The organism is Leptolyngbya sp. FACHB-671 (assembly GCF_014695745.1).
Lineage (GTDB): Bacteria > Cyanobacteriota > Cyanobacteriia > Elainellales > Elainellaceae > JAAUTN01.
Window position 1 is genome coordinate 1 of record NZ_JACJOV010000150.1, and the last position, 57,671, is coordinate 57,671.

The following is a 57,671-nucleotide window of genomic DNA, read 5'->3' on the forward strand; positions in this document are numbered from 1 at the left end:
CAGGTGGTTCTCAACAACCAACAAATCTCACTTAATCTGAAGCAACAGTTAGATGGCATCCAGCAGATTGTTCAAGCAATGGAAACCATCAATCAAGGGGCAAAAGAAACCGCTAGCGGTATCACGCAAGCCAAGGTAGGAACTCAGCAATTGAATGAAACTGCTTTGAATCTCAAGCAATTGGTATAGGAAATTTAGTCCCACAATAGTAGCTGATTAAATCCGCTACTTTGAAGTTGAAGCAGGATTTCTGTTTTCCCAAAGATTTGATAGGGACAGATCTAAATCAGGGAGCATCGTACCTTCGATCGCCAATGGCATGAGCAATGATGAACTATGAAAATAGATGATGAAGAGCTTCGGGAACTGTACGAACTCTCCAGCCAGGAGCGGCTGCGGAGGCTAGAAGCAGGTTTTCTACGCTTGCAAGAACATCCAGATGATGAAGCTGTTTTAGAAGAGCTACGGCGAGATGCTCACAGCCTCAAAGGTGACTCAAGAAGTGTAGGCGTAGAAACGGTTGAAGCGATCATTCAACAGGTTGAAGCAATTCTAAAAACCGTCCAGACGAAACGAGTTGCTTTAACTGCAATGGTGAGCGATCGCCTTCAGCAAGGGCTCCATGCCGTCAATATGCTAGTTCACGAAGCGGTAACGGGGCAGCAGAGCGAAGTAGACATTCCCCACATCGTTGAACTGCTAGTGGCAGCTCATCAAGAATTGGAAACCCTACAGCCTTTTGGTCCTGCTATAGAAAATTCGGTTAACTCTGCGGCTCTGTCGAGTTTTATTGACGACGAAGAGCTGCGAAATTTGTATGATTTTTCTAGCCAAGATCGATTACAGAAACTTCAAGCAGGACTGCTGTATCTTCAACGACACCCCAACGATGCTACGACCCTTGAAGAAATGCGTCGCGAAGCTCACGGGCTTAAAGGGGACTCTAGGAGTGTCGGTGTTGAAGATATTGAGGTATTGATCCAACAAATTGAAGGGATTCTCAAGAACGTTCAATCCCATCGGTGCGCCCTCAACATTGAAGTGAGCGATCGCATTCGTCAAGGGCTAGAGGCGATCGGACAACTCGTCCACGAAGCTGTAACAGGGCAACCCAACACTACCGATGTCATTCAAATTTTGGATCAATTGGTGCAAGTCGTTGATCATCCAGAAGAGTTTTCACCGGACTCTCTTCCTCTCTTATCAAGTTTCATAGAAGACGAAGAATTGCGTCACCTCTATGAAATTTCCAGCCAGCACCACCTCCAAAAACTGGAGGAGGGATTGCGATACCTGGAACAGCACCCTACTGATCAGGCAACCCTCGAAGCGCTACAGCAGGAAATCCATAGCCTTAAAGGGGACTCTAGAGGAGTTGGAGCGGATGCGGTAGAAACGCTAACTCACCACGTGGAAGAGATTCTCAAGGCTATCCAATTAGGAAGGATTGCCTTCCTTGATGTCAGCGATCGCCTGTATCAAGGACTAGAGTCAATTCACAAACTAGTTCAAGAAACAGTCACCGGTCAACCCAGTGAAGTAGATGTGCTGCAAGGGATTGAACTTTTGTTATTACCCCTTGAGGAAGCATTAGCCTCATCAGAAGCAGAAGTCATATTAGAAACGGCCGAAGCAGAAGCCACTGAAATCACGATTGAAACAGCAGATTTAACCACTCCACGCGCTGCAACCTTCATCGAGGATGACGAACTTCGAGAGATTTATAAGATTGCCTGCCGAGAGCGGTTACAGCGGATCGAGACAGGCTTGCTGCGACTCGAAAAGCACCCCGAAGATGAAGCAACGCTAGAGCAGTTATTGCGAGAAGCCCATAGCCTTAAGGGAGACTCCAGAAGCGTTGGTGTAGACCCTGTAGAAACCCTAATTCACCAGATTGAAGAAGTTTTAGGAGGATTTAAGCACAAACGCATTGCCCTAACCGTGGAAGTGAGCGATCGCCTTTATCAAGGGTTAGATGCGATCGGCAAACTGGTTCATGAAGCAGTAACCGGACAAATCAGTAAAGTTGATACAGCTCAAGTCCTCAACAACCTGATCGCAACATCACCGGCTCCAGAAACTCAGGTACTCGCTCCAGAAACAGTTGCCCTCACTCAAACCCCCACTCAACCCCCTACTCCTGGCGAGCAAACCCTCCTTTCTCTTTCCTCCGAAATTTCCTCTGAAATTAGCGAACTCTACCGCATCGATACTATTCGCGTTCCAACTCGTGATCTCGATGCTTTAATGACCCAAGCTGAAGAACTCACCGTTACCAAAACCAGCGTAGGTCAAATCGCTGCGGTGATTGAGGAGATGTCTAACCTTTGGAGGGATTGGAGAAGCAGTAGCAGAAACCAGGGATTGTCCTCTAAAGCCTCCTCTAAGTCCATTACTTATCAGGAACAGCTAGAGAGAACCATTAATTCTCTTAGAATCTCCACTCAAGAAAGCAGCACTCGACTCGACAAGATTTCTGGAGAACTCAGAGAAAAAATTCGCACCCTGCGACTGCTTCCTCTTTCTACGGTGTTTCAAACCCTTCCTCGCACCATTAGAGATTTAGCCAAACAGCAATCTAAGGACGTAGAGTTAATCATTGAAGGGGGTGACACCACCGCTGATAAAAGTATTCTTGAAGAAATCAAAGACTCCTTGCTGCACCTGGTTCGCAACGCTATTGACCACGGCATTGAGACTCCCAGCGAGCGGCAAGCCCTGGGCAAATCCACTACTGCCAAGATTTGGTTAAAGGGTTATCAAACTGACAATAAAATCGTCATTGAGGTTGCCGATGATGGACGTGGGTTAGATCTTGAGAAGATTAAACAAACTGCCCTTAAACGCGGATTGTATGACTCAGAAGAACTGGCGGCAATGTCTCCCAGTCAGATTCATTCACTCATCTTTGTGCCTGGGTTTTCAACTCGCAGCTTCATTACAGAAATCTCCGGGAGAGGCATTGGCTTAGACGTTGTTAGAAACAACATTGAGCGGTTGAAGGGAGAAATTCAAATTGAATCAAACCCCGGGCAGGGATGCACCTTCCGAATTCAGCTCAACACGACTTTAACAACGATTGATACTGTTCTTCTAGACGTACAGGGACTCATTCATGCGTTGCCGATTGAATACCTTGAGACAACACTCTTAATCTCTGAAAGTCAGATCTCTACAACTGAAGACAAAGCCACTATTAGCTGGAATGGACAAGATATCCCGGTCGCAGATTTGAGCGAAATGCTGAAGCTGTGGGAATCTCACGCTTACACTCCACCCATCACCACAAATCGACGAAAAAGTAATTTGCAGCAATGCGTTTTACTCAAAGTTGGGGAAGAGCGAGCCGGATTTTTCATTGATCGCCTGTTTGATGCCCAGGAAATTGTAATTAAGCCTCAAAGCCAAGTGCTGAAGCGGGTACGCCACGTCGCAGGAGCCACCATTCTGCCAACCGGAGAAGTTTGCACCATTTTGAATGCTCCTGACTTGATTAAATCGTTGAAGGAGCAAAACACTCCTGCGATTGCACTCAAACCCAAAACCGTTCGACGAAAACCGACTATTTTGCTGGTAGAAGACTCCGTTCCAGTTCGCACGCAGGAAAAGCGGCTTCTGGAGAGAGCAGGATACGAAGTGGTCATTGCTGTTGATGGATTGGAAGGCTACAATGTGCTGCAAACTCGTTCGTTTGATGCGGTGCTATCTGACGTAGAGATGCCCAACATGGATGGATTATCTCTCACTGCAAAAATTCGTCAACAGCAAGAATATAAGAACTTACCTATTATTCTGGTCACGACGCTAGATTCAGATGCAGACAAGAAGAGGGGCGCTGATGCGGGTGCCGATGCCTACGTCATTAAAGGGAAGTTTAACCAGGATGTGCTTCTAGAAATCTTAGAAAGATTGGTTAATTAAAATGCCCATTCGAGTGTTGCTGGTTGAAGATTCTCAGATTGCTCTCACTATTCTAAAACGGATTTTAAACTCATCTCCTGACATTGAAGTCGTAGGAGAAGCTAAATCTGGTCTAGAGGCTTTGGCGATGATTCCGGAGGTAAAACCTGATGTGATTTGCACAGACCTCCACATGCCCCGCATGGATGGACTCACTTTTACCTCTGAGGTAATGGCACTTTACCCCCGTCCCATATTAGTGATCAGTGCTTCTGTCCAAGACGAGGATACTCAGCAAGTTTTTCAGCTTTTGGAGGCGGGAGCCGTTGATATTTTTCCTAAACCTCTTGCTGGCTTAACGATTGATAATCAGGCGTTTGGGAAAGAGTTAATCAACAAAATTCAGATCCTTTCTGGAGTTAGAGTACTCACTAGAAAACGAAAAATTAACAGTAAACTCAAAAAACTAGAATCAGATAAAGTTTCTGTCTTTCAGTCAGATTTCTATCACAAACTTAGTCACAAACCTAAAATTGTGGTTGTGGGAGCATCAACGGGGGGACCTCAAGCTCTTCACGATGTGTTTACTCAATTGCCATCCGATTTTCCACTTCCAATCATTTGTGTCCAACACATTTGTCTAGGCTTCTTGCAAGGCTTAATTGATTGGCTTGCCAACAGTTGCTCTCTACCCATTCAAATTGCTCAGCCAGGAGAGCTGCCAAAGCCAGGAAAAATTTATTTTCCACCTGAGCAGCGACATTTAGAGCTGGACTCTAGAGGGCGATTTATCTGCTCTGACGCTTTGCCTTTGGGAGGACATCGTCCTTCGGTAACGGTTACTTTCGTCTCTGCTGCTAAGGCCTATGGGAAATCAACGGTAGGAATTTTGTTGACGGGTATGGGCAGAGATGGCGCAGATGGGATGCAGGCGATCGCCGAAGCAGGTGGTTTTACGATCGCTCAAGATGAGGCGACTTCTGTTGTATTTGGAATGCCTAAAGAAGCAATTAGTTTGGGAGCCGCAAAACAGGTTTTGCCGATTCAGGCGATCGCCCCGACTTTATTATCCTTACTACACATTAATTCCTCTTATCTAGCTAGTCGTAGAGACTAACAATAGCGAATCACAAAATACTGTAAATCGATAAATGCCGTTGGATCAAGTTTGCAAGATTTTAATGAGGAGTGTTAGGAAACTGAACGTGTCACCAACAGAACCTTTGAGCGCAGAGCGAAGAGAAGCATTTGTTCGGCTCATTGCCAAGCACACTGGCATAGAAATTAGAGCAAGAGATCAGGCAAATTTAAGCACAAAAATTTCTTCAAGAATGAAGGCGCTTAAATTAGATTCATCAACGGCATACTATCAGCTATTAGAATCTTCTAATGCCGATAGCCATCAGGAATGGCTAGATCTGGTTACACTGTTGACCAATGGTGAAAGTTATTTTTTTCGTGACACAGAACAGTTTTCGCTTTTACGGAACCAAATTCTGCCTGAACTGATTCAGCAAAATCAAGATAGTAAAACGATTCGCATCTGTAGTGCAGGATGCTCTTCAGGAGAAGAACCTTACTCAATCGCTATCCTGTTAAAAGAGCTTATTCCTGACTTAGAGCAATGGAATTTACTGATTTTAGGTGTAGATATTAATCAGCTCGCTTTAGAGAAAGCAAAAAAAGCAATTTATAGCCCATGGTCGTTTAGAAATGTCGACCCCGACGTTAAGCAGCAATATTTTCAACTCATTCATGATCGCTATAAGCTTGATCAAAGCATCAAAGAGATGGTGAATTTTCAGATTCTAAATTTGATCAAAGACGAGTTTCCTCAACAGGATTCTGAATTGAGGGATATGGATTTAATTATTTGTCGTAATGTTTTTATTTATTTTGAAAGAGCGGCGATCGCCAAAGTTATAAGCAAGTTCCACCGCACTCTTAAACCGCTTGGATATTTGCTGACCGGGCATGCCGAACTCTCCAATCAAAATCTCAATCCATTCCAAATTAAAGTATTTACAGAATCACTTATTTATCAGCGTACAGCAAACGATTCAACGACTGCATCCCTTTCATCAACACTAGATGAACAGCAGAGCTATTATCCAGAAAATTTATCCTCTGATACCGACGATGACCTGGGTGACAATCCTCACGTCGGAAGAAGCATCAGAATGCAGCAAATTGCACTCAACTTGCTCAGACAGCTTCCGCCCGATACGACCATTCAAAAATTAGGAAACTTAACTGCTGCCGAACTGATTCTACAGCTAGAAACAGAACTCAAAAGTCTTGACCAGGAACTATCATGAGCCAACAGTCTTACTTTACCTTTAGCGTTAATCAACAGCGCTGCGGCATCGATACAATGTATGTCGAAGAAGTCTTTGCCCTACCCGACATCACTCCCACTCAAAAAGCTTCTCGCGATATTGTTGGTATCATCAATTTTCAAGGGGAGTCCGTGCCGGTCATGGATCTGAACCTGACGCTAGGTCATTCTCCACTCAACTATCGATTGACGGATAGCTTAGTAATCTTAAAGTGGGAAGACTTGCGTGTTGGCATCATTGTGAATCAAATTGACGACATCAGAACTATACCTGCTCAAGAAATCAACACTGAAATTTTTCACGATCGGGAATGGATAGACGTTGAGCGGAAAAAAATCATTGCTGGAATTATTAGTGACGAAAACATCATTATCTTGAGCAATCCAGGCAACTGGCTCTGGTACGCAGAAATTCAAGATCTGCTATCTACAAAAGATTTTCCAGCAGAATTTCAAACCAACTTGCACACAGATCAACCGCAAGTTAACGGATATGAGGCACCACTAGCACAACAAACAACCCTATTTCCCAATGCAACGCCTCAGGAAAGGGAAATTTTCCGAAAGCGAGCCAACAACTTAAAAGTTTCAGTTCAACCGCAAGACTCAAAAGACCTAAAGCCTCTTGTCGTGGTTGCTTTAGGTGATGACTTTTTTGGCATTGATGTAGAAGTCGTGCGTGAATTTGTAGATGTTCGCAAGGTAACGCCTGTTCCTTGTTGCCCAAGCTACATCGTTGGCAACATGAACTTGCGCGGTGAGATTCTAACTCTAATTGATTTGCATGAATTCTTAGACCCCGCTAAGCGTTCAGTCAAAACAATTGAGGGTTCTAAAGCGATGGTGATCGAGGTCAGAAATGTGGTCGTTGGGGTAATGGTCAAAGAGATTGGCGATACGATGTTTCTCCTGGATCAACGGGAAGTCATGAAGGGTCCCAACGTGAGTGACTCCATCAACCTCAATAAGAAATACCTCCAGGGAATTGCTTCTTACCATGCGAAAGCCATGACTATTCTGGATATGGAAAGGATTTTCTTTAACAGCGGATTAATCATTGACGAAGCTATTTAATTGCCGGGTCATGAGATTGTGTCGTAGCAGTAATTAGTGATTATTGCTACGGCATACGTTGAAGAACCTTGTACCAATTTCTATAGCAATTTTCAAAGGCACGGCATACAGCAGTGGCGCGGTGCGCCACTGCTGTATGCCGTGCCTTTTTCACTCAAGCCTTTGCTGCTTCTAGCTTTGCTTCCATCCTCCGCTCTACTCATCTAGAGATACTTTCGTACAATTTGCAGTAGCTCTTCAGCCCGAGGAGGTTTAGTCAAAAATTCAGTTGCCCCGGCTAGCTGAGCACGAGTTCGATCAATCGAACCACTTTTAGCCGTTAGGATCACAATGGGTGTCTCCTTAAATGCAGGAGTATCTCGTAAAAACTTGCAGATACTGTAGCCATCTGCGTTGGGCAGCAGTAAATCTAGCAAAATCAGATCAGGCTTATGCTCAATGAGTTGAGAAAATCCTCGCATCGGTTCTGGAATACTTAATACCTGATAGCCTGCTGATGCGAGAATTTTCCTTAACGTATGAGTTAATACAGGACTGTCATCAATACAAGCGATTAACGGCTGTTTCTGGTTGAACTGAGCTAACTGTGCTGAGGATGGCTGTGCTGTTGAAGCCCGTTGTACAGAGACGCCCGCAAGGGGCTGAACAAACGCTGAGATGGGTAGGTCGGGTACTCTTTGAAATTGTAAAACTCCTTTCTCTACAAGAGAGATGAGGGAAAGGGTCACCTCAATCACCGATTTATCTACCAGAAAAGCAATATCCCACAGGGTAAAGTTAGCGTTAAGGTATTTATCCGAAATTGGCAGCGCTTGAGGATCTATTTCCTGTTTTACGTTAGGAGCAGTCGCTTGCAGGTTAGATTCTTGCTTGAGGGTTGGGCCAAGGGTTGGGCTCAGATAACCTAATCCAGCCGCGTGCCATTTCTCCTGCATCTTTGCGACTTTGTTGAAGATCGTATACGTTTCGGGAGAAGACAGAGCAATGAGATTACAGAGCGGTGACACATCTCTTGAGCAAGTTTTCCAAGTCTCTTTAAAGTCTGCCTGATTGCTCAGTTCAAATAAACATTCCTGGATAATGCTGCGAACTATCAGCTTCGCTTGAATTAAGCTCAGTCGCTTATGGTTAATGCCTAGGTCAAGGAGTTGATATTCCCAATGCTGATGATCCATTAATTGAGCAAAATCGGCTCCCCAATTCCATTTGGGACAATGCTGTCTTAAGGCTCTATCCCACCGTCTTGCACGATGATATTCATTAGTTGCATAAAGCAATTTGCCGTGAAAGATATGAAGGCACCAGATGTCTTTACGGCTGTTTAAAATCAGCTCTCCGTCACTCTCATCTCGACCTAATTTTTGTAATTCTTCTGTTAGCTGACTTGGGATCATTTGCAACTAAACCAAATGGTGTGTCTTTGAGGTTAGGGATGAGGACAATGCGATCGCCTTCAATAGGTTCGATATATAGACCAGTCACACTACAATGACAGACAAATATCCCTTTAAGTTCAAACTTAGAACCTTAGATTTTTCTATTAGTTGGCGACTGGTGTTACTTCACCAAGCAGCTGTGAAAACACCAAAACAAAAAGTGGATTTTAGTATTTTAAGATACATCTACTGTGACTCATTCAATGTAGCGATTTGTGGGCTTCCTTCTAATTTCATCAAGCAAACAGCGTTGGGTGAGCTGGCAGTTCAACAGGCGAGTGTACATCCTGTCATACGTGCAACACTTTTTTTTTCACTTTGATTTGTATCTCACCCGTAACTTTATTGAAGCTAAGTTCAAATCTTTATAAAATCTTTCAAGATGCGAATTTTCTGCTACCTGAGCAGAAAATTCATTCAGCCTGGAAAGCTTCTGGGCTAGTGGGTGGATACCATCGCCGCATCCAACAGAAACTTGACTTTGTTGATCAGTTCCAAGGTAGAAAAGCCTTTTGTCAGATAGTCCGTTGCTCCTAAACGTTTTGCTTCGGTGAACCATTCCTCCGACAATCGCGAAGAGATTACCAGAATAGGAGCTGTGACTTTTGCTTGTCGGCACCGATCGGTTAGCGTGAAACCATCCATATTTGGCATTTCAATGTCTGTGATGATCAGAGTAGGAGTATGTTTTTGCAGCCAATTCCAGGCTTCCAGTCCATCCACACAGGTATGAGTGGAATAGCCATAGGCGTGCAGGCTAATCTCCAGCCTTCGTCGAATCAGTGCCGCATCATCAACGATGAGAATGGTTGGCGTTGTCTCTTCTGGGTCTGGAACATCAGGTTCTGAAGGCGGAACTTCAGTGGGTTGGGGGAGCTTGGCTGGAGCCGTTAAAAGTTGTTCTAGTAAAGCAGTTGCTTCTAAAACAGGAATCAGGGTGCCATTGGTTTGCAAGCTGACTCCCATTAAACCGTCGGGTCCAACAAGAGGACTAGGGAGCGGATTGATCAGTAAGTCGGCTTGTTCTAAAAGCTCATCAGCAATCAGCCAGATGCCTTGCAAGCTGTCTTGAGGACGAATGTGGAGACAAACTGCCGTGTCAGGTAATGGGCGGGCGTGAGTCTGAGGTCGCCAGTATTCCAGTAGATCTAGTGCAGGAACTGCTTCAGTTTCGCTCTCAACCACGCGAGAGTAAACAGAATTTGTTTCTTTCAGAAAAGTGATGTTTAAGGAATCGAGTAGAGCAGTCGTCCTGATCGATTCTGTAGGAATTGCGAAAATGCGATCGCCCGCCTGAAGCAGGAGACAGGGAACCAACAGATGAGGCACCGGAAACTGAAGGTGAAAGGTTGTGCCAACTCCTAGCGTAGTGTCAAGATTTAACTTTCCGCCAATTCGAGAAATCTGAGCCGAAACCACATCCATACCCACTCCACGCCCCGAAATATCATTCGGGTCAGCCTCGGAACTAAATCCTGGTTGACAAATCACGGATAGCAGTTCAGCCGAGGTTTGAGTCTGGGTTAGTGGCAAGCCCAATGCTTCAGCCTTGAGCCGGATTGCTTCTGCGTCAATACCTCGACCATCATCTTGAAAGGATAGTTGAAATGTGTTGCCACGTCGTTGAAGGGACAAAGAAATCGTACCTTGCTCAGGCTTACCTTGAATGAGGCGTTGATCGACAGGCTCTAATCCGTGAGCACAGGCATTGCGGATCAGGTGCAGCAGAGCTGGCTCCAAGTTTCGGGCAGTGCTGACATCCAGTTCAATCTGCTCTCCTTGTACGACCAGTTGCGCGGGTTTGCCGTAGCGAGTTGTCAGATCTCGAAGGACTGCTCTCGCCCGGAAGCTGAGATTTTCAAATGGAACGAGGCGACTATCTTCAACCGTATCTTGAAGCTTGAGCAGGTTACTATCTAAGTTCTGCAAACTCTCAGCCGTCTGACGAATCACCCGTTCTGTTTCTCTGCCTAATTCAGATAGCCTTAAGTTTGTTTCTAGCAGTCGGTTAATGGTTGTGTAACCCTGCCGATAGCGTTCGGGCGTCGGACCTTGCGTATTGCGTCTCAGGTTATCTAAAAGGGCATAGTCATCCTGAATTTGGCGAAGATAAGTGATATGTTGGGCACCTTCCTGAGCCAGAGCCACTAGCTGATTGATTTGAGTTTTTAGCGTTTGATAAAATCCACGGGCTGTACGAGCCGTAAGTAAGGTTTCTATTAAATATTGAGCTGATTGATCTAGTTTTTCTAGAGGAACAGGAATCTGAATTTTATCTGCAAGGTCGTTAGAGCGATCGGACGGAGCTTGAAAGATATGCCGGGGAGAAGCAGCAGACGGAGCTTGAGCACCTGAAAGGTTTTGCGCTTGTGCTGAATCTGGAGCAGTGGAGTCAGTAGATTGATTCGGCGACTCTGGTAAATCCTCTACTTGTGTCAGGTCAACCGTGATGTCAACCTGCTCAAGCTGGTCAGAGGCTGCATCAGAGGGGCGATCGCTCCAGTCTGCTGCCCAGTCCAGGTCATCTGAGCCTGAATCAACCTTAAAATCTAACAGGTTAGATTCATCCCCAAACCTATCTAAGAATCCAACTTCTGCTGTTGTCGTTAGGTCGGGTTGGTCAGACGCAGGGCTGAGAAAATCGAGGGAATCTTCTTCGAGGACCAGCCCTTCGGCAAGATTCGCATCATCTAGGAAGAGGCTGGTATCAGTCAGGTCGTCGGATTCCTCTGGCTCATCCAGGAAGGAGAGGGGTTGACTGAAATCAAGCAATGCATCATCTGAAGAACTATCTAAAAGGTTTTCTGAAAAGACTTCTGATGTATTGTCTAACTCGCTGATCAACTCACTATCCAGTAAATTGAGTGAGTCAAACTGATGTTGTACAGGAGCATATTCTAAAGTTACATCTAAATTCACTTCTCTGTTTGCTGTCCAGTCTTCTTCAGGTACTTCTGTCCAGTTCAGCTCAAAAGCGATCGGAGCACCACTTTGCTTGGCACAAGTTTTTAGGACGTGAAAGAGACGCAGCCATTGCGATCGCCAAATTGAGTTTTCTGGACGCTCAAACAGTTGCTGAGCCTGATCAAGCAGTTGAAACCACCCCACCGCAAACTGCAAATCTTGCCCTACCTGTTGAAGTTGAGTCAGCGTTTGCTGCGCCAGAGTGCGCGTCATTTCCAGTACAGAACCTTGGGCTGGGGCTTGTTCCAGCGCAATCTCTAAGTCCAGCACGATCATGTCAAAGCCCTGATCGGCAAACTCCTGATGCAGTTGCTTTTGCTCATTCCAGGTGGGTAGATATCGCTCCCGCACCTCTCCATGCAGGAATTGGACCCGAGTTAAAATCGGCGCAATTTGAGCAACAGCAGACTCATCTGAAGTGGGTAAATCTAAGGCACTGGCTAACAGTTCACCTGTTTCTAGTAATGTTTGCTGCAGGTAGCCGTCTGTCAGGGGAGGAGCCAGTTCGAGGTAGCGGAGGTCGGACAGCAAATCTTCTACCACAGTTGCGAGCTTTAGAATCGCTTCAGCCGTGACCGTTACCGCGCCACCTTTGATCGTGTGGATACACCGATAAAGTTCCCGAACGTCACTCGTCCAGGACTCGGCATGGAGCCGCTTAGTGATTTGGTTATAGCGTTGCAGACAGTCTTGAGTATCTACGATAAATAGGGTAAGTAGCTCTTGCTGCAACTGGGCTTCGGCGAGTGCTTCTGGATCTCTTGAAGGATCAACGTCTGAAATCGACATGATGACTAATTTGTGAGCGTCCTTGAACAAAATTCATGGGTTGAATCGAGGCAATACCAATCAGTTCATCAGTTGACCCACATCAGGCTGACTCACTGCAACATTCACAGTACTCGGATGGGGCTCCTCTAAAGCAGAGTGTCCGTTTTGGCGAGTTTGACTGTGAAAGGTAGGAAATGCAGGTTCGTGAGATGAATTGGGGATAGTACCAGGTCGCAACTTAAAGAAGTCAACCGTCTGGAGCAACATTTGAGCTAGTTGCTCTATTTCTTGAGTCTGTGCCTTTGTCAAACTTGCCTGCTCGGATGTTTCAACGGCAATCGCCGCAATAGTACGAATAGACTGCAAAGCAGTTTGCACGGCAGTGGCGATCGCCTGACTGGACTGCACCATCTGCTGCCACGTTTGATCGACTTGCTCACTCGCCGTTTGAATCGTGTCAAACACCTGCAAAGACTGGTCTACCCCAACGGTAAAGTCACTCACCTGCTGACTAATTTCTTGAACGTCATAGTCCAATCCAGATACCGTAGTTTGAATTTGGTCGGTTCTCTGTTGCAGCAAAATCAAACTTTGGTTGGTTTGAGATGCGAGGTCGTCTACCTGAGCCGCGACCGTTTCAAACTCACGGGTAATGCTGGCAAACTGTTGTGGATCTTGTTGCATTGCGGCCCGGTTTGCCAACATAGACGCATTTACCGCCAAAATCCGAGTCATGGAGGCAATTCGTTTTTGGTCCTTAGCAAATTGGGCCGCCAGTTCCACATAACTGGTGAGCATTTCGACCCGTTTGGTGATCTGGTTTGTGTTTTGCTGAAGGCTACTCATTCCTTCAGAAATAGTGGTGATTTCTTGCTGTCCTTGGAGCGTTGCGGATTGAGTTAACCGAACTGCTTCACTAGTAGCAGTTATTTGTTGTGCAGCCTCTTGAGATAAGTCATCCACCGTCTCGATCAGGTTTTGCACCTGGATGATGGACTCTGTTTGCTGTTCAGCGTTATTTGAAACCGAGACTGCCGATTTTTCTAACTGGTTTGCTCCTTGAGCAACGTATTCCGTAGTGCCCAAAACGATCGCAATGACGTGTCCTAACCGCTCGACCAGACGATTTAAGGTATTCGCGATTGAGCCAGTCACTCCAGTGCTGCTGCGGGCTTCTACCGTCAAGTCACCTGATTCGAGCGCCGCAACCATTCTCAAAAGCTGCTCAACTTCGGTTTGCAGCTTTTGATTGGCTTGCTCGGCGATCGCCATCTGCTTTAATTGTTCTTCGGTTTGGACGCGATTAACCAGATCTTGCTGAATTTGTTCCTGGTCAAGTTTGAGTTGCTCTAGGGCTTTAAAGAAAGCAGTGGAGATTTGTTCTACTTCGTCTTGCTGCTCTAGGGCAGTCTTTTCTGCATCCGTACCGGCTATCCGATGACACTCAGCCAACATGGGCCGCAGGCGGTGATTGAGCGATCGCACCGACAAAGCCACCACCAGTGCTAAAGCCAACCCGACGGCAAGCGTTCCACCCACTGTGATTAGTGCAACCCGATCAAACACTGCTTCATAGGGCACAAAGGCAACTGCAATCCACTCTCTTTCAGGAATCTGTTCGTAGGCCCAGTACCCCTCCTCACCTTCTAAAATTCCGGCTTGACCGGTCATCTCTGACCAAACGGGTTCTAGCCCCGGAACTGATTGATAGGTGGCTACCGGGTCTGTCTCAGTGGCAGCAGATGGATTGGCAATCACCTGCCCGGTTCTAGTCAGCAGCGCTGTATATCCGGCTCCTTGCGTTACGGGTGTCTCGATTACATCATTGAATGCAGTGGGGTCTAGTTCGACAAACACCGTTCCTAGCCAACCTGCACCATCTTTTAGAATCTGAGCATAGTAGGTGGTCTTGTGTTGCTCCTCTAAGGCAGGGGATGACCAAACATCCTCTTGAGGGACAAAAAAGGTGCGGTAGCGATCGCTTTCAGGATAGAAGCTGTTGGCTTGAGTTCCGTCTACATAACGAACGTCATTGTAAGGCGGAGACAATAACGTTCCAGCCGCATCTGGCTCCCCCGAATCAAGATAGTAGTAGGCAGAAAACCACTGTTGCTGAGGCAAAATGCCATTTTGACTTTGACCAACACCTAAACCCCTAACAAAACTGGGGCGGTCTTTAAACAATTCAAATAGCAGTTGTCGATAGGTTTCGGCTGAATTGGTATTGCGAAGATGCAGCGCCAGGATGCTGGTTCTCAGGCTCTCTGCAAAGAGCTCGGCTTGTTCCAAACGACCATCTAAGAGCTGTACTTTATCACTCACAGCTTGTTGGATTTGTGCTTCTGCCTGGTATTTGACAATTTCACCAAACAGAAAAGTAATGCCACCCACTCCCACCAAAGCACCTCCCACAACTGAGATGAACAATTTGGTGCCAATCGAGTTGAGACGAAACCGTTGAATGAGTGGAAGCTGATTGATCGCTCTGAGAAAACTCATTCTACTAGCAGAGTTAGGGGTGGAAGGTCGGGGAGTGTGGGGTGTGAATGACATAAACGATCTGAATAAAGTTCAGGAATATGAAAGTTGCCGAATCGATACAAAACACTTCAAACCGCACACCCTGTCCTGTTTAGACCAACATGAAACCTGCTTGAAATTGTTTAGAGCGATCGCTTAGGAACAGTTTGAGCCGAGAGATGCGTTTCAACCCTGTCCGATGTGTTAGCAGAGATGTCCACGGTTGGAACTTTTGCCTGAGAGAGATCTACGGGTGTTTGAATTACCGTTTTGTCGCCTTTTAAGGTTGGCAACTGGAAGAATTCAATACTTTGCAGCAGTTGATTAGACAGCAGATTCATTTTCTCGGACTGAGTGCGGGTGCGTTGAGACAAGCCCGCCGTTTGGGTAGCAATTTCGGCAATGTCTCGAACCACTTGAGCCGCAGACTGAGCCGCATTTACGATTGCCTGACTGGATTGAGTTACTGCCTCACCTGCATTTACAGTTTCCTCTGTCACCACTTGGACACTGCTAAATACCTGACTGGATTGATCAACCCCTTCAGTGAAGCCTCTCACCAAGCCTCCCAGGTTCTGAATGTTGGCATCAATGATCGAAACTACACTATGAATTTGGGTACTGCGTTGCTCTAGTGTCACCAGTCCTTCATTGGTTTGCTGCGCCAATCGACCCACCTGATTGGCGATCGAATCAAACTCACGGGCAACAACGGCAAATTGTCTGGGGTCGCGTTGCTCAGAGGCGCGAGCGGCGACCAGCGAAGCGTTGAGTGCCAGTGTTTGAGTCAGGGAAGCAATCTGGCTTTGTTCCTGCACAAACTGGTCAGCAAGTCCGACGAATTCGCCTAGCGTTTTCATCTGTTGCACGATTCGGTTGGTACCTTCTTGCAAGACCTCAATTCCTTGCGTCAAAGTAGCGATCGCTCCCTGTCCTTGTTCCACAGTGAACCGCACACTTTCCAGCGAAGTGGTGGTTGCTCTGGCTTTCTCAGCCGAGCTTTGCGCCATTTGCTCAACTTGCTCGGTCAATTGCAAAACCTGAGTAACCGCCTGTGCCTGCTGTTCGGTGTTAGTCGCCACGACTTCAGCCATTGCCTTTTGCTGGTTGGCTCCTTCTGAAACCTGCTGAGCCGCCTCAACCACCTGAGTCACTACAGCTGTGAGTCGCTCAATCAAACGGTTAAAGGTATCTGCAACTAGTCCTGTGGTGCGATCGCTCACTCTTGCCTGAGTGGTCAAATCTCCTTCTTCTACTTCAGATACGACGTCTAGCAAATGACTCACTTCTTGCTGCAGAATCTCACTTTCTATCGCAATCGACGCCAGGTTTGCGACTGAGGTGACGAATGTTTGTTCATCTGCCTGCCATGCCCGCTCAGCGTTGCGGTCGCAGCGAATCACGCCAGCCGTTTGCCCCCCAATCTGAATTGGAATGTTTAAGACCGACTGAATACCAGATGCAATTTTCTCATTTGCAAAGAGGTTATAAATTGCAGGGTTAGCAATAGCATTTGTGGTGGCAATCACCGTATCAATCGCCTGGAAATACTCCTTCGCATAAATCGCGGTCAAGATATCTGCATCTTTATGCTGTTTGGTGGAATGGTCATACTGATCCAGACAGGTAAGTCCAGTGCGATCGCTCGTATACACCCAAATGCTGACGCAATCCACCTGAATGGTTTGGGCGATCGTCTCAGTAAAGGCTTTAGCCACCTCTTGAGCATCTCCTTGAATCAGCGCTTCATTTTGAGCCAGACTTGCCAACATATCGTTTTGATGGCTTAACTGCTCCGAGTTTTGGCGCAAGGTTTGCAGCAGGTTTTGAATCTGGGCCGCCATCTGGTTGACGTTGGCACCCAAAATTGCAAACTCATCACTACCTCGCACTGGGATTCGGGCTTCTAACTCACCTTGTCCCAACTTTTCAACCGTTTTGGTGACTCGCTGAATCGGGTCAGTGGCCCGTTTTGCTAAAAACGCACCCAACGCAGCCGCGACGAGAGCAGTTAGGACTGTACCCAGGGCGATCGCTCGCAACAACTGCCCCTGAGGCACAAAAGCAACATTAGATTCAACTGAGGTGACAACGCTCCAATCCAGGTTTGCAGCCGTTCTGATGGGGGCATAGGCATTTAGCTGTTCACCCGTTGCGGACTCTGCTAACCAGGCTTGCTGCCGTTTTTCGGCACTCACTTCAGGGAAAAGGGGCACCGCCTCAGCGATCGCCCCACCTAGTGCATTACTGTCAGTATCAGGTAAGTCTTGGAACACATTGCCTGAACTATCCACCAGCCGGTAGGTTGTTCCCTCGCGCAAGCTCGCTGTTCTGAGAACTGCGTTTCCCACATACTCTACCGGAATCCTGGCTGCAACGACCGCGATTGTTCTTCCAGACTCATCTGCGACCGGAGCCGCTACATAAATGGAGAGCCTCTCTGTGCCATCTACACCCGTCGTTGTATTCGGTTCACTCACAACGGCTTGCTCTGTGCTGAGAACTTGCTGAAAGTAAGCCGCATCTTTCTGATTCAGTTCCCGCGCAGAACCTTGAGATTGGGCAATCACCTCACCCTGGAGATCGTATAAAGCAATACTTGAGTAGGTTCGATAGTCTTGAACAAATGTAGTAAATTCCTCTGATGCAGCTTGCTCCAGCACAGCCCGCTGTGGAGAAGTGACACTAAGATTACCCACTCCCTCATCTTCAATGAGGTGATGGGCGATCGTGGCGACCGTTTTGATGTTAGCCAATCGTTCTTCCAGGAAGCGACTCACCTGGTCAGAAAGCTGATTTGCCTCAAGCAACTTTTCCTCAGCAATCTGTTGAGTAATCGCACTGTCTCCAGAACGATAGGCATACCAACCCACCATCGATACAGGCAGCACACCAAACACAGTTGCCAAAATAGTCGCTTTAACACCGATGCTCAACCCCCTGCCTAGCAGGTAGTCTTTCGAGAGATTCAGACCCGATCTTCTAAGCGATTGTTTTAACTTTGAGGTAGCGATATCCATCATTGCTGGACCTCCAGGAGAAGGCGAAGTTTGAGCAGATGGGGCTGAATTCGCTGTATTTTTAGGAGTATTCTGTTGGGAATCTGATACGTTCTGATGTTGGGCAGGCATAACGATAGGTTCCTACGTTATTTAAGTTGCATGAAAGCGAAAGATATCTAACTAGGAGATATAAACTCACCCAGACTCTGTTCGTTAATTCGATTCCATTGATAAATTCCCTGGCGGAATCCTTTCCAGTTGTCATAAATCCTACGAAAACTGCCATCCTGGCTAGCAAATCCTTCGTATAGCTCCAAGGCTGCGGCTTGTGCGCCATTGATAATTTCGCTAGAGTAAGGGGTCAACTCCGTTCCACTACTCACTAATCGCTGCAATGCCTCGCGATTGGCTGCATCATATTGAGAGAGCATCATAATCTGAGCCTCAGCAGCAGCAGCTTGCAGAGCTTGCTGATAGCCGGTAGGCAACTGATCCCAGGAGCCCCGATTCACAATCAGTTCATAAGTGGTTCCAGGCTCATGCCATCCTGGGTAGTAGTAGAATGGAGCAACTTTGTTTAGTCCTAATTTCTCATCTTCGTAAGGGCCAACCCACTCTGCCGCCTCAATATCATTTCGCTCAAGAGCAGGGGGAATTTCTTCAGGCGGGAGAGTTTGGGCGGCTGCCCCTAAACGCTTCATCACCTCTCCACCCAAACCCGGCATCCGAATTTTTAGCCCCTTCAAGTCAGCCAGGGTGTTTACTTTTCGCTTAAACCAACCTCCCATTTGGTTGCCTGTACTGCCTGCGGGAAAGTTGATTGCGTTGTAGTCGGCATACACTTCCCGCAGCAGGTCTAACCCACCTGCCCCATACATCCAGGCTAGATGTTGGTTAGGACTTAGCCCAAACGGCACACTGGTCGCAAAGGCAAAAGCTGGATTTTTGGAAGTGTAGTAATAGCCAGCCGTGTGACCACATTCGGCAGTGCCCGCCTGGATGGTATCCAAAATTTCCAAAGGAGGGGCAATTCCACCAGCAGGAAAGGCCGTGATCAGAAAATTTCCACCCGTTAACTCATTAACGCGATCGCAAATCAGTTTTGCTATCCCAAACACAATATCCAAGTTTTCGGGCCAACTGGTTGCCATTCGCCATTCAACTCGGGGCTGAGAACCTGATTGAACTTGAGAGCCAAAAAATTGGGGTTGATTGCTGCACGCAGCTAGAGTGCCTGCTGTAGCGGTGCCAATGGTGAGTTGACGAAGTAAATGTCTACGTTTCACAGTTCTTCTCGTTTAAGGGTGAATGAAGTTTCAAGCAAAACGGTCCAGTTCATATACCATCTTTTGCAGGGTAGGCAGTACTCATACCGATTTAATTTGAGGACGTTGCAGAGGCGTGTAGGGGCGCACCGCAGTGCGCCCTTACAGAAATTGATGTGTTGCGAAATCTATTCAAATCGGTATCACTAACTCTCACAGTTCACGTCCCTAGTCATTCAGGTCTTCGCCAAGCGTGAGTGGTACCCACCCCTACAGCAATACGATTGGTTCCTCGGGATTTAATGCCAGTATTGAGGTGTCCAAAGGCGATCGCTCAACAGTTCAGGACGAAAAAGCTGAATTGATCCCTGAACAGGCGGCGATACAGTTCCAGAAAGCTTAGATGCAGCAACACTCAACATGTCATCGGGAAGTTGCCCAGGCGAACGGTTATCCAAAATCTGATCAACTACAATCCCAATACCTGCCAGATGTTCAGTCTCCTGGCTTAGCTGTACCACATTCACGGTTTCTCGCATTAATCCGGATGTTTTCTTAAACAACCGCTGAATTTCAACCAGCGGCACAATCCGTCCATGATTATGAACCACTCCCAGAATGGCCGCATCGTAAAAGGGCAACGCTAAGATTTGCGATCGCTCAATCAACAAAATCTCAGCCACACACACCGACGGAAAAGCAAATTGTTGATCTCCAACTTGAGTGAGAATATAGCGATCTTGCAGAGACGGCGACGTTGTTAACTCCGTCTCTCCCTGCATAAGACCCTCTGCCGCAGCGTCTATCATATCTGGCCTCAAACTTTAGAACTTTTGCAAGGTTTGTTCGAGACGTTCGCGAGTCATGGGTTTCGGCAAATAGTCATTTGCCCCAGCTCGTTTAATTCCATAATTGATTTCCACAGCAGTCTTCTTGCTGGAATAAAAGATGACATGCTGCTTTGCCGTGTTCTGGTTAGAACGCAACTCCCGCAAAAACTTATAGCCATCCTGTTCAGGCATGACAATGTCCAGAAATACAGCGGTGTAATTGCCAGTCGCAATCTTATCAATCACCCCTGCCGTACTTTCGCAAGACTCAACCTGATGCCCCATTCCCTCAAGTAAGGATGTTAAGAAATGCCGATCTACAGCGCTATCATCAACAATTAGAAATCTCATGATCACTTCTCCTGGACTAAATGCGTCTCAACCTGATTTGAGGCTTGTAGCGGCGCTAATTCTCCTAACAATTCTCGAAGCTCAACCTGAAATCGTGGTACCTCCTGCATCACCACCGGTTTTGACAAGAACTTACAGCCACCCCACTGTGCCCGCCAGTTATTGGAAAGCGTTTTCTCAGCCGTTAACATCACTAAAGGAACCGAAGCCAACTTAGGCTGACGACGAATTTGCTTAACCAGATCAAAGCCCGTGATCTCCGGCATATTGATATCCAAAAAGATAATTGCCGGGTTGGAGTACAGGATTGTTTTAAGCGCAGTAGCAGGGTTTTGAGAGAGCTTCACCTGATAGCCCCAAGTCGTAACCAAACGCTTGAACTGATTCAAAATGATTGGAGAATCGTCAACAATGACAATCTCTGGAACAATAGCAGCGGTAGATGTGTCAAGCGTAACTAATCCTTCGTTGACCAGTTTGGCAAACCCTTTAGCAATTTCTAATGAATCTTGAGCTAGCGTTTCAGCAATCTCATTCAAGGTTTTGCCATGTAAAACCAGATTTTCCAAGCGTCGTTTTTGCTCAATTGACAAATTTGAGCGGGATACCGCCTCAGTGTTGAGAATCGGAACGCTCTCCATAGAAGAAATTTGAGCCTGGAGTTTGCGCCATAACGCCTGTCGCTTTTGAACATCAGAAAGCAAGCTTTCTAGTTCAAAACCGGGAATTGGAGATTCCACATGTAACTGAGGGGATGGCAAAAACTGAGCTTGTCCTGAACAGTCAAACAAACACAGGTCTAGGTCTGACAATATCTTCAGGCGCAATGCTTGGGTAATTTCTGACTGCTCGACCAGGCTCAGCTTACGCAGTTCGTTCAACAGCCTGGGAATAATAATGCGTTTTGCATTATGCTGCGTTGAAGTGAGTTTCCGCTCTAAAGTGAGAATCGTTTGCCTGACGCTGCTGTGGCGGAGACGAGGGATATAACGCTGCAGTGTTTCAAGCAAGCTCGGCCAGGAGAACTGTTGTTTCCCTGAGAAGACAACCCGTCCTTCTAGTAAAGCAATATATAACGGATTGACTTGACTGTTTTTAGGAGCAGCAGGAAATTCACAAAGCCAATAGCCCGTATGCGTGCCCTCAAGCAAATCTTGAGTTGCGTGGTTCAGTTTTTGGGGCAACTCTTGCGCTTGAAACGCAAAGTTATAAATTGCCGGTATGACCATGACGAATCAACAGGGAATGTATTGAGTAGACAGTCACTTTGTGCCATTGAGATAAGCAAAACAGCCCTTCAAGGGAAGGGTTGAACAATTGATGTAGAACTGACAGCAAGACAACCAATCAGCTAGTGAAACAACGTCAAACTAAGCAAGACGATTTTTCCCAAAATATGACTACAGGTAGAGGCACAATTAGCAGCGATAGAAGCACAATCAGCTAGGCGAATAGCAACACTTAGTGTTAACTGCATTACGTTGGAACCTGGAAAGCTTACACCCTAAGCTGTGGCGATGACCTGAAATACTCTGTGACTAGTACAGTTCTAGCTTGGCTCGTTGCATTACATTATAGTCAGAGCAGGTAGAAGGCAAAACAGTCTGTTCGCTGCACAAAAGGTATTGACCTACACAGAAGCTAGATGCAATTCGTGATTTTGCGCAACTTTTGATGCAGATGCCGAGCATTACTCCCAACACAATATCCTCTCGCTGCCTCAAAGACTAGCGATTTGTATGAAGATTCCTTGAATCTTGAGCCCTAGATTAATGTAATCTCAACCGTATTTCCGCAAAGGTACGCTGGGCAACAAGAAAATCAATTGAGCTGCCTGAACCACCTCGCAATACGGTTATGTTGAAACTTAAACAAAGTTTACACTGATAGGACTTTGGTACTTTTTCCTAATGTGTAAATTCTACGAGTTAGGGCAATTCTACTGCAACACCTGCAACACTTGCAACACGTAACGGATGCAATTGATAGGAGAGTTATACCGTTTCTCTACAAAGAGGATACAGAGGGAAGGGCACTCCGCCGACCCTCTGTATCCCTAATTTTTGGAATTAGTAATTAGATGAAGTCATCCGGTACTGATGGTTCCGTGGCTTTCACTTGTAGGCGTGCCACAAAACGATCAACTTCTAATGTTGCAGCATAGTCTACGTCGGGGGCTGCATACTCATATTCATAGCTTGAGACACGACGGTAGTACTGCTCAAGTTGTTTTAGTTTGAAGTCTAGAAAGTCCAGCCATGCTGCGGGGGCTTGCGATTGTTCCTCAACTCTCAACGCCATGCGACGGATTGCGATCAAGTTAGTGGCTGGCGTAAAGCCGAGGTCAAGGTCCATACAGCCTGCTGCTTCCTGGAACTCTATTCCGTTGATACTCCAATGTCCGTTCGAAGTAGGAGCGATCGCTAGCGCAACGTCTGATTGACCAACGAAACCCGAAACACTGGCAGCACAGGTCTGCCAACTGTTATTAACACTCACCTCATAAGCAAGGAGGCACGGCATCTGCTCGAACAGGAAGATCGCTGTACCGGATAATTGCCAGCCAGCAGTAGATTTCCAGAGTCGGCAGATGTCGTGTCCAGGCAGATCCAATCTCTGCCAAAGAATTGTGTGATCGAGAGAGCTCATCAAAGCACTGATTAGACAAGGTTCAGATTACTTGCGATGATAATTCACAGTCATGAACTGTTGCCACTGTCCATCGTCCTTCAAGAGGTGAGAAGTCATCACTCGGTGGTCATCGCCCTTAAACTCAATCACGTCCTTATACTCTGCCATCTTCCCTTCACCAGACATTGCAGGACCCTCGCTGTGGAGTGACAGCACCGTTTCAGTGGTATTCATCTCACCCTTGTATGTCCACAGGTAGGTCATCATTGACCCAACCCAAGTGCCTACATACTGTTGTTTTTGGGAGTCATAGCCAAGCGTCATCATGGTTGTTGCGGTATCACCATCGGGCATCTCACCGTATCCTTCTGCCACAACCCAAAGTTCGCCGAGCGATCGCACACTTTCGTTTCCCATACATTTGGCTGGCGGCTGATCTGGACCCATTGATGCTTCAGTTTCATATGTCCATTCACCAACTAATCTCTGGAGCCAATGATGTTCTTTTTGAGGTTCAGAATGCATCATTGACTCCTGTTGAGCTGTATTAGTCTCCATTACTTTATCTCCTTATTCTTTCAAGGAATCACAGTATTTCTTGATCTGGGCATCAAGCAGCTTGATCACAATTAATCATCCAGGGAATGCCGAATTGATCGACTAACATCCCAAAACGGTAAGCCCAAAATGTCTGTTGGAGCGGCATCCGGACCGTTCCATTTTCTGCCAATGCGTGAAAGATGCACTCTGCTTCCGATGGATTGTCCAGCCCAATCGATACGGAGAACCCTTTTGGCTCTTCCGTATATCCAGGTGGATTGTCAGAACCCATTAATTCCTGATCGTCTATCATCAGGGCAACATGCATGATCTGATCGCGCCACTCTGAAGACACCTGCGCAATCATAGATGGGTCTGGAGACTGTGCATAGGTCATCATATCTATGATTTTCCCGTTTAAGCACCGTTCGTAGAACTTAAACGCTGCTTCACACTGACCATTAAACATCAAGTAAGAATTCAACTTCATGGTACGCTCCTTTGGCTAAAGAATAATCAAGAATTGCGATCGCCTAAAGTGATAGAGCTATCCCGCACAATAGTTCAATTGTACTATTGTTTATCAATTTTACTCACTCCTGCAATTTATCTTTAGGAAAACCTAACTACAGAGGAAAATGCAGAACATACAGGAATCAGTTCACCCTTTGCTGTGAGATGAGAGCAAGCCAGAGCGATCGCTATCCTAAAATGAAGATTACTGTTCTCAGTAGCGAAGTTATTGCAGTTAATCTCAGTAAAACTTAAACGTTCCTCAACCCATAGAGGGGAAACCAGCGATGGATAATAGAACTATCGAAAATTTGGAAGAAAAATTGCAGCAAGCTATGCTCACTAGCAATGTTGCTGTACTGGATGAGTTGATTGCCGACAACCTGGTTTGGACAATGCACACTGGTTTTGTAAGTAACAAGCAATCCGATTTGGACGCATACCGCTCCGGAGTTTTTCGGTTCACAAAGTTGGAGATTAGCGATCGCCAATTTCACCCTTACAGTAGCGATTGCGTCGTCGTCACCCTTAAAGCAGAAATTGATGGGGTTCTTAACGGTCAAGCTTTCTCAGAAACTTATCGCTTTACTCGTGTCTGGATGCAACGACAAAATCGCTGGCAAATCATAGCAGGTCATGTGAGTCAAATCATTCCTCTATAATGCCAACGAGACAGGTGAGTGTTTGGTGTAGATCAGTGTCATAGAAGCGATGAGAACAAAAAAGAGGATAGACCGAAGCCTTCCCCCTTAAGAATCACACTTGCGACTAACGCTTTTGCGGAAGCCGATATCCCAGTCCTAGCACGCCAATGCTAAATAAACCCAACAGTGTTCCAGGCTCAGGGACAGGAGCGATCGCAATTTCCAAATCTTCAAAGGAATAGCGCACATTTCCCTGGCTATCGGTGCCAGAAAACCCAATTGCCCCAGGAGATTTAGTCAGAGTTACACCATAGGTTGGATTAGACTCAAGACTCTGACCAAAGGCTTGAGTTTCGGTACTGTTAAACAGGGCGATCGCCGTTTCCGTGAAGGCTCGTGGATCAGTCCAGGTACCTAGTTCATCATCGAAATAGCTGAAAATATTTCTTTCTAGTGGAACCTCACCGGATTGCTCGTTTGTAATCGGCGTTTTATTGCCAAAAGCAGGCTCGTTCGTCAGGGGATTGAACTGATCACCCTCATTCAGGTAAGTTTCTGTAACTCCACCGATTGTCCAATAACTATTTTTTTCGCCTACGTTGGCTTCGGATAGGTCAAAGATAGACACTCCTCCCTGCCCTAAAACCGAGAAATTGACTGCGTCAGTTCCCGCATCAGTTACGACCAGAGCGGTGTTCTCATCTACACCATAGGCTTTGTTAACACCCAGATCAGACGCTAGACGAATGATCCGTCCCTGCCGTCCACGTTCGCTAAAGTGGCTATCTAACAAACCATATTCAAAGAAGCCCAACCCTCCCAGCGGGTTATAGTACAGCGTGTTATCGAACGGTGGACTGCCTACAAGACTGACTGGACCATCCCGCAATCCCTCGTAGCTTTCTCCGTTTGTCACCATTGGTTCGCTAGGCTGCACAGCCGTTCCAGCACTAGTGCCCGCAATCACTGCACCCTTATCGAACTGTTGTCGCAATGACTCAATCAACGCAGTATCAGTACGAGTCTGAGTCTCTGCATCTTCATTGAAGAAGCAGTCAGTAATAAAAGACTGATCCCCACCCGTAAAAATAAAGGCGTTGCGATCACTAATCTGACTCACAACTGAAGAACTGGAGTCATTCTTATAATCACTGCAAGTATCCCGCGTGATTGGAATGTACTCTACATCTACAGAATCGCCATACAAAATCTCAAAATCTTCAAGATAAAAGCCTGCCGAACGAGGTGGGTTAGAACTGGCAGTAGAAATAATGCCAATTTTGGCATCGGCAGTTCCTCCTGCTAAATCAACAATCTTTTGGTAGATAGAAACCCCGTAGGTTTCCTCACTACCACCACTGCCAGGAAAAGCCCATTCTCCACCCACGAGTACCAAAGAGCCTGCTCTAGCAGGAGAAGCTTGGACTCCAAACACAGCCAAAGTGAGAGCGATCGCAACTTTTGAAATCGGTACCAAACGAGTTAATTTTGTCATGGGTGATTGCTGTTAAAAGACATCTGCTTTGAGGCAAATAGCCAGGTTCAATCAAGCGAACTCTCAATAGTTAAAAAACTTTTGCGAAATCAAACACCCAAATCTATCATTTCCCCTTATCTTTCTCCTGGGAAGAAACTCTAAAGAATAGATCTTCTACGCTACCATTCACGCCTCAAAAAACGATTCATGCAGGAAGTCTAGTTAAAGAGAGCACTGAAATCATTTCAGTTGCAAGACTCCTGGATTAGCCCGTACCCATGCCATCGCTTCTGCAACCAAAATCGGGTCGCCAGAGTCAAGAAACTGCTGCATCCGGGCAATATGTCGTTGTTCTGCCGCTTCCGCTTTAAGACGCTGATGTTGTCCTTGAGCCAGACAAGCAGTCTCCTGAAACGCTGCTTGAACCGCTTTAACGTTAGATAACGCTTGCTGGATATATTGCACTCCCAAAAGTGAGTCTGAGGTGGTGAGAGGAGCAAATTTGGCAGAGGCAGCGTTGTCAACCTTGGTATCACCATTACTGTCATCTAAAGGAGTACTAGAGGCAACGCGATCGCCCAATCCCTGTCCAGACTCACTATTACCGCCATCCATAGATAATAAGCTTGAAGGACTGAGCCAGTTAGATGCGTAACTAACGCTATCTAACTGGCTGTCCGTATTGAAGTTTTGGGGGTCTGGGGGGTTTTCCACAGGTGACTCATATGAAGACTCATTTTCTACAGGAGATCCATCCGAGTAATCAATATCAAAACAGCTAACATCAAAATAAGTAGGATGCCACAGGTCTCGGTGGCGATAGAGAGATGCCCCACCTACACCGTATTGCAGCAAAGTTTGAAATCGAGCTGTCGCCTTTACAGGCAAACTATTTTTCTCAAGCAAGTCTGCGATCGCCCTTCTAATTCGATCTCTGGTTGCAGCAGACTGACGTTGATTCCAGGATGGAGACTGATCAACTGCACTCACTAGCTCTGGATCGTGCAAAGTAGTAGAAACCTTTTTACTCTGATCTCCAAAATGGAAGTAATGACTACTTTCAATACACCGTGCCCATTCCTCTGCGCGGTGTTCAATCTCATGCTGATGACGACACCATTCCTGATAGCCAGGTAAGGATCGAGCTATTTCAACAATTTCACCCACAAGAGCTTCTCCTCTCAGTGGTTCTCCACCTGAGAGAACGTGATGAAAAATATAAGCTCTCATAGTGATACGTCCCAGCAATCGATTAGTTTGTCCATGTCCTGTCCAACCCAATTCGATTTCAGCATTTAGATCATTGATAAATTTCTCAGCTTTACCAGAGATGCCGAAATGTTTTCGCTTTGCCTGTTTAAGGATTTGTTTGAGTGTTTTTTCATCAATGTCGTTGTACTGCTGAGCAAATACCCATTGGTTTACAAAGGCTTGAGAATCAGTCCAAACGGGCTGCCATGCCTCATTTAATAAATAAGAACCGATTTGTAGCGGTAATCGGTGAGCGTTAAACAAACTTAGATTGCCATCTGCTGCATAGGGCTTTGGGTTTGGAAAAACTTCCAATTGTCCAGGTTGAAGCTTAAAGCCAGCATTTTCAAGCGAACAGGCAAGGGCAATCGCCAACTGCCAAGAGCTTTGAACCTGTTGAAACGGAAAATAGAGATGCAAACCGCCACTATAGCTAGAGGTACAGGCAACAGACCTGACCAAACCAAGGGGCTCCAAGGCAGCCACAATTCGCGAAACTGCCAGAGGATCTCGTTTGGGATGATAGAGGCTACCCGCGTCAATGTCCAGTAGACAATAGTTAGTCTCAGCTCCAAAGCGAACACCATAAAGATAAGCACCCTGACGAATCAAACGATCTGATAAAGGGTGACGGCTCTCCGTTTTCCACTCGACAGGTGCATCTAAATCAGGATGTCTTGCCCAAATGTAGTCAAAGCGGTGAGGAAACAGCGATAGAAATGTGTCTTCCCACTCACATACGCTTTCAAAGCGGATTGTGCTGGTTTCTTTCATACCAAACTCTGAACTTTGAATTTGCCCACAAATGTTGCTCTCACAATTTGGTGAAAGCTGCGAATGATTAGAGGTCTACAACCCTAAAGATTCTCTTGATAGGTATTGCGTCTGATCATTAAACAACCTGTTTTTGTCCACCATCAGTTGAGTCAACACCGTTTGCTCAAACTCCCCTTTAGACTTGGCAACAATAGCTGAAATGATTTAGCTGCCTTATTTCCAGGATCAGATTGTTAGTTGATTCTAGGCACAAAAATTTAGCAACACTTTTTTTCGTAGTGTCATACTAGAGCAATGGCGATCGCCCTTTCATAGCTTTGTTTCGCCACTCTAGAAAGCCTGTCAACCTTGTCAACACATTTTGTTTCGCTAATCTAGACTCAACTGGCAATAATGTTTTGAGATACTAGGCAACCTGTCAACTTTGTCAACTTCGTTTCACCAAATGTTTGTTGCTTAATTCGAGAATTCTTTGTCAATTTGTCAATTCTTTACTGCTTATCTATCCCTAGTTGCTTGGGTTGAAACAAAGCCCTCTCTAGGTTCTTAGCTACGCTATATCTAGTGACGACTACTTTAAGCTAAAAATTTTGTTACTCAATTCTAGAATCTAGCGTCAATTTGTCAACTCTTCATCACTTAGATAAGTGACAGGTCGGATGAAGTGAATCCCTAAACCGCTAAAAATAAAGCGGGGAAGGAGTTTCATGCTGTTAAGTCTACCTAGATTCACGTGAGATAGACCTAACCAAACCAGACAACGTAACTGGATTCTAGAATTTGTGTCAATTTTGTCAATTGTTAAGCAATTTAAACTTCTCGCAGATTTTTATCGGAATGAATCGGAGAAATTAGCCTATAAACGATCCTGCTGATCGAACCATTTCCTACATAGCGCGGCATTTGATAAAAGCATACGACTGCTAGTACGTTTGTTTGATGTTGATAGATCCTAGAGACAAAGTTGTATGATTCTAGTCTCGTGCGGCAATTAAGAAATAATGGGGCGATCGCCATACTCTTACGGGTGAGCGGGTTAACCAATTGAGACTGGACAACGTGGGCTTGAAGTAAGTTTCTCTGTATTGTCAATTGCAACCACCGATTTTGATCTTCCGCGTTCAGGGTTATACTATGCCGATGTGAATCGGTTCTGTGTAGCACCTGTGAATCAGCTTGATAACCTTGCCCTAGCCTCTACTCCTGTCTTGGCAGAGCCTCTTTCTCCCAACCTCACGTCAGTTTCTCCAGATCAGAAACAGGTGCTAGATCTTGCTGCAAAATTAAAAGCAGACAAATCGTTTCTAAATCTAGTCCTGGTTAATGTTGCTACTGGAATCAATCAATTCAGACTGCATCTAGCAAACACACGGGCCAAAGATAGAGCAGATGCACGGAACCTCTACAGCGAGACGGAAAAGCTTGGCGTTCTGCAAAAACAAACACTCCTGAGGATTGAGCGCCGATTCCGCTCAGTGCTGAGAACGGATGAGTTTTGGAACCAAACAGCAAGCTGGATTTTAATCCGGCTTGCCCAGTGGCAGCGAGAAGGGTTAATCCCATCCGACTGCTCAGTCGCAGGAATGTTATCACTAGAAGCTGGGGTTAACTTGACCGATAGTGATGAATGGCGTGAATCATTAGTCGTGAGTGCCTGTGCTTTTCACACAGCGAGTCAATGGTTACGTTACTTAGATCTATCAGGGCAAAATACAGTTGAAATTGATAAATTGCTGGGTGTTCAATCTGTTGATGCTGTTATACGTGAGCCTTTATTTCAAGATACAGAATTTGAACGCGTAGCAACGGGTTATCCTATTCTCACAGGTGCCCAAGCCCTGATTAATTCGCAATGGGAAGATGGAGAATATCCCTATTGGCAGAAGCTCGTTGGGGAAGGGTTTATTCAGCATCAGATTGTTCGTCAAAGCCCCTCTAGTCAACAAATTGAGCTAGTTCCAGGCAAAGCTGCATGGGAGATTATTCAGCAGTTTGGACCGGAAGCTGCCTATGTATTTCTCATTTTTTCCTCCTATGCGACCGATTCAGACGAGCCGTGGGCAGAGCAAATTCGCTTAAAGGGAACTGACCTGATCCGGCTCTTTGGTTGGGATAAGCGCACAGATATCACGATCGCCCAAAAACTCAAAAAGATTGGACATCTCGTAGAACTAGTCTGTAGCCTCTCCGTATTAGTCAAAAACATCAACATTGGCGCAAAACGATACAACGTTGAGCGGGGCGCAATGTGGATTTTAGAAGGGTTAGGCTATGCGGGTCAGTTAGCGCTGACAATGGATATTAACCAGCCAGATTCCCCAACCTACGAGGCAGGCGACCCAGATGAGTTATATATCAAGGTACGTCCTGGAGTTTGGACCGAAAAGTTTCTCAATGCCAGCGATGGTAGTGCCAAGGAAGCGCTCTTCCAATATGGCTATTTGGCAAAAAGTACGCTTCAAATTAATCCTTATCGCCAACGGTTAGCTTCAAAACTTGCCATTTTCCTGACAATCATGAGTCGGATTCGAGACGATGGTCGCTATGAAGTGCAGACTCTACTAGAACGGCTAGAGCCAAAAGAACTCTTGGAGAATGTTCAGAAAGACCGACTACGCCGCGTTAAGTTGATCGATCAGTGGGATAGTGCTTTACTCACTCTCAAAGAGTTAGGCTGGGAAATCGATTTTGATCCAGCAACTTATCCAGAAAGTATCCGACCTGCTTGGTCGTTGAGTGATGAGTCTGAGTCTGGGTCTGGGTATCGTCCCCGTAACTGGTTAGCAACTTGGTTGAAGGCGATCGTCATCATCAAGCCTTCAGTAAAAATTCAGGAAAAGCTCGGTGCCCATGCCCCTGTTTCGTTAAAGCCTGAACGGACTCGTGTTCAGTCGCCAATGCTAACAAGTGATGCAATTCAGGCAGCACTCGATGCAAAAGGTATGACTAAAGCGCAACTGGCAGATGCTCTACAAGTAGATCGTTCTCTGGTTACTCGTTGGCTAAAAGGACAGCGAACAATTCAGCCTAAACATCTTGAACAAATTAAGATGTTGCTTGGAGATTTTGAACAGGATGTGAACGCTATATCTCAGAAAACAATGCCGCTAATCACCTACCATCTCACTAACAGTTAAGTTGTGTCTCAGAAAAAAGGAGGAGGGTCAAGCCCTCCTCCTTTTTTATTGAGTGACTGGCGCTATACAGCTATTAACTTACGGAAGAATCCCAACTGCTGAAGTTTGCAGTCAATTCGTTCCAGGTTATATTCAATGTTCCAGGCTTGGAGGAACCATTTTCATATCCACCACTGACTCCCCAGGGATTGAACAAGGTGAATTTTTGGGTGGATGAGTTGTAGTCGGTTAATACATAAACGTGGTTGTAGACGACTGTGGACGAAATTTGGCCACTTGCTTTTGAATTGACACCGATCATCTTGCCGGCTGCAAAGGCGCTGACCAAAGTATCAAAGTTTAGCGAATTGCGGATAGAAGAACTCTTTGCTGTGATGTCACGAATCGCATCTCCAAACCAACCGTTGTTGATGCCCTGATAAGAGTTGGAGTGGTCATTATTCCAGCGATACGTCCAGCCTGAAGAGTTGACTTGAGCGTAAGCTTTTTCTGCTAGAGCAACCCACAATTCAGTGGAGGTGCGATTGTAGTATCCACCTTGGCTAGCGTATGTGAACTGGCCTGACGAAGCGACGGGCAAATATTGGTCTACTGTGACGTAGTCAGCAACACCTTGATTAAAGAAGCGAACGGTGTAAGTGTTATCGCCATTATCAATAAACATATCTTGAATCGAATTGGGAGATCGTATCGCTGTTGCAGCTAAACCTCCTAAGAAATAGCAGTTGCTAGCTTTGCCCTGTTTGATGTCCTGGTAGCTCACACCATTTTGAAATAGGGAACCGTTTGCATAGCGATAGGTGTTGGCGGCAGCGGGGCGATCGCTTCCTAAAAACCACTTATTCACCATCTTCTCAAGATGAACATCACTGCTACCTGCAAACAAATTCCCCAGTGCTTTCCCCTGATACTGTGAGTTTGCCTCATTGCTATTCACAACTTTGCTAGATAGAACTCGGACATGATCGTCCATTGCGACATAAGATTTGTCGCTAGTTAGAGTGCGGAGATCATTGAGTTCAGTGGAGTCAATTGCTCCTCCATCTTTTGCATCACGAAAGATAGTGATCATGTCATTCCGATCGAGCTTGCTATCAAGGAAGCGAGATCGTGTAGCAAATCGCAGTCCAGCATCTCGAAGCGTATTACCAAACCAATCCTCTGTAGGGCCAGCTTCAGTTTTGTTATCAAAGAAATTGCTGGTTTTAGTGATATAGCCTGATTCGCTACCTAGTCCGCTACTGCCATAGCCGAAAAAGGGCGGATAGCTATCATTCCTTTCGCTGTCGTAGTAACTGTTAACCCGTAGCTTGTCTAAATTTTGAGTGGTACCTGTGTAGTTAACGGCTGAGATGATTTGATAGGAGCCGGTATAACCTGAACTGTCTAAATTGCTGTGAGTAATTTGTTGTCCACTGCTGTAGCGATCGCTTGTGCTGTAGCCATAGCCTGTGTAGTAATCGCCATTGCCATAGCTGTATTTGAACGTATAGCGCTGATAGCTCTTTACCGCAGAAGCAGACACACTCAATTGATATCCAACGTTGCCGCTACGGGGATAAACCCGAACGTAATAGGTCCCTGCATCTAATACTTGATTGATTGCTTCACCTTGATTACTGCTACGCGTCGATCGCCTTGTAGGTTGACTTCTAGACTTACTAATTAACGCCATATCAGCGTTAGCATTCAAACCTTTTAAGGCGAGTTTAACGCTGCTGCGCTTGCCCAATGTAAAGCTGTAGTAGTCGTTGGTATCAAGAGAGCCAACTCGATCTTTATAGGTTCTTGGTGTAGAAGTAAGGCTAATTTGTCTCGCTTGCTTGGGCGTATTGCCAGCGTAATCAGCAGCCATAATTGTGTTCTCTTATTGAGTCGCTTGGTCATAATTTGCCCAAAATCGACATCTAGAACACGGGAAAAATCATGTTTTTTGTCCGAATTTATACTGGAATTTTGCTGCTAATACTTATGTTGTTTCCAGGGTAAATACTGCAAGGATGTTACTTCCTAGCTGTAGTTAGACAATTTAGTGGCTTATACTGAGGACGTTTATAAGGTATTCCTGTTCATGAACAAGAATTTGTTAAGTGGACTTAAAAGTTTGGGAGGCGATCGCCATAAAGTATAATTTTTACCTTAAAGCCTAAGTAATAATATCAAAACGACCTTTTGCCATATCGGTATATTTCCTAAAGCAATTCTGTAGGTTTACTTAAACACAACTTTGTGAAACTCATGAATTCAATAAAACGCATACTCTCTCCAAGTAGAAATACGCTGTTATCGTGTTTCTACTTAAGAAGAAATACTTTTTGAATCAGCGATTGAATTGGAAACTAGTAATTCTGTGAGGTGAAAGTTACTGAGCTTGGCTATCAACCACATCTTGGGGTTGCTGTTACCGCTGCTACAAATCTGAGCCAGGCAGCCCACTTACTTCACTGGCACATCTCTCCAGTGAAGTAGGGCAAGAGCAAAGTAACATTAAATTAAGTGCCTACAGTAAAACTTTATCGGGGCACAAGAAAGCCTCTTAGCGTCTCCAAATCATGGCTTCTATTGCCCGCAAAAATTTGTTTGAAGACATCCCTCGCTTCCTGGTTGCCCAGGCGGGGATCGTTTTTGCAGTCAGCCTTGTGACAATTCAAACGGGCATTTTAGAAGGATTTACACGCTCTACCGTACAGCTAATCGAAAATTCAAACGCTGATATCTGGGTTGCAGCTGAGGAGATGGTTCACTTTGAGTTGACTCAACCGTTGACTCTAGGGCAAGTTGCACAGGCACAGCAGTTGGCAGGAGTTAATCGGGCAGAGGCGCTGATGATTCAAAGCGGCAGGTGGCGCAGCACTTCTGGCGAGATTGCTCCTGTCAGGCTGATTGGTTATGACCCAGATGGGCGGCTATTTAGGTTGTGGGACATAACACAGGGCAATCAGAGCGACCTGAATGAACCCAACACGATCATGGTGGATGAGACAAATTTGCGATCGCTTCAGCTAGATCCGGAAAACGGACGCGGCTCAATCAACTCCATTCCAGCCCGTGTTGTAGGGCAAACTCAGGGAACGCAATCGATTGCCACGAGTGCCTTCATCTTCACGTCCCTAGAAAATACGATGAACTATGTCAGCGCAGGCTTGACTTCTAATGTTCTCTGCGACGTGCAGCCGGGCGGTGCGCTGGAGTGCAGCACGGTGTATGAACGCTCTGACTCCCCTGCTGACCCCGCTGCTTCGCAGCCTCGGACCCTAACTTCGACCGACCCAATTTCATATGTGTTGGTGCGGGCAGAAGCGGGGCAAAATATCGAGATCCTAAAGCAGCAACTAGAAGATGAGCTAGTGGGTACGCAGGCTTACACCCAGACAGAAATGGCGGACCACACTCGTAGCTATTGGGAAAAGCGGACGGGCATTGGTTTTGTCTTGAGACTGGGAGCAGCTGTAGGAGTCGTTGTTGGGATGGTTGTCGTCGGACAGATTCTATATGCGTCTGTCTCTGACCACATGAAGGAATTTGGCACCCTTAAAGCGATGGGAGCGTCTGATCGAGTCATTTACAGCATCATCATTGAGCAAGCCTTGTGGATGGCAGTTTTAGGCTATGTCCCTAGCATGGCTTTTTGCTTAGGGTTGGGAGCGTGGACTTTTGCAACTCAGGGGATCACGATTCTCATTACTCCGCTCTCTGCCATCGGCATTTTAGGAATCACGATCGCCATGTGCGGTGGCTCTGCTCTATTTGCTATCCAGAAGGTGACTCATGTTGATCCTGCAATCGTTTTCAAAGCTTAGTCCTTCAAGGCTGGGGTTGAGTGTAAAGAGTTTCTAATGAAAGCTTAATCAAGCTAGCTAGGGTGTCTAGGTACACTAAAAATAAAGTCGTATGTGGCTGAAACTTGAAAAAACAATCTACTTAATCTGGATTAGGGCGACTTCGATGCGGATCTAACATTCTGGCGATTCGATTGCGATTTGTCTCTACTACTTTAAAATTCACATCTCAACTACTGAAACGCATGGCAGCTTCTCAAATTAATTTCACCGAGTTAGGTACCCGGTTTCAAAGAGGTTCTACGGCTCCAAGGCTAATCAACGAGCCTGCGATCGCCGCAAAAGGCATAGAAATGGTATACCAAGCGGGTACCCAAAGCTTTCATGCGCTTCAAGATATCAATTTAGAAATCGCTAAAGGAAATATTCAACTGCTGATGGGTCCATCCGGATCAGGAAAGACAACTTTGCTGTCAATCCTGGCAGGAATTCTAACCCCAACCAGTGGCAGCGTGTTCCTGCTGGGCGAAGAGATTACACGTATGTCTCGGCAGCAGCTTTCTCGGTTCCGGCTAAGGAACATTGGCTTTATTTTTCAGGGATTTAACCTGTTTCCGGCACTGACGGCAGTCGAGAATATCGAGGTCATCCTAAAACTAAAGGGCTACCGAGTAGGGGCGGCTCATGAAGAAGCCTTATTTCTGTTGGAGCAGGTCGGGTTGGGAAACAAGGCAAAGAATTTGCCGCAAGATTTGTCAGGTGGACAAAAGCAACGGGTGGCGATCGCCCGTGCCCTGGCTGGTGATCCCCAACTCATCATGGCAGATGAACCTACAGCTGCGCTTGATTCTCAAAGTGGTCATGCTGTGATTGCGCTGTTGCGAAACTTGGCAAAAGAAGGCGGACGCAGTGTGCTGATGGTGACTCACGACTCTCGCATCATTGATGTCGCTGATCGGGTTGCGTACTTAGAAGACGGGATTTTGAAGCGGTAATAGACATCTACCGCTTCAAAACTTCTCGGAGTGTTGCTTCGACCGAGCGAGGTTGCCAGCCCAGTTCTTGAACCGCTTTAGTTGCGTCTACCCGAACGCAGCGATCGTAGATGTAGTGAACCCTTTCTCGGCTCAGTGGAGGTTGCCAGGAAAGTAGCCGTCCTACCGGATCAAGCAAATTTCCTAAAACCCGGACGATCGCTTTTGGCGCTTCCCCAGGTGGCGCGATCCCAGTTTCTTGACTGAGGAATTGAAACATTTCACGAGTCGTCATTTCCCCAGCAGAAAGGATGTAGTGGGAACCTGGCTGGGCTTTATCGGCAGCCAGCAGCATTGCTTCTACCAGATCGTCTACGTGGACGATCCCGGTGATGCGATCGCTCCCCGCCCACAGCTTCAGCCGCCCTTTGAGAAACTGGTCGATTACTGGGCCAAAGTGGGGATCATCTGCCCCAAAAATGCCTGACGGCATGACGCTAACGACAGGCAGACCCTCAGCCGCAAACTGATCGACTAGCTGCTGAGCCTGATATTTAGTGCGATCGTAGCCTGACGAAAACCCCTTTTGGGTACGCTGGAACGTTTCGTCGATCACTCGCCCCTGAGTGTCACCGTAAATGCCAATCGTGCTGCAATAGACGACTTTAGACACGCCAGCTTGCTGGGCTGCCTGCATCACAGCACGAGTTCCTTCTACGTTGACCTGCTGCATTTTGGCTTCATCGACTACGCCCAGTTCTACATAGGCAGCCGTGTGAAATACAGCATCAACGCCCTGCATTGCGGCTTGCAGTGCTTGAGAGTCAGTCAGATCGCCATAAGCCAATTGCACTTTACAGTCGGACAGACGAGACAAATCGCTAGATTTGCGTACCCAGCCTATGACGGTATCTCCTCGCTGTTCCAATGCCTTCACCAAATGCGATCCGGTAAAGCCATTGGCTCCTGTGACCAATGCTTTCATTCTCTGCGTCCCCATTACTAACCCTGAGAATTAACCTGCTCCACAACCTGCTTGAAGAAGTTGGGTTACGCTTTGCTTCACCCAACCTACGGCTGTTTACACCAGTGTTTTCTCATAGATTCGGTAGGTTTTGTAGACTTTTGCTCCGGTCGCTTCAACGACTTTACGAGAAGGAGAATTATCTTCGTAGACGTATCCTAGTTCTGCTTGCTTGTAAGGTTTGCCTTTTTGCACGCCACTCTGCATTCCCAGATGGATCAAAGCTAGAGGCACCATTCGGCGGCGGTGTTCCGGTAGAGCGCAAATGACGATGACTCGTGCCTGGTTGATCTGACGGCGATACCAGAGCAGTTTGAGAATGCCTAGCCAGTTGAGCCTGCCGCCAACGTGCTTGAGCGCAATGTTGTAGTCAGGCAGCGCCATGAAGAAGCCGACCATTTCCCCTTCGTATTCAGCAATCCAAAAGATGTCGGGATCAACTACGGTTTTGAGGTCTTCTGCCTCTTCCCTGAATTCTTCTAATGTCCGGGGCGTGGAACTGTAGTTGTTGGCAAAGGCTTTGTTGAACAGATAATAAATTCCCTCGACATCCTGATCGAACGCTTCGCCTTTAAGATTGACCCGACGAAAGCTCACTCCTGACTTAGCAGCAATACGATGGCCTTTTTCATACTCAGTCGGAAGGGGGCGATCGAGGGGCAAGTGATAGGAATAGGCATCGATCGCTTTTTGCCAACCATCCTGCTCAATGAATTGGGGGTAGTAGGGCGGGTTGTAGGGCATCATGATCGTCGGCGGTGAGTCAAAGCCATTCACCAGCAGCAGGCAATTGTTGTGGGTGGAGAGGTCGATCGGTCCTCTCGCTTTGGTCATCCCTTGCTCTCGGAGCCACTGGCAGGCAGCTTGCAAAAGAGCCTGGGCAACTGCCGAATCTTCTACGCACTCAAAAAAGCCAAACAGTCCAACGTTCTTGCCTTCCCGCTCGATCAAACGCTGGTTCACAGATGCCACGATGCGGCCAACGACTTCCTCACCGGATTCGCCCTTCACCGCAATAAAAGCTTGCAGTTTGCCGTACTGAAGAAACGGATTGTCTGGGGCAAGCTGCTTGGCAACGCTACTGCGGAGGGGGGGCACCCAGTTTGTGTCGTCAGCATAGACTTTTGCAGGAACGTCTAAAAACTGCTCGATTTCTTCTGGGGTGGCGATCGCTCGAACTTGAACAGCCTTGGATGAAGTACTAGTTTGAGTCACGTCAGTTACCAATAGTTTCTATAGTGTTTTGAACATTCAGCAGGAGAGCTTCCAGTCTGGGTGAGGGGGTGTAATAAAGATGCCTTAGTGTACGGGTAAAAGCGGTACAACGTAGAAGTTTTTTATCGATTTAGTCCCAGTTTTGACCCGAAACGACGGTCTGACGGTTAACCTAGATCAGGTGGTGATTGAATTATTGTGACCTAGCATGAGCAACACTGTCCTTTCGATCACAGATCCTGAGTTTGACGCAGAAGTTTTAAGCGCCACACAGCCTGTGTTGGTTTACTTCTGGGCTTCGTGGTGCGGACCCTGCCGCTTGATGTCGCCAGTAGCAGATTGGGCCGCCCAAACCTATGGCGATCGCCTCAAGGTCGTCAAGATGGAAGTCGATCCCAACCCGGAAACTGTAGCAAAGTACCAGGTTCAGGGAGTTCCTTTTCTGGTTCTGCTAAAGCAGGGCGAAGTCCTTACTTCGACAGAAGGGGCAATGAGTAAGCAAAAACTAGAAGCGTTTCTCACGCCTTACTTACCCACAGCGGCTTAAGTAATAAGCCAGTCCGTATAGGTCCGGACTTGCCCATCCTCCTACGCTATCAATCTGGGCTACAACAAGACCATGCAATTTGCCAAACGTTTGGAGCCGCTGCAAGCCAATGTGTTTGCAGACATGGACCGGGCTAAAGCTAGAGCTAAGTCCGCGGGTCAAGATGTGATTGATCTGTCGTTGGGGTCTTCTGACTTGCCTGCATCAGAGCATGTATTGGAGGCGATCGCCACTTCCCTGCGCGATCCTGACACTCATGGCTATCTGTTGTTTCATGGGACTCGGGCGTTTCGGCAAGCTGCGGCACAGTGGTATACCCAGAAATTTGGCATCGCTGTAGATCCAGAAACCGAAGTTTTACCGCTGATTGGTTCGCAAGAAGGGACGGCGCACCTGCCGCTAGCGATCTTAAATCCAGGTGATTTTGCGCTGCTGCAAGATCCTGGCTATCCTTCCCATGCTGGAGGTGTATATTTGGCGAGCGGTCAGATATACACGATGCCGTTGTTGGCAGAAAACGGATTTTTACCAGTTTTAGAAGATATTCCTGAACCCGTGCTAAGCCAGGCGCGGATGATGGTATTGAGCTATCCGCATAATCCGACGACGGCGATCGCTCCCCTCTCATTTTTTCAAAAAGCGGTTGCCTTTTGTCAGCAACACAACCTGGTACTGGTTCACGACTTTCCTTATGTTGACCTGTATTTTGACGGCAGCGCTCCCCCTTCTGTTCTCCAGGCTGACCTGAATAAGACTTGCTCGATTGAATTCTTTACCATGTCAAAGTCCTATAACATGGGGGGCTTTCGAGTGGGCTATGCGATCGGTAATAAGGAATTAATTCTGGCGCTCCGACAGGTAAAAGCGGCTGTGGATTTCAATCAGTATCGCGGCATTTTGAATGGGGCGATCGCTGCTCTCACTGGACCGCAAGCCGGGGTGAATGTCGCAGTTGAAACTTTCCGTCAGCGTCGGAATGCCTTCATCGCTGCCCTGCACCAAATTGGCTGGCAGGTGCCGTGTCCTGACGCGACGATGTACATCTGGGCAAGACTGCCAGAACCCTGGGTGCAAGACTCCATCCAATTCTGCACCCGTTTAGTGGAAGAAACAGGCGTTGCCGCTTCTCCTGGGGCAGGTTTTGGTAAGTCGGGTGAGGGGTATGTCCGATTTGCCCTGGTGCATGAACCAGCGATTTTAGAATCTGCTGTGGAGCGCATGGCAAGGTTTTTTAACCAATATAAATACCACCAGCTGCTTAGCTAACTTGGAATTGCTGTTTTTGGGTTAGGTACATTGCAATTCCCTTCTCGTAATAGGCAGCTTCGTTAATGAAAATAGGGTAGACGGTTGTGCTGCCTTGATAGGCGATCGCATCTCCGTCAAATGTTAAAAACATTGGGTCACCAGGATTCAAGGCCTCATAGTCTTTGAACTGAAGCCGAGGATGAATCATCGCTTGAATCTCACCGTTTTTGCCCTTAGGATAATCGACTGCATTGGCATGTTGGTAAACCGTTAATGATGTTTCTTCTAGTGAAACTGTGTTGCTGTTGTACTGTTCTAAGTAATCCAAAATTGCACAAACTAATACTTCAGTTTTTTGAAACAGTTCTGCGTGTAGTGTTCCGTGGGCAACGGGTCCGACTTCAATCCCGACTCCATATCTAGCAATTGATCGCAGTGAATCTTGACTGCGACCCGAAGCAGCAGAACTGTAAACTTTGAGCTCAGGCTGTCTGTAGCTCAGGTAAGCTGCCAGCTTTAAAGTGAAGCAGTCAAGATTATCTAAAATCAGCATCAACCCTGCATTAGAGTCAGTGCCGTGCTGATCAATGGCAAAGTCCACAGGCATTTGTCCTGCTTGTCCAAACTGGTTCTTGATCTCTCTGGCTCGTCGAACCTCATAGTCAAGATCCGTTTCCTTCCCCTCTGGAATATCAAAACATCGATTCAAATCTTTATCGATGTAGCGTACCCCTGCTTCTATAGCTCTGGGATTGCCTAATACAGTTAATGTCTCAAAGCTTGGTCTATGGATCAGTTCGGGACGTCGCTCGTACTTTCTAACTGCATAAATCCCATTTAGCTCGTTGCCGTGCGTTCCACCTGCAATTAACACCCGTTTGATTTTGTTCATTTCTATCCTTACTGTCCTAGCAAGTGTGATGAAGAGTTTTGCTTAGCTAGACAACAGGATATGGGGAAACACACATGACGGAATAACCTGTAGAGCCTCAGTAGCCTCACTCCAGATCAAAGATTTAAGGGGGAAATGGTAAAACCATTTCCCCCTTAAATCTTTTGATTGGGTTTAATTAACTGCCTCAGCTTTTTCAGCGATTTGAGTGTTGGTAGATGCGCTCTAGCTCATCGTAAAAGGTTAGCCAGCCTGCACTTCTGATGCATGACCGTTGTTTGCGCTGACGTTAGCCATGCTGCTCATGCTTGCATCAGCCGTAGCATCTAGCTTCTCCTTGTCTAGCCGCCGCTTGCGGGCGTAAAGCTGAATAATTGCCGCCATTGCCACGATCAGAGCCAGAACACCCCAAGCCGTCACATCCGTAGGCAAATTATTCTTAAATACCGCAAGCAGCACAATCACTACCAAAAACACTGTGGGAACTTCATTGAGCCATCGCATTTGCTGACTACCTAGAGCAAACTTGTCTGCGGCCATTTGTTTCATCAAACGAGCGCAGTAGTGGTGGTAGCCAATCAGCACAGCGACAAGACCCATTTTGACATGGAGCCAGGTATCTCTGAGGAGTTCAGGGGCAGTGACTAGCATGGCGATCGCCATCACTACCGTTAACACCATACCTGGCGTAGTAATCAGCTTATAGAGCCGCTTCTCCATGATCTGGTATTGCTGTTGAAGAATGCTACGGGCTGGCTCTGGCTGCTCATTTGCTTCGACGTGATAGACAAACAGACGCACCAAATAGAATAAGCCAGCAAACCAAACCACAACGCCAACAATATGAAATGCTTTGAACCAGAGATAATTCATGGGTCAGATCCTCTATAGCTGCTACAGCCAAGACCTAATTGTATCGAGTCAATTGCAGTCTTTTAAGGGGCAGCGCCAATGCCTTAAATAAGCTTAACGAGAGAAGCACTCAGACAAGCATTCAGTCAGAATGCCTTAAGCTACGCCTCAGACAGCGTGCTTAAACAGCGTATCTAGATAAACTCTGGCAGCACGACGGTAGCTCCGAGACGACTCGACGCTGTCGCTATTGCCATTCTGTAACAGAAACAGTGAGAGAGCAGCAGAAAACACCCGGTCTTGATCCCAGTCGGGATGGGTTTCCAGGTAGCCTTGGAGCGATTCATGTAACTCTTCAGGGATTTCTGCCAAGATGCTGACGGTTGCGTTCATGGAAACCTCTGGTAAATGGGCGAATGGACAAAAACACCTGCCTGTGGCGCGATCGCCGCCATAGTTGCAGCTAAAATCAGCGCCAACGCGACTCTAAGCTAAGTTTGAAACTTTCCCGCAAATAATCCACAGATAATCCACAGGCAGATCCAGACCGGCTCAAATCGGAGCGCTTTTTAGGTAGGTCGCATCATTGTGCGCTAGAGGGGGGTAGGCTTGTCAATGCTGCAAAATGTTGCGATCCTCTTCAGATAAAAATAAGGTTTACGAGAGAATCAGGGTTTCAGGGCATTTCTTGTTACATAACTTCATCATAAGACGGTGGTTTATGAGAAAGCTGCTTTTTAAGACTGAAATCCCCAACAACACGGCAAGTCCTTATGCTCTCGTTAAGGGCTGTGGAAAACCTCAGCTAATCTGTGGAAAAACCTCAACCCACTTGTGGAAACAGTGTGGAATGCGTGGGGAAAATCAAGCCAAAAGATAAGAATTGCAAAAAGTTGAAAAGTCAGAAGTTGCTGAATCTTGTCCGTGTTCCTTGCTTCTGCTAAAACCCAATCTGCAAGCGAGGAATGCTCCTAGAATAGATCAAGTGTTCTGTTGTGTCTATGCTGAAATAGAACACTTGATCTACAAGGATTGCGATTGGCAAAGGACATTTCTGAGAAAAATTCTGTCCGCGCAGAGGCGAGCGAGTGTTCGCTCCTTTCGGAGCTTTGCTAGCTGAAGCAATTTGCTAGCTTTTGTTGCTTGTGCTTTACCTTGCATTTCCTCAGAGAGAGGGATTATTGCTTTTCCACAGACACTTGGAGTTTTGCTTATGCTGCGATTAGGGGTGTGAGGGATGATCTGAAAGCAGCCGATTTTGATAATCTTCTAAAGGTGGGTTGTTCTTGAGGAAGCAAGGTTCGGCACTGCTTTCTTAAAAGTTTGCTTTTTAGGGTGAAAAGGTTGAATAGGGCAGATACCGTAACAAAATCACCCGGGTTGATTACTGAATGAGTGGTACTGAGATTTAGGTATGCAGACTTACTATTACGCTTTAGCCAGTCAAAAGTTTTTGTTGGAAGAACCCATTGATGAGGTGTTGCGGGAGCGGACACGCAACTATCAGGATCAGGGGAAAGAAATCGATTTTTGGCTGGTTCACCAGCCTGCCTTTTTGCAAGCACCTGAGATGGCAGCGATCGCTGCTAAGTGCCCAAAACCTGCTGCCGCAGTTGTTTCAACCAACCCGCAGTTGGTTACTTGGCTGAAGTTGCGACTAGAGTATGTAGCAACGGGTGAGTTTCAGGCTCCCTCTGCGACGATTCCTGATCCGCTGGCTTCTCTGGCTTCTGTGTCTTAAACCGCCATGGGCGACCCAATCATGCGCCAAACTCCAATAAAGTTGCCAATCAAGCTGTGTGTCTTCTCAGTGAAGGTGGCGCTTGCTGCTGTAGTTGCGGGGATCACTATCACGGGGATCAATATCACGGGGATCATGGGGCAGAGAGCGATCGCCCAGTCTGCTCCTGCCTGTGAGCCGCCTGCGGCAGGAGAATATCTGCTTCTAGTGGTCAGCGAGTCTGGCCAAACACCAGAACAGCTTCGGCGTACCTTACCGCCTAACGCCTCCACAACGGTTTGCCGCTATTTGGACAACACAGTTACTCGCGTCGGTGGCTTTACTGATGCTGAAGTTGCCAACTCGTGGGCGCAGTATCTGAGTGACCTTGGCGGAATGCAAGCATTTGTTGCCCGTCCATCTGAAGCGACTTCAACTCAGGCGCAAGCTCCTAACACACAGCCCGCTCCATCCACTGAGACACTGTCTTACAATCCCCAGCCTCTAGCCGCAGGCTATGCGGTGCTGGTTGACTACTTCAACCGTCCAGAAGCAGCAACTGATGTGCAGCAGGTATTAGGTAGTCAAGTAGGGCTAGTTTCCTATGGGCAGCGTCCTTACCTGTTAGCGTTGCATACCTCCGATGCGGCTGTAGCAAATTCTGTATTGCAGCGATTGAGCGATCGCAACTTCTTAGCATTAGTTGTTGATAGCCGTCGCGTCATTTTGTTGACCCCAGCGGTCGCCTCGGTTGATTAGCGGTAGACAGCACTAGTCACCTCAGTGAGGACAAAAAAGAAGGCAGAGCTTAGCCCTGCCTTCTTTTTTGTCCTAATAGATTTTGAAGCATGAAGGTAGCGCAGCGGAGCCGCGCTCCTTCATGCAGGAGGTTTAATAGAATCAAGCCGGGCCAGCTAACCAGGAAATCGTGATGCCTAACAAGCAGCCGACAATTACCTGAACGGGAGTATGTCCTAGCAGTTCCTTGAGGCGTTCTTCGGCAAATTCAGTGTCGCCCCGAAACAGTTCGTCCACGATCTGGTTGAGGATTCGTGCCTGTTTGCCAGCAGCCTGACGGACTCCGGTTGCATCGTACATGACGATGATGGCAAAGATTAGAGCGATCGCAAATTCGCTGCTCTCCCACCCCATTAATTGTCCTACCCCAGTTGCCAAGGACGACACCAGAGCAGAATGGGCGCTGGGCATTCCGCCAGTTTCAACAAGCGTGCGAAAGTTAACCTTGCCGTGTCGAGCAAACTCAAAGACTAACTTGAGCACCTGAGCGATTAAACAGGCGATGACTGCGATCAGCAGTACGTGATTATCCAAAATTGCACTAATGTCCTGCATGACGGCATCCCTCCCTTAGTGAGTCCTTAATAAGTTCGGGCAGTAATGTAGTCGGCGATCGCCATCAAAGGCCGAGCGCTTTCTCCAAAAGGCTCTAGCTGCGCTTTAGCATGAGCGATTCGCTGTTCTGCCTGACGCTTTGACTCCTCAATGCCCCAAATGCTGGGATAGGTCACTTTTTGAGCCTGCAAATCTTTGCCCACTGATTTGCCCAATTCCTCTTGGGTTGCCGTAATATCCAGCACATCATCCACGATTTGAAAGGCTAGCCCAATGTCTTGAGCATAGCTGGAAAGCCTTTGAACGTTAGCTTCTGACCCACCTGCCAACACTGCCCCGCACACTACAGCGGCTTCGAGCAGCGCTCCTGTTTTGTGGCGATGAATAAAATCAAGCGTTTCCAACGCGACATCGACCTTGCCTTCAGACTCCAGGTCAACCACTTGACCCCCAACCAGTCCGGCTGCACCCACCGCTCGCCCTAGCCGTGAAATGACTTGCAGAACTTGCTCAGCAGGTACTCCCTGAGTTTGCAGCGCAATGAACTCAAATGCATAAGCTAACAAACCGTCTCCCGCTAAGATCGCAACGTCTTCCCCATAGACCTTGTGATTGGTCAGCTTGCCCCGGCGATAGTCATCGTTATCCATCGCAGGCAAATCGTCATGAATCAGAGACATCGTGTGGATCATTTCTAGGGCACAAGCCGTTGGCATTGCCATTGCAGCACTCCCGCCCAGCAGTTCACAGGTTGCCAGACAAAGAATTGGGCGCAGACGCTTGCCCCCTGCCATGAGAGAGTAGCGCATTGCTTCATAAATCTTTTCCGGATAGACGACTGCAATGGACTGGTCCAGGGCGGATTCTACACGAGCTTGTTGGGCGGATAGGTAAGTAGAAAGGTTAAACTCTGACTGAGATAAATTCATGGCGTTAGTCACGGCTAGCCCTTGATTCCTCACACTTCTGATTCAACTTAAAATTTCCGTTTGTGCTACGAAAGTTTTGCACAGTTTGCGCTCAAAATTATCAGAACTTACGCATTCACGAAAAATAGGGGCTTAAACTCCTAGTTAGCGTTTGGACTGCTCGAATCTGGAATTCTGTCTGCGTAAGTTCTGATGGTCGTAGCAGCCACTTAGGAAGATTTTACGATTGCAAGTGTCTGCAAGGATATAGCTAGAGATTAATCTCCGCTTAATCTCAGGGGTGTAACTTGCGGCGGTAGCTCCATACGGTGTTGTATAACAGCATGGCAACCGTCATTGGCCCAACTCCACCGGGAACGGGCGACAGCCACTTGGCTACCTTCTGGACGTTGTCAAAATCTACGTCACCTACCAATCGGGCTTTGCCAGTCTCGTCTACAATCCGATTGGTGCCCACGTCGATCACTGTTGCACTGGGCATAACCATGTCTGCTGTGACGAGATTGGGATGACCGGCGGCTGCAATGAGAATGTCTGCACCACGGGCGATCGCCTCCAGATTTTGGGTACGCGAGTGGGCAACTGTTACTGTTGCATTCGCATTCAGCATCATCAGTGCCAAAGGTTTGCCAACCAGCGTACTGCGTCCAATAATCACGGCGTGTTTGCCTGTCGGGTCGATTTCATACGCTGCCAGCAAACGCATAATCCCGGCTGGGGTACAGCTTCGCAAACCGACTTCAGCGCGTACCAGTCGTCCCAGGTTGAGCGGGTGCAGCCCATCGACATCTTTATCAGAATCAATCTGACTCAGCAGTGCAACAGCATCAAGATGAGTGGGCAAGGGAAGCTGAATCAAAATGCCGTCTACCGTTTCATCTTGATTAAAGTCGTGGATAAGTTTTTCTAGCTCCAGTTGAGTCGTTTCTGCTGGCAGATGTTTGCCTACGGAGGCAATGCCAACTTTTTCACAAGCCCGCTCTTTGCCTCGCACGTAGGATAGGCTAGCAGGGTTATCTCCTACCATTAGCACTGCTAGCGCCGGGGGACGGCCCATCTGGGGCTGCAAGGTTTCGATCTGTTGAGTTAACTCAATGTGTAACTGTGCGGCAAGTGCTTTGCCATCTAATATGCCAGCTCTACCAGTCATGTCTTAGCTCAGTGTCATTGTGAATGGGAACAGTCGTGCAAGTTGATACAACTAGACGCTCAAGGTTTACAGCTTAAATCCTTCACCGTAGTAATTTTACGTTCGTAGATAGAAGCTGCTTAAAAAAACATGCCCTGGGTAGATAGAAGTTTCTCAGAAACCGTGTTTCAAATTGTTAGCTCTCATACCAATTTTCTTTAAGTCCGCATATTTTGGAACGTGTCCCGCATAGGTGGAGCCTGTTTCAAAATATGCGGTTTCATGTAGAAGCGGTATTCAGTTTATTTTTGGGTTTTTAGCAATGCAGGCATAATGTTTCGCAGATGCGGTTGCTGATAAAGAGAATTTCTAAGCAGGTGATACGGTTGGTTAGAGTACGAGTTTGGCAATTTAGCATTCTGTTGGGGTTAATTGGGCTGTCGGGTTGTGCGGGCTGGTCAGAGGCAGTTTGCTTGAATGGACTGCAGCCAGGACAAGTTAGACCGATCGAGCGGATTCAAACTTGCTCTGCAACTAACCAGCTTGTGCGGCTGCAGGGCACCGTGGGCGATCGCGCTCCTTTGCTAAACGGGCAAGTCTACCAGCTTCAAGACAGCACAGGAACAGTCTGGGTTTTGACTTCTGATACAACCCTGGAAACTGGGGATCAAGTTTTAATTCGAGGACGGGTCCGATATCAAAGTATTCCTCTCGCTGGGCGGGAGCAGGGAGAATTTTATGTTGAAGAATTAAGCCAACTCGAACGCAGCGCAGCGGGTTCTCGTAGCTTTGATCCTCACCCTTCAATCCTTACTGCTTTATGATGCAAGCTGAAAAAGATAGCCGTCCGGCTGTAGCGATCGCCATTCTCTATCAAGACCATCAGTTTCTCATGCAGCTTCGCGACAATATTCCAGAGATCATTTACCCTGGTCACTGGGCTTTTTTTGGTGGACACCTGGAGCCAGGAGAGTCACCTGAGGTGGCAATGCGGCGCGAATTGCTAGAAGAAATTGGCTACAGTCCCCCCAGTGTGGAAGAATTCAAGGATTATGCGGATGCTCATGCGATTCGGCATGTCTATCACGCGCCTCTCACGGTACCTGTCGAGACCCTGGAGCTAAATGAAGGGTGGGATTTGGGGTTGTTTACCGTAGAGGATATTGTGAGGGGCGATCGCTACTCAGAACGCGCTGGGCAAGTGCGCCCCTTAGGAAAACCCCATCAGCAAATTCTATTAGATTTCCTCAAACGTTAGCCTTGTTAAATTCTTAAAATTGTGGAACTTGCGTATAGTATCCGGGAAAGCGTTAGAGCCAAACACGTTTCGATCAAGATTTCCCTACGGGGTGAAGTAGAGATCGTTGTCCCAAAAGGATTTGACCAGCGACGTGTTCCTGAAATCCTTCAGCGGCGGCAAGACTGGATCGCTAAAACGACCGAACGAATTGCGACGGAACGGCAGGCTACTCCGGCTGAGCCAACTGGAGCATTGCCCGACCAAATTGAGTGGCGATCGCCCCCCTTGACCTGGACGGTTGCCTATCTTCCGTCTGACGCACCCAACCTATCACTCACGACTCAAAAAGCGTCCCATCAACTCATACTACGTGGGCCAACCCATCATCTAGAAGCCTGTAGGCAAGCCCTGAGACAATGGCTCACCCGCCAGTCCTACTTTCATCTGGCTCCCTGGTTAAAACGAACTAGCAAGGAGATCAGCCTGCCTTACAGCCGCGTTTCTGTGCGGGGACAAAAGACCCGCTGGGCAAGCTGTTCTAGCCAAAAGTCAGTTAGCCTCAACCACAAACTGCTGTTTCTGCCGCCTGATCTGGTGCGGTACGTGTTCATCCATGAACTGTGCCACACGGTTCATCTCAACCATTCCGCCAAATTCTGGGCACTCGTAGAAAAAAAAGAGCCTAACTATAGAGCGCTGGATGCTGAACTAAACAAGGCTTGGCGCTACATTCCCGCCTGGGTCGAGCAATCTTTTGACTAAGGATGAAGAAGACCTACCAGTTCTTTTCGCAAATCTGTTATTATGATGTTTCGTCACCTGGAGAGGTGGCTGAGTGGTCGAAAGCGGCAGATTGCTAATCTGTTGTAGGAACAGTAATGCCCTACCGAGGGTTCGAATCCCTCCCTCTCCGTTTGAAATTGGGTACAGCGGCAACCATACAGGTTAAGCAAAAGGAATGGGGAAGGGCTTAGCCCTTCCCCATTCCTTTTGCTAGCTTGCCTTAGAATATTGCTTCCAGAATTCTAACGATGCCTGTGAGGGGCGAGAGTAAGAAGCCTGCGGTATCGGAGAAAGAGGCTAAGCTAGAACGCTCTACAATTACTGTGTCATTGCTGCGAAGGGGCGGATTTGCTTCCGGGTCAGCCGCCTGAGCTAAGTCAACTTCGATCGTTTCACGGGCAACGGTGCCATTGGGGTTTAGCCGAACCAGCTCAACGTCGCCTTCACTGGCGCGATTGTTGAATCCGCCTGCTGCTAAAATCGCCTGGTTTAGCGGTGTGTTAGGCGGAACGGCGATCGCCCCCGGCTCAGCCACTTCACCAACCACATTCACCGTAATTGTGTCAGGCGAAAAGCTAGCAGAGGAAATTTCTGTGGCTTCAGCAGGGCTGAGAGCAGTTGCCGTGGGAATGACAATAGTGTCACCGTCTCGCACGACTAAATCTTGGCTGATGTCACCCGTTCTCAGCAGTTCCCACAGATCTACCTCTAGTTCCTGGCTGGAACCGCCCAAACGAGGGGCAGGACGACGCACCAGCACTTCACGCACATTGGCATCTTGGGTAATGCCGCCCGCAAGCTTGATCACCTGCGTCACGGTTGGAATGCCTGCAATCTCTTCCTCAGAAACGACGTAGGTGCCAGGACGCTGCACCTGTCCGGCGATCGCAATATTGATTGCCCCCGCTTCCAGCAACGTGATCGTCACAAAGGGACGGCGCACATAGACTGCATAGCGATTTGAAATTTCAGCAGAAGCCTGGTCGATGGTCAATCCACGCACCGGCACAACGCCAATTCGAGGCAGACTCAACGTCCCGTCTGACAAAACCTGATATTCACCGCTGTATTCAGGTACTTCAAAAAGGTCTAGCCGGACGCGATCGCCAGAACCCAGCGTGTAGTCTTGCAATGATTGAGCTGGATCAGCCGGAGCAGGCGCACCTGATTCCTGTGGGACAGCGGCAGGAGGGGTTGGGTTAGGAGCAATCCCGCTGTTTGAAGGGATTTGGGCGATCGCTGAGGGAACCTGGCTCAACACAACTAAACTGCTCAGGGCTATGCCCATAAATTGCGTTGTTCGCTCCAAACTCCTGACCATTCAACCCTCCGAAATGTTACTGAGTCACTTCAGCTAAGCCGACTGCACGAGACGATAACTCAATTCGGCGTGCGGCATTAGCCCAGTCTGTCCAAATTTCACCAATCAGATTCAACTCTTCGCGAGTGATTTTTTCAGCGGCTTTTACAGCCTTTTGAGGTTCGACGCCTGCCTTGATTAATTGTTCCTTGTAGGATTGCTTTAGGGTGTCAATCATAGGTTCGTCATTCAACTCCGTGGATGGATTTGTGTGGGCTCGATGCCATAGCCGTTACCTCTTTAGAGGTAGTAATGAAGCAGACTATAGCAGTGGAAAATGTTAAGAGATGTAATGTATCTAACAGGGAGCACAAGAGCTTAGCTTTTTAAGGGAGAACCTGCATTAAATCTGTCTTTGGGCATAGAGCAACAGATTGTTTTGGGAGGCTCAACAGAACCGCTATTTCTACTAATCGCTTTAGTAGGCGTTACGGCTGTTAAAAAAGACGAAAGCAGTTCTAAAGATGATGCTCAAATCTAGCCCTAAAGACCAATTCTTTAGATATTGCAAGTCGTATTCAACTCGCTGTTTCATCTTATCGAGCGTATCTGTCTCTCCTCGAAAGCCGTTGATCTGTGCCAATCCGGTAATACCAGGTTTGACTTTATGGCGCAGCATGTAGCCATTAATCAACTTGCGATACTGCTCGTTGTGATAAATCGCATGAGGACGCGGTCCAACGATGCTCATTCTCCCTTGCAGGACATTGATGAACTGGGGCAGTTCATCTAGTGAGGTGCGGCGCAAAAATCCTCCAAACTTTGTGATTCTGGGATCATTCTGCTTTGCTTGAACGACGTTTTCGCCATTCTCCATGACCGTCATTGAGCGGAATTTGTAGACGGTAATTTCTTGTCCATTTAAGCCATAGCGCCACTGCTTAAACAACACGGGTCCCGGTGAAGAAAGCTTTACGCCAATCGCAATGGTCAGCATTAAGGGTGACAGAAGGGCGATCGCCAAACTTGCAACAATAATGTCGATCGCCCGCTTCAAAACAGACTGTACTCCTGAAAAAGGAATTGTCCAGGCTGCGATTAAAGGAATGCCATTAATCTCGTGCGTTCTGTCTCGCATCAAACTAAATTTGAGAACATTTGGCACAAAATAAACGCAGGCAGTTGTGTCCTGTAGTTCGCGCATCAAGGTGTTAAGCATTTCCTCATTCTTCATCGACGTGGCGATGTAAACTACGTCAATGTGATGCTTGCGAACGTACTCTGGCAGTTCCTCTAGAGTGCCAATTAGCTTACTGTTCGTAAGTTTTGGCTGAGAGGATATGACCTGGTCAAAGAAGCCATGCAAGTTGATCCCCAGTTTGGGGGAGTTGCGAATTTGTGCCGCTAAATCTAGCCCTGATTCGCTAATGCCCGCGATTACCGCTGTTCGTGTGTTGCAACCCAAGGTTGGAAGCTGATGTAAAAGTGCCTCCAAGTTTAGGTGAAAGACATACAACCCAATTGGAACAGATAATGCCCAGGCTAGCAACAGTTCGCGAGAAAAGTAATTTGAGCTATGGGTTAGATACCCTAACAGAAATAGCAACGCTAAAATGATTCCCCAACCCAGCAAAATCCGGGAAGATTTAGCGATTAGCTCATCTTTTTGATCGGCGCGATAGAGCCCTGTTGCTTTGAAAATGGAAGGTGCTAGCAGAAATGTCAAAGCCGCTAGCAGAATGTAAGGCGTGGTGAATGGTACACCATACAACTGATTCCAAATGGACAGTAAAGCGATCGCTACAATCGGGTCACATACTCGCTGTAAGGGCAGTAATGTAGAGCTATAGTCTCCTAGCAACTTCAAATTATTGGCTTGCATTTAGCAACTCCTACACTACGCAGAATCGTGATAGCTAATCGGTCTTTACCGATGGATTTTTTGCTTGATTCAGGTAGATGTCCTGTGACTAACAGCATCTCATTAAAGATGCTTGCTCTAGATTTGATAGCAGATGAAAAAGATAGGAGGTTGAAAAGTCGCTTACTTGAATTGACGGGTTTGTTTTCCCTTAAGTTCCAAATTCACACCCAGCGCATCAATTCATGCTGTTCTAACTTTTCACATTTATGGGTTTCCTAGTCCTTGCTATTACCTATGAAGTATAACGACTGAAATCGAACTCTATCCTGTGTCCAAACTCACACTTCATGAAAACTTAAAGAATTACTTCATGAAAACTTGACAGTAGGTTCTGGTTTTATGACCATAATTTTCAGAACCTTTTCAAAAGTCACCCCAAAGCATATTAGAAACGGTTAAAACCTATACCAAATCTGGCTTTTTAGAAGGTTTTTAGCTGCTTAACTATTCATCCTTCCAAGAATGCTAGCGATCCGGATCGGATGAGATTAAAGATGACATTGGTAAACTAGAAGAAGGCAAAATTGATTTACCCAATCAAGCTGCTAGGCAAGTGGTCATCACTGAACGAAGTTGTAGGGTGTGTTAGGCGAGTCTACAACGCACCCGTCCTTCAAGGCTACGGAAAGATGCGCTACGCTACTGCTAACGCATCCTACGATAAATCAAGGCCACCTGTTTAGGGTTTCAGCTTTAACCCGTTGATCCTATTTACTCCTAATCTGTTCATGGTTCTATCTTTTAGTGTTATGCCACTTTTGCCCTCAGCCCTTGCTGCGCTCTGGTCTTTGCCGTTAGATAGCCTGATGTCCACTCAAGGCATCATGGTGATGCTGTTGGTTGCCTATGCTGGGGCGATGTGGATGTTTTTAACCAGTGCGCCCAAGGTTCACACGGTGATGGTGTCCGACTTGGAACTGGCAAAGCAATTTTATGAAGGGCTGCTTGACCTGGCGGTTGCTGATGTGCCGCTGCACTACTACTACAACTACGAGCAAACGTTAGGAACGGCTGGAATTGACCCTTTTTACATGTCTGCTGGGGCGATGGGTCAGCCTGCAACGCAGCAGGCAAACAGCCCAGATGGCTTGTGGTATCAGCTCAAGAAAAATACGCAGCTACACATCATTAGCGGAGCCAGCTTAGGACAAAAGGACCGTCAGCGTCACGTTTGCTTTGACCACGATTGTCTGGAGCAGGTGTTGCTGCGGGTGCAGTCACGGGGCGTGAGGTACAAAATTCGGCGAGAAAAGCCGCTTAACTTTTTGGTTAAAGATATAGATGGCCGCGTGATCGAGATGGCAGAAATCTCCAACTAAATTAGACGCCGTTACGCTAATACCGTTTCTACAGAAACAAGCTACAGATGGAAGGGCATCCCGCGAAGCGGGATGCCCTTCCATCTGTAGCTCTAATTTTTGGAAGTAGGATAACTGCCGTTGGGGAGGGTGACGGTGAAAGTGGTGCCCTGGCTAGGTTTGCTTTCGACCTGGATTTGTCCCTGGTGATTTTCTACGATGACTTTGGCGATCGCCAATCCCAGCCCGGAACCCGTCGTTTTTGCAACTTGATACCCAACCGAGGGTTTAGCGTGGGTTCGCGCTGGGTCAACTCGATAGAAGCGATCGAACAAATGGGGTAGCGCTTCCTCAGGAATGCCAACGCCTGTATCTGTGACTTGAATTTGAAGTTGATTTAGTCCGTGGTGCTTTGCGTGCTGAAGCCTAACCTGGACTTCGCCGCCTGATGGGGTGTACTGAACGGCATTGCTGACCAGGTTGGTAAATAGCCGAGTAAACTGATCGCGATCGCCCTGAGTTTTGTATCCTGAAGTTCCTTCGTCAGCAATCTGGAATGAGAGCGCAATCGCTTTTTCACTGGCGATCGCCCCCTGTTCTTCCAAAACTTCTTCGATTAGCTCGTCCAAAGCGATGGGATCAGTGCGTTGAGTCATTCCCCCATCTTGTCGAGCCAGAAACAGCAGGTCATCTACGAGCCGTCCCAGGCGGCGAGTCAACCGTTCAACCACTCGTAACTGACTTTGGAGCAGATGCGGGTCGGGGTCGGGATCGGTCAAGGCAACCTGCACGTTGGTTTGAATCACCGCGATCGGATTCCGTAATTCATGGGATGCATCAGCGGTAAACTGCTTAAGCCGCTGGTAGGAGTCGCGCACGGGAGCGATCGCCAACCCTGATAGCAACCAGCCAATTGCTGCCACTGCCCCCACCATCAGCGCTGTTCCCAGGCTTAAATCGATGATGAGTTGCCGACTTGGTTTTGTGACTTCAAACCAGGGATGGCTGACCCGCAGATAGCCCAACACCTGCCGCCCGATTTGCACTCGCTGAGTCAACTGACGCAACAGATGGTCAGCCGTCAGGTGGATCGTTTCGCCATCGCTAGGATGCAGTGGAATGTCAAGCGGGCTGGAGAGGGTAGACCAGAGTAGTTCTCCAGTTGGGCTAAACCATTCCAGATCAATGTGGTCGTCCTCAACCGTCGCTGCATTGTCGCGAAAGCTGGCTTCGATGTTGATTCGTAAGGGTGCTTCAAGGGTTGTCCCGTCCCAGGGCGATCGCTCAATCACCAGCGATCGCTGTACTACCTCCACGACGTGGTTGAGCGTATCGTCTACCCGTTCTACCAGCGTACTGCGGACATAGAGATAAAATCCGCTGGCAAACAGCAGCAGTAGTACAGCTGTAACTGCGGTATACCAGAGCGCAAGACGACGACGAGTGGCTTGAAACATGTTATGGTTTGTGAATTCTATCTCGCTGCTTTTATACTCCGATATTTCACCTCGCTCTAGCTATTGAGGGAAACAAAGAAGGGTAAAGGTAGCTTTTCAGCTTAAAGATCAAGCTCTTGGTCAGCGGACAGTCTTAGAGAACAGCAAACTGACTGCTCAAATCTACGGATGCTGCTCATTAAAATTGCTCACACGGCCTGTCAATTAAAGGACACAGAGCTTTACATATCTATATAGTTATGCCTGCATCCGGCTTGATCCTGTGCTAGAGTTACATCGAGCATTAAGTTCGGTTGATAAGGCTCGTTTTCATATCTCCGAATCTCAATCTCTACACACTCGATTTGGAGATTTTCCATGTCTATTTACGTTGGCAACCTTTCTTACGAAGTAACTTCTGAGGATGTAAGTGCGGTTTTTGCCGAATACGGAACTGTTAAGCGCGTTCAGCTGCCCACTGACCGTGAAACCGGGCGCATGCGTGGTTTTGGCTTTGTCGAAATGTCTTCTGATGCAGAAGAGGCAGCTGCAATCGAGGCTCTAGATGGTGCTGAGTGGATGGGGCGTGACCTGAAAGTCAACAAAGCTAAGCCTCGTGAAGAAAGAAGCCCCGCAGGTGGCAACCGTAGAAACAACAACCGGGATGGGTTTTCTCGTCGCTACTAAGTTCTAAGTCCTTTCGACTAATGCTATTCGCCTTTTAAGGCGCTAGCTCTAAGCTGTTTGAGCAAGCGGGGTAGGCTTCTTGTTCTACCCCGCTTTAAATTTTTAAGCCTTTGCGAGATCCTATCTGTTTTCCATTGAGATGGACTTTAGGTGAGCCAGGCGACTAACCCATACGCAGAAGGAGACGGCATGACTCAAGTTATTGTTGGTGAAAATGAAGGGATCGAGTCTGCTCTACGTCGATTTAAGCGGCAAGTTTCTAAGGCAGGAATTTTTTCAGATATCAGAAGATTGCGCCATTTTGAAACTCCCATCGAGAAACGCAAGCGCAAGGCGATCGCCAGAAGACGCAAACGCCGGTTTACTCGTTAACCATTTTTGCTTGTGATGAAACTCCAAATCAGGTGCGAAAGGCGTATCTCTTCAGAGGATGCGCCTTTCGCATTTTTTAGTGTTTTGGCTGTATAGCTGTAGCCATATTGGTTAGGACAGAAGGAAGGGCACCCCGCTTCGCGGGGTGCCCTTCCTTCTGTCCTAACTTAAGTGACTGGCGCTGTATTACTGCTTCTGCCCTAACTCAGTCAGGAACCGTAAGGCCTTGGCAACGTAGCTGGCACAAAGGTAAGGCGAGCTTTCATAGAACGATCGCCAGGCACTTCCTTTGTTTTCGTCATAGCGATCGGTCTGTTCCGGGTTTTTGTCCAGCCAGGCCAGGCGAACTGCGTGTCCAATCAGCACATCCAGGACGACATACTCCTCAATTTGCAGGTCGGGGTTGCGGTCGGCGATCGCTGCCAGTTCCATCAGCGCCTCAATATTGACGTGACGATATTCGGGAGCCTCCATCTTGTTGAGCAGATGTTCAATCCGTAGGGCAAAGTTCTTTTCCCCGGGTGTCATTTCAGCCAGAATCAGTTCGCTATCCAGGCGATTCCGCCGATCGAGCTTATCGCCGATAACGAGTCCCTTTGAGTGTTGTAGGACCTGCCACACCTTGGGGTAAAAGTTTCGGGGAACGCGGTTAAGTGCGCCATCACGCTGTCGCTGTCGCCACCAGCTATCGGTGGGTGGCTCCACTTCCTTGGTTTCTGGAGAAACGACCCACTGAATATCGCTTTGCTGCCTGACGTGCAGCGACTCTCGCTGAAACAAGGTTTGGTTTAACCCGGCGTATCCTTCCAGGACTTGACGTAAACGGGTTTTGACCTCAAACGGGCTAAGCTGCATTAGATGCTCGTATGCCTCGTCCTGAGTCATGTTTAGCTCTCGCGCCAGTTCGCTGGTGATCAGCAAAATCAGGTAGCCGACTCGCAGGGTCAGCAGCCCATTGAATAGATGGGGATCAGTTTTGATCAAGATGCCCAGGTAGATCAAGATTTCTTGGGTGATTGAGCGATCGCGCACATCTTTCCCGCAAAACTCCCGAATCTTGTCCATCACCTCGGTGTGCGACATGGGGCGAGCGATCAGCGATGCTTCACTGTAAGCTTTGCCGACCGTAATTTGCTTTTGCCGAACGACGATATCCGTCACGGCATCCGACAACCCAATATCTACTTTGTTGAGCAAGCCCGCTGCCCGCCGAATGATCGCCCAAAGCTGTACCTGTCCAGCTTTGGTGTAAACCTCGTTAAGCAGATCGGCGACTGTGACTGGCTGACCCGGACCCGCAAACCCTGTATCAAACTCTAAGCCTCGCAGTTGCGTCAAACTATCCAGCAGTTCGATTTGTTCGTACAAATTAGTTGCTTGGCGCAGGCTGCTAATCAAAAGCTGAATGTTCGTTTCGCACTCCAGCGTAAATTCCTGAGTGCTGTTCAGCAGCCAGTTTCGGTCTGGATGAAAAATCAAATACTGAGCGAGAGGCAAGGCATCCTGCACGGGTGATTGCATCAATTCAAGGCTGTGGACGTAGTCCAC

The 57,671-nt window shown here is 47.4% G+C and carries 47 protein-coding genes and 1 tRNA gene (1 of these 48 running past the window's edge); 21 read left to right on the forward strand and 27 right to left on the reverse strand.

Going from position 1 to position 57,671, the window contains the following annotated elements; translation table 11 throughout:
• The 5 genes from H6F93_RS23920 to H6F93_RS23940 all read left to right on the forward strand — a co-directional run.
• Window positions 1-189: hypothetical protein (locus H6F93_RS23920; protein ID WP_524538004.1), on the forward strand; the 189-nt coding region annotated here is incomplete at its 5' end.
• Window positions 190-336: 147 nt separating this feature from the next.
• A complete protein-coding gene (locus tag H6F93_RS23925; protein WP_190686344.1) occupies window positions 337-3,921 on the forward strand; it encodes a hybrid sensor histidine kinase/response regulator in 3,585 nt (1,194 codons plus the stop codon).
• Between the two features lies 1 nt (window position 3,922).
• Window positions 3,923-5,017: a chemotaxis-specific protein-glutamate methyltransferase CheB gene (cheB, locus tag H6F93_RS23930; RefSeq protein WP_190686347.1), complete on the forward strand. Its 1,095-nt coding sequence runs from the start codon at window positions 3,923-3,925 to the stop codon at window positions 5,015-5,017.
• 88 nt (window positions 5,018-5,105) lie between these two features.
• Entirely contained in the window at window positions 5,106-6,218 is a 1,113-nt protein-coding gene (locus H6F93_RS23935) for a CheR family methyltransferase (protein ID WP_190686350.1), read from the forward strand.
• The gene (locus tag H6F93_RS23940; RefSeq protein WP_190686355.1) at window positions 6,215-7,312 is read left to right on the forward strand and encodes a chemotaxis protein CheW; all 1,098 of its coding nucleotides are present in this window, start codon (window positions 6,215-6,217) and stop codon (window positions 7,310-7,312) included. Before H6F93_RS23935 ends, H6F93_RS23940 begins: the two co-directional genes overlap by 4 nt.
• A gap of 203 nt (window positions 7,313-7,515) precedes the next feature.
• Here the strand turns inward: H6F93_RS23940 and H6F93_RS23945 are convergent, their stop codons facing one another.
• The gene (locus tag H6F93_RS23945) at window positions 7,516-8,706 is read right to left on the reverse strand and encodes a response regulator (protein ID WP_190686358.1); all 1,191 of its coding nucleotides are present in this window, start codon (window positions 8,704-8,706) and stop codon (window positions 7,516-7,518) included.
• 94 nt (window positions 8,707-8,800) lie between these two features.
• Between H6F93_RS23945 and H6F93_RS33690 the strand changes: the two genes are divergently transcribed.
• Window positions 8,801-9,070 carry a hypothetical protein gene (locus H6F93_RS33690; RefSeq protein WP_206755768.1) on the forward strand — a complete coding sequence of 90 codons (270 nt, stop codon included), beginning with the start codon at window positions 8,801-8,803 and terminating at the stop codon, window positions 9,068-9,070.
• 116 nt (window positions 9,071-9,186) lie between these two features.
• On the opposite strand, the gene H6F93_RS23950 is transcribed toward H6F93_RS33690, so the two are convergent.
• The 10 genes from H6F93_RS23950 to H6F93_RS23995 form a co-directional block, all read right to left on the reverse strand.
• Complete coding sequence (locus H6F93_RS23950) at window positions 9,187-12,501, reverse strand: response regulator (RefSeq protein ID WP_190686360.1); 3,315 nt, start codon at window positions 12,499-12,501, stop codon at window positions 9,187-9,189.
• A 60-nt stretch (window positions 12,502-12,561) separates the two neighbouring features.
• Entirely contained in the window at window positions 12,562-14,982 is a 2,421-nt protein-coding gene (locus H6F93_RS23955) for a methyl-accepting chemotaxis protein (protein ID WP_190686363.1), read from the reverse strand.
• Between the two features lie 164 nt (window positions 14,983-15,146).
• Window positions 15,147-18,134: a methyl-accepting chemotaxis protein gene (locus tag H6F93_RS23960; protein ID WP_190686366.1), complete on the reverse strand. Its 2,988-nt coding sequence runs from the start codon at window positions 18,132-18,134 to the stop codon at window positions 15,147-15,149.
• Between the two features lie 47 nt (window positions 18,135-18,181).
• Complete coding sequence (locus H6F93_RS23965; RefSeq protein WP_190686369.1) at window positions 18,182-19,291, reverse strand: TRAP transporter substrate-binding protein DctP; 1,110 nt, start codon at window positions 19,289-19,291, stop codon at window positions 18,182-18,184.
• Between the two features lie 278 nt (window positions 19,292-19,569).
• Window positions 19,570-20,079 carry a chemotaxis protein CheW gene (locus H6F93_RS23970; protein ID WP_190686372.1) on the reverse strand — a complete coding sequence of 170 codons (510 nt, stop codon included), beginning with the start codon at window positions 20,077-20,079 and terminating at the stop codon, window positions 19,570-19,572.
• 15 nt (window positions 20,080-20,094) lie between these two features.
• Complete coding sequence (locus H6F93_RS23975; protein ID WP_190642926.1) at window positions 20,095-20,451, reverse strand: response regulator; 357 nt, start codon at window positions 20,449-20,451, stop codon at window positions 20,095-20,097.
• 2 nt (window positions 20,452-20,453) lie between these two features.
• Window positions 20,454-21,680 (reverse strand): response regulator, encoded by a 1,227-nt coding sequence (locus H6F93_RS23980; RefSeq protein ID WP_190686375.1) that lies wholly within the window; start codon window positions 21,678-21,680, stop codon window positions 20,454-20,456.
• 847 nt (window positions 21,681-22,527) lie between these two features.
• Window positions 22,528-23,100, reverse strand: coding sequence for a putative glycolipid-binding domain-containing protein (locus H6F93_RS23985; RefSeq protein WP_190686380.1), 573 nt, complete (start codon window positions 23,098-23,100; stop codon window positions 22,528-22,530).
• 27 nt (window positions 23,101-23,127) lie between these two features.
• Window positions 23,128-23,640, reverse strand: a complete 513-nt coding sequence (locus H6F93_RS23990; RefSeq protein WP_190686384.1) for a DUF1579 domain-containing protein — start codon at window positions 23,638-23,640, stop codon at window positions 23,128-23,130.
• Between the two features lie 52 nt (window positions 23,641-23,692).
• On the reverse strand, window positions 23,693-24,112 hold the full coding sequence (locus H6F93_RS23995; protein WP_190686387.1) for a VOC family protein: 420 nt from the start codon (window positions 24,110-24,112) through the stop codon (window positions 23,693-23,695).
• A gap of 310 nt (window positions 24,113-24,422) precedes the next feature.
• Here H6F93_RS23995 and H6F93_RS24000 point away from each other — a divergent pair, with 310 nt between their 5' ends.
• On the forward strand, window positions 24,423-24,797 hold the full coding sequence (locus tag H6F93_RS24000) for a nuclear transport factor 2 family protein (RefSeq protein ID WP_190686390.1): 375 nt from the start codon (window positions 24,423-24,425) through the stop codon (window positions 24,795-24,797).
• 106 nt (window positions 24,798-24,903) lie between these two features.
• Here H6F93_RS24000 and H6F93_RS24005 read toward each other — a convergent pair whose 3' ends face one another.
• Window positions 24,904-26,274 (reverse strand): Type 1 glutamine amidotransferase-like domain-containing protein, encoded by a 1,371-nt coding sequence (locus H6F93_RS24005; protein ID WP_190686393.1) that lies wholly within the window; start codon window positions 26,272-26,274, stop codon window positions 24,904-24,906.
• Between the two features lie 222 nt (window positions 26,275-26,496).
• Entirely contained in the window at window positions 26,497-28,281 is a 1,785-nt protein-coding gene (locus H6F93_RS24010; RefSeq protein ID WP_190686395.1) for a hypothetical protein, read from the reverse strand.
• A gap of 1,088 nt (window positions 28,282-29,369) precedes the next feature.
• Between H6F93_RS24010 and H6F93_RS24015 the strand changes: the two genes are divergently transcribed.
• Entirely contained in the window at window positions 29,370-31,421 is a 2,052-nt protein-coding gene (locus H6F93_RS24015) for a helix-turn-helix domain-containing protein (RefSeq protein ID WP_190686397.1), read from the forward strand.
• A gap of 73 nt (window positions 31,422-31,494) precedes the next feature.
• Here the strand turns inward: H6F93_RS24015 and H6F93_RS24020 are convergent, their stop codons facing one another.
• Window positions 31,495-33,276, reverse strand: a complete 1,782-nt coding sequence (locus tag H6F93_RS24020) for a C2 family cysteine protease (protein ID WP_190686399.1) — start codon at window positions 33,274-33,276, stop codon at window positions 31,495-31,497.
• 697 nt (window positions 33,277-33,973) lie between these two features.
• Here H6F93_RS24020 and H6F93_RS24025 point away from each other — a divergent pair.
• Complete coding sequence (locus H6F93_RS24025; RefSeq protein ID WP_190642917.1) at window positions 33,974-35,221, forward strand: FtsX-like permease family protein; 1,248 nt, start codon at window positions 33,974-33,976, stop codon at window positions 35,219-35,221.
• Between the two features lie 224 nt (window positions 35,222-35,445).
• Window positions 35,446-36,195 (forward strand): ABC transporter ATP-binding protein, encoded by a 750-nt coding sequence (locus H6F93_RS24030; RefSeq protein ID WP_190686401.1) that lies wholly within the window; start codon window positions 35,446-35,448, stop codon window positions 36,193-36,195.
• A 7-nt stretch (window positions 36,196-36,202) separates the two neighbouring features.
• Here the strand turns inward: H6F93_RS24030 and H6F93_RS24035 are convergent, their stop codons facing one another.
• A complete protein-coding gene (locus tag H6F93_RS24035) occupies window positions 36,203-37,159 on the reverse strand; it encodes an NAD-dependent epimerase/dehydratase family protein (protein WP_190642915.1) in 957 nt (318 codons plus the stop codon).
• A 96-nt stretch (window positions 37,160-37,255) separates the two neighbouring features.
• Window positions 37,256-38,413, reverse strand: a complete 1,158-nt coding sequence (locus H6F93_RS24040) for a GNAT family N-acetyltransferase (RefSeq protein ID WP_190686404.1) — start codon at window positions 38,411-38,413, stop codon at window positions 37,256-37,258.
• A 208-nt stretch (window positions 38,414-38,621) separates the two neighbouring features.
• Here H6F93_RS24040 and H6F93_RS24045 point away from each other — a divergent pair, with 208 nt between their 5' ends.
• Window positions 38,622-38,960 carry a thioredoxin family protein gene (locus H6F93_RS24045; RefSeq protein ID WP_190642913.1) on the forward strand — a complete coding sequence of 113 codons (339 nt, stop codon included), beginning with the start codon at window positions 38,622-38,624 and terminating at the stop codon, window positions 38,958-38,960.
• A 72-nt stretch (window positions 38,961-39,032) separates the two neighbouring features.
• Complete coding sequence (locus tag H6F93_RS24050; protein ID WP_190686407.1) at window positions 39,033-40,226, forward strand: LL-diaminopimelate aminotransferase; 1,194 nt, start codon at window positions 39,033-39,035, stop codon at window positions 40,224-40,226.
• Here the strand turns inward: H6F93_RS24050 and H6F93_RS24055 are convergent.
• The 3 genes from H6F93_RS24055 to H6F93_RS24065 all read right to left on the reverse strand — a co-directional run bounded on the left by H6F93_RS24055 (window position 40,219) and on the right by H6F93_RS24065 (window position 42,345).
• Entirely contained in the window at window positions 40,219-41,100 is an 882-nt protein-coding gene (locus tag H6F93_RS24055; RefSeq protein ID WP_190686410.1) for an aspartoacylase, read from the reverse strand. The genes H6F93_RS24050 and H6F93_RS24055 overlap by 8 nt on opposite strands.
• 243 nt (window positions 41,101-41,343) lie before the next feature.
• Window positions 41,344-41,973: a protoporphyrinogen oxidase HemJ gene (gene hemJ / locus H6F93_RS24060; RefSeq protein ID WP_190686413.1), complete on the reverse strand. Its 630-nt coding sequence runs from the start codon at window positions 41,971-41,973 to the stop codon at window positions 41,344-41,346.
• Window positions 41,974-42,120: 147 nt separating this feature from the next.
• On the reverse strand, window positions 42,121-42,345 hold the full coding sequence (locus tag H6F93_RS24065) for a DUF2811 domain-containing protein (RefSeq protein WP_190642909.1): 225 nt from the start codon (window positions 42,343-42,345) through the stop codon (window positions 42,121-42,123).
• Window positions 42,346-43,366: 1,021 nt separating this feature from the next.
• Between H6F93_RS24065 and H6F93_RS24070 the strand changes: the two genes are divergently transcribed.
• Window positions 43,367-43,693 carry an MgPME-cyclase complex family protein gene (locus H6F93_RS24070; RefSeq protein ID WP_190642908.1) on the forward strand — a complete coding sequence of 109 codons (327 nt, stop codon included), beginning with the start codon at window positions 43,367-43,369 and terminating at the stop codon, window positions 43,691-43,693.
• A gap of 6 nt (window positions 43,694-43,699) precedes the next feature.
• A complete protein-coding gene (locus H6F93_RS24075) occupies window positions 43,700-44,431 on the forward strand; it encodes a hypothetical protein (RefSeq protein ID WP_199313974.1) in 732 nt (243 codons plus the stop codon).
• A gap of 141 nt (window positions 44,432-44,572) precedes the next feature.
• Here the strand turns inward: H6F93_RS24075 and H6F93_RS24080 are convergent, their stop codons facing one another.
• The 3 genes from H6F93_RS24080 to folD all read right to left on the reverse strand — a co-directional run bounded on the left by H6F93_RS24080 (window position 44,573) and on the right by folD (window position 47,104).
• On the reverse strand, window positions 44,573-45,025 hold the full coding sequence (locus H6F93_RS24080) for a divergent PAP2 family protein (RefSeq protein WP_190686416.1): 453 nt from the start codon (window positions 45,023-45,025) through the stop codon (window positions 44,573-44,575).
• 26 nt (window positions 45,026-45,051) lie between these two features.
• Entirely contained in the window at window positions 45,052-45,966 is a 915-nt protein-coding gene (gene crtE, locus H6F93_RS24085; protein ID WP_524538005.1) for a geranylgeranyl diphosphate synthase CrtE, read from the reverse strand.
• Between the two features lie 262 nt (window positions 45,967-46,228).
• The gene (gene folD, locus H6F93_RS24090) at window positions 46,229-47,104 is read right to left on the reverse strand and encodes a bifunctional methylenetetrahydrofolate dehydrogenase/methenyltetrahydrofolate cyclohydrolase FolD (protein WP_190686419.1); all 876 of its coding nucleotides are present in this window, start codon (window positions 47,102-47,104) and stop codon (window positions 46,229-46,231) included.
• Window positions 47,105-47,460: 356 nt separating this feature from the next.
• Here folD and H6F93_RS24095 point away from each other — a divergent pair, with 356 nt between their 5' ends.
• The 4 genes from H6F93_RS24095 (at window position 47,461) to H6F93_RS24110 (ending at window position 49,236) form a co-directional block, all read left to right on the forward strand.
• On the forward strand, window positions 47,461-47,907 hold the full coding sequence (locus tag H6F93_RS24095; RefSeq protein WP_190642905.1) for a hypothetical protein: 447 nt from the start codon (window positions 47,461-47,463) through the stop codon (window positions 47,905-47,907).
• On the forward strand, window positions 47,904-48,341 hold the full coding sequence (locus H6F93_RS24100) for an NUDIX hydrolase (protein ID WP_190642904.1): 438 nt from the start codon (window positions 47,904-47,906) through the stop codon (window positions 48,339-48,341). The genes H6F93_RS24095 and H6F93_RS24100 overlap by 4 nt, the downstream gene beginning before the upstream one ends.
• 21 nt (window positions 48,342-48,362) lie before the next feature.
• Entirely contained in the window at window positions 48,363-49,085 is a 723-nt protein-coding gene (locus tag H6F93_RS24105) for a M48 family metallopeptidase (protein ID WP_347277353.1), read from the forward strand.
• Window positions 49,086-49,144: 59 nt separating this feature from the next.
• Window positions 49,145-49,236, forward strand: a tRNA-Ser gene (locus tag H6F93_RS24110).
• A gap of 90 nt (window positions 49,237-49,326) precedes the next feature.
• On the opposite strand, the gene H6F93_RS24115 is transcribed toward H6F93_RS24110, so the two are convergent.
• From H6F93_RS24115 to H6F93_RS24125, 3 genes are all read right to left on the reverse strand, one after another.
• A complete protein-coding gene (locus tag H6F93_RS24115; protein ID WP_242043598.1) occupies window positions 49,327-50,427 on the reverse strand; it encodes a polysaccharide biosynthesis/export family protein in 1,101 nt (366 codons plus the stop codon).
• Between the two features lie 16 nt (window positions 50,428-50,443).
• Entirely contained in the window at window positions 50,444-50,644 is a 201-nt protein-coding gene (locus H6F93_RS24120) for a hypothetical protein (RefSeq protein ID WP_190642902.1), read from the reverse strand.
• 240 nt (window positions 50,645-50,884) lie between these two features.
• Window positions 50,885-52,288, reverse strand: a complete 1,404-nt coding sequence (locus H6F93_RS24125; RefSeq protein WP_190642901.1) for an undecaprenyl-phosphate glucose phosphotransferase — start codon at window positions 52,286-52,288, stop codon at window positions 50,885-50,887.
• Between the two features lie 770 nt (window positions 52,289-53,058).
• Here H6F93_RS24125 and H6F93_RS24130 point away from each other — a divergent pair.
• Window positions 53,059-53,649 carry a VOC family protein gene (locus H6F93_RS24130; protein ID WP_190686430.1) on the forward strand — a complete coding sequence of 197 codons (591 nt, stop codon included), beginning with the start codon at window positions 53,059-53,061 and terminating at the stop codon, window positions 53,647-53,649.
• A gap of 92 nt (window positions 53,650-53,741) precedes the next feature.
• Here H6F93_RS24130 and H6F93_RS24135 read toward each other — a convergent pair whose 3' ends face one another.
• Window positions 53,742-55,085 (reverse strand): sensor histidine kinase, encoded by a 1,344-nt coding sequence (locus H6F93_RS24135; RefSeq protein ID WP_190686433.1) that lies wholly within the window; start codon window positions 55,083-55,085, stop codon window positions 53,742-53,744.
• 357 nt (window positions 55,086-55,442) lie between these two features.
• Here H6F93_RS24135 and rbp point away from each other — a divergent pair, with 357 nt between their 5' ends.
• Complete coding sequence (gene rbp / locus H6F93_RS24140; RefSeq protein ID WP_190642898.1) at window positions 55,443-55,751, forward strand: RNA-binding regulator; 309 nt, start codon at window positions 55,443-55,445, stop codon at window positions 55,749-55,751.
• A 189-nt stretch (window positions 55,752-55,940) separates the two neighbouring features.
• Entirely contained in the window at window positions 55,941-56,123 is a 183-nt protein-coding gene (rpsU, locus tag H6F93_RS24145) for a 30S ribosomal protein S21 (RefSeq protein WP_190642980.1), read from the forward strand.
• Window positions 56,124-56,309: 186 nt separating this feature from the next.
• On the opposite strand, the gene H6F93_RS24150 is transcribed toward rpsU, so the two are convergent.
• Window positions 56,310-57,671 carry the final stretch of a glycoside hydrolase family 15 protein gene (locus H6F93_RS24150; RefSeq protein ID WP_190686436.1) on the reverse strand. It continues 1,893 nt past the right edge of the window, so the window shows 1,362 of its 3,255 coding nt (coding positions 1,894-3,255); the start codon falls outside the window, past its right edge; it ends in the stop codon at window positions 56,310-56,312.

Excerpts from the sequence above, each read along its gene's own strand:
- H6F93_RS24055 (WP_190686410.1), bottom strand. The coding sequence starts at position 41,100 with ATGAACAAAATCAAACGGGTGTTAATTGCAGGTGGAACGCACGGCAAC.
- H6F93_RS24100 (WP_190642904.1), top strand. The coding sequence starts at position 47,904 with ATGATGCAAGCTGAAAAAGATAGCCGTCCGGCTGTAGCGATCGCCATT.
- H6F93_RS24050 (WP_190686407.1), top strand. The coding sequence starts at position 39,033 with ATGCAATTTGCCAAACGTTTGGAGCCGCTGCAAGCCAATGTGTTTGCA.
- cheB (WP_190686347.1), top strand. The coding sequence starts at position 3,923 with ATGCCCATTCGAGTGTTGCTGGTTGAAGATTCTCAGATTGCTCTCACT.
- rbp (WP_190642898.1), top strand. The coding sequence starts at position 55,443 with ATGTCTATTTACGTTGGCAACCTTTCTTACGAAGTAACTTCTGAGGAT.
- H6F93_RS23960 (WP_190686366.1), bottom strand. The coding sequence starts at position 18,134 with ATGCCTGCCCAACATCAGAACGTATCAGATTCCCAACAGAATACTCCT.
- rpsU (WP_190642980.1), top strand. The coding sequence starts at position 55,941 with ATGACTCAAGTTATTGTTGGTGAAAATGAAGGGATCGAGTCTGCTCTA.
- H6F93_RS24130 (WP_190686430.1), top strand. The coding sequence starts at position 53,059 with ATGGTTCTATCTTTTAGTGTTATGCCACTTTTGCCCTCAGCCCTTGCT.
- H6F93_RS24000 (WP_190686390.1), top strand. The coding sequence starts at position 24,423 with ATGGATAATAGAACTATCGAAAATTTGGAAGAAAAATTGCAGCAAGCT.
- H6F93_RS24065 (WP_190642909.1), bottom strand. The coding sequence starts at position 42,345 with ATGAACGCAACCGTCAGCATCTTGGCAGAAATCCCTGAAGAGTTACAT.
- H6F93_RS23955 (WP_190686363.1), bottom strand. The coding sequence starts at position 14,982 with ATGAGTTTTCTCAGAGCGATCAATCAGCTTCCACTCATTCAACGGTTT.
- H6F93_RS24075 (WP_199313974.1), top strand. The coding sequence starts at position 43,700 with ATGGGCGACCCAATCATGCGCCAAACTCCAATAAAGTTGCCAATCAAG.
- H6F93_RS23985 (WP_190686380.1), bottom strand. The coding sequence starts at position 23,100 with ATGAGCTCTCTCGATCACACAATTCTTTGGCAGAGATTGGATCTGCCT.
- H6F93_RS23975 (WP_190642926.1), bottom strand. The coding sequence starts at position 20,451 with ATGAGATTTCTAATTGTTGATGATAGCGCTGTAGATCGGCATTTCTTA.
- H6F93_RS24115 (WP_242043598.1), bottom strand. The coding sequence starts at position 50,427 with ATGGTCAGGAGTTTGGAGCGAACAACGCAATTTATGGGCATAGCCCTG.
- H6F93_RS23990 (WP_190686384.1), bottom strand. The coding sequence starts at position 23,640 with ATGGAGACTAATACAGCTCAACAGGAGTCAATGATGCATTCTGAACCT.
- H6F93_RS24045 (WP_190642913.1), top strand. The coding sequence starts at position 38,622 with ATGAGCAACACTGTCCTTTCGATCACAGATCCTGAGTTTGACGCAGAA.
- H6F93_RS24120 (WP_190642902.1), bottom strand. The coding sequence starts at position 50,644 with ATGATTGACACCCTAAAGCAATCCTACAAGGAACAATTAATCAAGGCA.
- hemJ (WP_190686413.1), bottom strand. The coding sequence starts at position 41,973 with ATGAATTATCTCTGGTTCAAAGCATTTCATATTGTTGGCGTTGTGGTT.
- H6F93_RS23925 (WP_190686344.1), top strand. The coding sequence starts at position 337 with ATGAAAATAGATGATGAAGAGCTTCGGGAACTGTACGAACTCTCCAGC.
- H6F93_RS24135 (WP_190686433.1), bottom strand. The coding sequence starts at position 55,085 with ATGTTTCAAGCCACTCGTCGTCGTCTTGCGCTCTGGTATACCGCAGTT.
- H6F93_RS23945 (WP_190686358.1), bottom strand. The coding sequence starts at position 8,706 with ATGATCCCAAGTCAGCTAACAGAAGAATTACAAAAATTAGGTCGAGAT.
- H6F93_RS23970 (WP_190686372.1), bottom strand. The coding sequence starts at position 20,079 with ATGATAGACGCTGCGGCAGAGGGTCTTATGCAGGGAGAGACGGAGTTA.
- H6F93_RS23950 (WP_190686360.1), bottom strand. The coding sequence starts at position 12,501 with ATGTCGATTTCAGACGTTGATCCTTCAAGAGATCCAGAAGCACTCGCC.
- H6F93_RS24005 (WP_190686393.1), bottom strand. The coding sequence starts at position 26,274 with ATGACAAAATTAACTCGTTTGGTACCGATTTCAAAAGTTGCGATCGCT.
- H6F93_RS24025 (WP_190642917.1), top strand. The coding sequence starts at position 33,974 with ATGGCTTCTATTGCCCGCAAAAATTTGTTTGAAGACATCCCTCGCTTC.
- H6F93_RS33690 (WP_206755768.1), top strand. The coding sequence starts at position 8,801 with ATGACAGACAAATATCCCTTTAAGTTCAAACTTAGAACCTTAGATTTT.
- H6F93_RS24080 (WP_190686416.1), bottom strand. The coding sequence starts at position 45,025 with ATGCAGGACATTAGTGCAATTTTGGATAATCACGTACTGCTGATCGCA.
- H6F93_RS24035 (WP_190642915.1), bottom strand. The coding sequence starts at position 37,159 with ATGAAAGCATTGGTCACAGGAGCCAATGGCTTTACCGGATCGCATTTG.
- H6F93_RS23940 (WP_190686355.1), top strand. The coding sequence starts at position 6,215 with ATGAGCCAACAGTCTTACTTTACCTTTAGCGTTAATCAACAGCGCTGC.
- H6F93_RS24070 (WP_190642908.1), top strand. The coding sequence starts at position 43,367 with ATGCAGACTTACTATTACGCTTTAGCCAGTCAAAAGTTTTTGTTGGAA.
- H6F93_RS23980 (WP_190686375.1), bottom strand. The coding sequence starts at position 21,680 with ATGGTCATACCGGCAATTTATAACTTTGCGTTTCAAGCGCAAGAGTTG.
- H6F93_RS24020 (WP_190686399.1), bottom strand. The coding sequence starts at position 33,276 with ATGGCTGCTGATTACGCTGGCAATACGCCCAAGCAAGCGAGACAAATT.
- H6F93_RS24125 (WP_190642901.1), bottom strand. The coding sequence starts at position 52,288 with ATGCAAGCCAATAATTTGAAGTTGCTAGGAGACTATAGCTCTACATTA.
- H6F93_RS24010 (WP_190686395.1), bottom strand. The coding sequence starts at position 28,281 with ATGAAAGAAACCAGCACAATCCGCTTTGAAAGCGTATGTGAGTGGGAA.
- folD (WP_190686419.1), bottom strand. The coding sequence starts at position 47,104 with ATGACTGGTAGAGCTGGCATATTAGATGGCAAAGCACTTGCCGCACAG.
- H6F93_RS24030 (WP_190686401.1), top strand. The coding sequence starts at position 35,446 with ATGGCAGCTTCTCAAATTAATTTCACCGAGTTAGGTACCCGGTTTCAA.
- H6F93_RS23995 (WP_190686387.1), bottom strand. The coding sequence starts at position 24,112 with ATGAAGTTGAATTCTTACTTGATGTTTAATGGTCAGTGTGAAGCAGCG.